Here is a 57,671-nt window from a genome sequence, read left to right on the forward strand (position 1 = left end):
GGGACCTTCTGTGATTGGCTATATCGGCCAATTGCATCCCGGGCTGCAAGTGGAATGGGAATTGGCTGACACTTATTTGATCGAGCTTTCTCTGGGAGCGATCTACGAAGAAGCAAGCTTTGATATCGAATACAAGACGCTGCCGAAGTACCCTGCCATGGAGAGAGACATTGCTGTTGTTGTAGATACGGAAGTAGCGGCAGGAAGCTTGACGGACAAGGCTTGGAGTACCGCAGGCGAACTGCTGGAGTCTGTTCGGGTGTTCGACGTCTATACGGGCGAGCGTCTGGGAGCAGGCAAAAAGAGCGTTGCGCTGTCGTTGGTCTATCGCCATGCGGAACGCACATTGACAGATGAAGAAGTGACTTCCCTGCATGGACAGGTCGTCCAGAATTTGGAACAATCTTTTGGAGCAGAATTGCGCAAGTAGGCAGGAAACATCCAAAGCCGCATCGAATTAGTTCCTAGTGAACGTCGATGCGGCTTTTTATACCCGGCAGAAGTAAATCCCGGAAGTTTTTACGAGGCAGCGACGTGGCAACAACGTGATTTGGATGATAGGGGGATACGACTTCATGGATGGAGAACAAACTGTTGTAACCGTTGACATATATGGCATTCAATACAAAATTAAAGGACACTCCAATATCGAATATATGAAAAGAGTAGCCAGTTCTATCGATGAGAACATGAAGAAGCTGGCGAAAACAAATCCTCGGCTTGATATGCAGAAGCTTGCAGTATTGGTAGCCATGCAGACAACGGAGGATGTATTCCGTCTTCGGCGAGATAATACGCGCCTGCAAGAGGAAGAAACTCGCGCGATCGAAACCCGGCAGCAGCTGGAGTGGGAGAAGCATCGCAATACGGAGCTTGAAGCGTCGCAGGAACGGGCCAAACAGGCTAATGAAGAGCAAATTCGTGTATTTAAGGCGGATGCCGATAAGCAGTTGGAAGAACTTATGGCGATGGCCGAGGAGCAGAGGAAAGAAGCACAGGCCTCTGCAGATGAGTCCATTAAGGCTGGCGAAGAGCGCCTGCTCCGCTTGAAGCAGGAGCATGAGGAAGAGATCGAGCGGACGAAGGAAACCCTCTCGATGGAGAAGAAAACGGAGCTGGTTCAGCTTAAGAGCAGATTGGAGACGGAGCTGGCTAAGCTTGGTCAGGAGCTGGAGCGTTCTGTATCGGAGCTTACTGCCGAGCGCGATCGTGTCCTGGAAGTAAGCACAACAGAACGTGAGAAGCTGCAGGAAGCGCATCAGGGGGAGCAGGAGAGGCTGCAAGGAGACTTCCAAGCCGAGAAAGCCAAGCTTCTGGAAGAGCATCAGCTGGAGAAGGAATTGCTTCTGGAAGAGCTTCAGAAGGACAAGGATAGATTGCAGGAAGAGCTGCAGGCGCTGAAAGCGAAGCATCATGAAGAGCTTGAAGCCGAGGCGGCGAAGCTGCAAGCTGGCTTTGATGCGACTAAGGAGCAGCTTCGGAGTGGCTTTGAGAGGGAGAAGCAGCAGATTACGACGGCTCAGCGTACGGAGAAGGAAAAGCTGGCCGCTGGACATGCTGCGGAGAAGGATGGTCTGCTGACGTTCCATCAGGCGGAGCTGGCGAAGCTAGAGCAGGCTACGAAGGACGAACTGGAGCGCAGCAGGAATGGCTGGCAGGAGAAGCAAAGCAAGCTGCAGGCTCAATTAGCCGAGCTGCAACAAGCCTCGGCAGCCGAGAAAGCTGCTTACGAGAATCGGATTGCTGTTGCGGACGAGCAGCTGATGCAAGCGATGGAGCAAGAGGAAGCGCTCCGATCGAGTATGACACAATTACAGGAAGACCAGCAGGCATACATTGAGCAATTGGACGAAGCTGCAGGCCAAGCAGAGGAGTTCGCGGAGGAACGCAAGCGCTGGGCTGCTAATCAAGAAGAGTTGACGGGGCAAATGACGAAGGAATATCAGACGCGTGTCGACGAGCTTGAAGGGAAGCTGCACGATCTTCAGGAGCGGATTGCGATTGCCGAGGAAGCCGAGCAGGGGTATCAAGAGCAATTGGATCAATTAGCTTTCAAAGAGTTGGAGCTTGGGGAGCAACTGGAGCAATTCAAGGCTGCTGAGCTTGATTGGAAGTCCAAGCTGAAGCAATATGAAGCGACTGAACGAGAGTGGCAGCAGAAATGGCAGGATGCGCAAGCCGGCGAAGCCGAGGTTCGCAAGGAATTGGATGCTAAGCGAAGCGAGGTGCAAGAGCTTGCGTCTGAGCTAGAGCAGCAGCGGACGGAATCGCAGGAGTTCGCCGTATTATTGGAGCTGGAGCAGAACGATGCGAAAGAGTTGGCGTTGAAGCTGGAATCAGCTCAGAGCTCTACTCATGAGCTTGCATCCAAGCTGCAATTGGAGCAGGAAGTGACGATTGAACTTTCATCCAGGCTGCAATTGGCAGAGAACGATACACGCGAGCTTGCATCCAAGCTGGACCTGGCGCAGAACGATACACGCGAGCTGACAGCTAAGCTGGAATCGACGGAAAGTGATAAGCGTGAGCTTGCAGTCAAGCTGGAAGCTGTGGACAATGATTTGCACGAGCTCACAGCCAAGTTTGAGAATACACAGAGCAACTCGCAGGAACTCTCAACCAAGCTGGCAGCCGTTCAGGACGAACGAGAGCAGCTTGCATCCAAGCTGGCTGCGGAGCGGGAAGAGTCGCAGCTGCTCGCAGCTTTGCTGGAGGAACGGGAAGCGGCGGAAGCCAAGCTGAAGAAGCAGCTTGAGCTTCAGCAGCAAGAGCAGGATGAAATGAACGAAAAGCTGGAGAGCCATCATCAATTGGCCATTCGTGACCTGCAGGAGCAATTGGAGCTTCTACAGTTAGTGGAAGATGAATTGTCGATGAAGCTGAGCGAGAAGGAAAATACGGCAAGAGAGTTGTCTGCCCAGCTAAGGGAGCAGGAAGCGATTGCCAAAGAGCTGACTGTGAAAAACGAGCAATTGGAGACGGTCGAAGAGAATCTGAAGAAGCGGCTTGATCAGCAAAGTGAGTCTGAGGCTGAGCTGAAGGAAAAGCTTGAAGCAGATCGGCAAGCCGCCGTGCAGAAGCTGCAGGAAAAGCTGGACGATCAAGCGGCCAAGGAACAAGAATTGCTGGAGCAATTGGAGTTTATGGCAGCGAGGGAGCGAATTGCTTCCGGCCAGTTGGAGTCGTCAATTGAAAGGCAAGAGCAATTGAACCGACTGCTCGAAGAGCAGCAGCTAAGAGTGGATGAGCTTGAAGCGGAAGTGAAGCAAGCTCATCGTCTGAGGGAAGAGCTGGAAATGAAAGAAGAAAGCCTGCGCGAGGAAATGGAACTGGCTATCCGTGAGGCGGCAGCTGCTTCGGACAATCAGGACCAGTGGGAGGATCAAATTGCTGATTTGCAGAGCGAGCGTGACGAAGCTGCAAGGCAGACATCCCAGACAGCGAAGGAATACGAGACGCTTAAGAATGAACATCATAAGCTGAAGGTCGAATACTCCAAGCTTCAAACGGAATATAATGAATGGATTGAATTGGTCGAGCAGATCTAAGCTATGTGCACGTCGCAGTTCGTTACTACAGGCTTATAAAAGCCTCCGGTCCCTCTTCTGCTGAGGACCCGGAGGCTTCTTGGCTTCGGTAAATCATTATCCGTAGGAATGAATCGTTCCGGTAGGGCCGCCGAATGATAAGCTGGCAAGCCTGACGATATCCGGGGTGACAATCGACGGGTCTTTGCCAGTTGCATGCATCTCGGTGCGAAGTGTTCCCGGGTTGTAGAGATTAACAAGAATGCCATGCTCATGTTCTTCGTCCGCAACGGTGCGGGTAAGGGATTCCAGGCCGGCTTTAGCTGCACTGTAAGCGACAAAACCCCCGGCGCCATTGCGCGACAGACTGGACGTAATATTGATAATGCGGCCATATCTCTGTTTTCGCATGGCAGGAAGCACTGCCTTGGTCAACAGGAAGGGACCGGTCAAGTTTGTGGCGATCTGATTCTGCCATTCCTCGGAGGTCAGCTCGAGTACGGAACCTTGCTCCAGTACCGCAGCATTGTTGAGCAGCACATCGATGCGTCCCCAATGCTGGAGGACGGCTTCCACCGAATCTGACACTTGTTGCTCGTCGGTAACGTCTGAACTAAGAACTAGCGCAGGCCTGCCGGTGCGCTGGGCCAACAACGCGGCTGTCTCTTCCAATTTGTCGATCCGTCTGCCCAGCAGCACGACGTTCGCCCCCGCATCAGCGAAGGCGATCGCCGCCGCCCGGCCCAAGCCGCTGCCGGCTCCACTAATCATTGCGATGCGTCCTTCCAGTACTCCCATTTGCATTCCTCCATTCACGAGGTGTCGTGAACTTATCTTATCAAAGGAGGCTTGGCATTGGAAGGGCCCCATGATCAGACTTTTTTTGGAAAAGCAGTAAGCTGCACTTATGACGGATTCCATAAAAAAAGAAGGTCCGCCTGTTCGCAAGAACCAGTGGAACCTTCTATCCTTATCAAGCTATTCGACGATGAGCTTCGCCTTCATCAAGCTGTGACCTCCGCCGCAAGGAACGGAGCAAATCATATCATACGTGCCGGGAGCATCAAATTTGACGGCAACGGTTTCTCTGTTGCCAATGCTGTACTTGGTTTTCAATATACGAACGCCATGCACGCCTCCAGCCGATTTAACCGTAAGATCGACGGTTTCACCTGCTTTGATCCGATATTCCTTCTGATCGAAATCCCAATTTTTAGCCGTGATGACTACTTCGGATTCGGAAGTCGAGCTTTCATTGCCGGATGCATTGCTGATTCCGCCCATCGTTTCCTTGCTGTTATCGGAGTTGGCGCCGCAAGCGGCAACAACCAACGCTAATGTAAGCACAGTTGCGAGTATAAGCCATTTTTTCATATTCAAGTGCCCCTTCCAACGGATTGATCAGATCATATTTTTTGTATCTATCTCATTCTAACCTAAATAATGGGCCTTTAAAGCCACGGTCGTGACAACACTTTGACAAAGTGATGAATTTGTTTTGAACAATCATCTTGTCGCATGCAAATAGCCCTCTGCTGTTCCGGATTGAACAGAGAGGGCCATATGGCTGTAGTTGATTGCGTATTAATCGTTATTCCGTCTGCCTGCTTCGTAAGGCGTGCTGACCGGAATGAACAGGTCGATAATCCCGATTACCAGTGCGGCCAGTATAGCTCCAAGCCAAGTCACAGTAACGCCGCCGACAACGAATTGGGCGATCCAGATGACTGCTGCGCTGGCCAAGAAGCCGACGATGCCGCGTCCGAACGGAGATACTCGTTTTCCGAAGATGCCTTCAATAATCCAGCCGAGTGCGGCGATAACCAGAGCCAGGAAGAACGCGCTCCAGAATCCGCCGACACTGAATTGCGGCACGATAAAGCCGACTACCATCAAGACCAACGCCGAGACGATAAAACGGACCACATGTCCAAGAAAGTTCATATCTAATTCCTCCTAATCAAATGTGTGGTGGAAGCTGCTGCAGTAGTCAATAATGGTTCTTGTGGGTTCAATCTATATTGTTGCCAAGGCGGAAAGGAATATGTATGGTACGAATTAGTCTAAACCATCCTCTCCTCGTGCAACGGAATAAAGGTTCGGCTATAATATAAGGGCGAGAGGAGTGTTAAAAGTTGGACGCCAAAATATTGACGACATTGGAATATCCGAAAATTTTAAATAGATTGACCGGACTTGCCAGCACGACGCTGGGCAAAGCGGTAACGGAGCAACTCCAGCCCGTGACGGAGCTGGAGGAAGTAAAGTTGCTGCTGCAGGCGACCGATGAGGCTTATGCGGCTGACCGTCTCAAGGGAAGCGCTCCGTTTGGAGGCGTCGCCGATATTAGCGCGCCGCTTCATCGCGCGCGGATCGGCGGCACACTCAATCCGGCGGAGCTGCTGGACATTGCGTCCACTTCACGCGGCGGGCGACGAGTCAAGAAGCATATTGAGACAATCCATGAGGAGCATCCGATTCCGATGCTTAGATCGGTGTCGGAAGGGATTAGCGAGCATAAGTCACTTGAAGACGCGATATTTGCATGTATTGACGAGCAGGCTGAAGTGCTTGACAGCGCGAGCTCAGAGCTTGGAGCCATTCGCCGGGAACTACGTACGGGAGAGTCCCGTATCAGAGAGAAGCTGGAATCCATGATTCGTTCTTCTTCGGTGCAAAAAATGCTGCAGGACGCCATCATTACGCTGCGCAACGATCGTTATGTCATTCCGGTCAAGCAAGAGTACCGCTCCAGCTTCGGAGGACTGGTACACGATCAGTCCGGTTCCGGCGCAACCTTGTTCATCGAGCCGGAGGCGATTGTTGCCATGAACAACCGCCTTAGAGAGATGAAGGCTGCGGAGCAGCGGGAAATTGAAAAGATCTTGCAGAAGCTGACGGCGCATGCTGCAGAGTATGTAGAGGATCTGCTGGTGAATCTCGATCTGCTGGGGCAGCTCGACTTCGCTTTTGCCAAGGCACGGCTTGCCCATGAGATGAAGGCGACGCAGCCGCGCATGAATGACCGCGGCTTCTTGAAGCTGAAGCGGGGACGCCATCCGCTTATTGACCGGCACAAAGTGGTTCCGCTTGATGTGGAGCTGGGCAATCAATTCACCGCCATTATAGTGACGGGACCGAATACAGGGGGCAAAACCGTCTCCCTCAAGACGATTGGCTTGCTTAGCTTAATGGCGATGTCCGGCTTGTTTGTCCCGGCAGAAGAGGGCAGCCAGCTATGTGTATTTGATGCGATCTATGCAGATATCGGAGACGAGCAAAGCATTGAGCAGAGTCTCAGTACCTTTTCCAGCCATTTGACCAATATCATTCGCATTCTAAAAGCGATGACGTCGAAGAGCTTGGTGCTGCTTGATGAACTAGGTGCGGGTACGGACCCGGCAGAGGGCTCCGCGCTTGCAATTGCGATACTGGAGCATATCCATGCATTGGGCAGCCGTATCGTGGCTACGACGCATTACAGTGAGCTGAAGGCATATGCCTATAATCGAAAGGGCGTTATTAACGCCAGCATGGAGTTTGATATCGCGTCGCTCAGCCCGACTTATCGTCTGCTTGTTGGCGTGCCGGGCCGAAGCAATGCATTCGCGATTGCCGAGCGTCTGGGTCTGCAGCGCTCCATTATCGATCATGCCCGTGGCGAGGTAAGCGAGGAGGATCTTCGTGTCGAGAACATGATAGCCTCGCTGGAGGAGAACCGTCTTAGCGCCGAATCCGAGCGTCAGTCTGCGGAATCGCTTCGTATGCAGCTGGAGAAGCTTCGTTCGAAGCAGGAGGAAGAGCGTCAGCGGTTCGAGGACCAGAAGGAGAAGCTGCTTTTGAAAGCCAAGGATGAGGCGCGGGAAGCCGTTGCCAAAGCGAAGCGGGAAGCTGAGGAGATCATTGCCGAGCTTCGCAAGCTGGCAATGGAAGAAGGTGCCTCCGTCAAGGAGCATAAGCTCATCGAAGCGCGTCGCAAGCTGGATGATGCGATGCCGGAGCAGCAAAGCGCGAAGCGCAAGGGCGGCTCGCAAGGCGGCAAGCCGCAGAAGATCGAAGCTGGCGACGAAGTAATGGTCTACAGCCTGAATCAGAAGGGGCTGATTGTCGATATACAGGGTACGGACGCTACCGTTCAGCTTGGGATTATGAAGATGAAGGTGTCCTTGGATGATATGGAGCTGGTCAAAACAAAGGCTCCAGAAAAGGCTTCACAGCCAAGAGCGGCTGCAAGCCTGACTAGGACCAGGGACGACAGCGTACGCATGGAGCTGGATTTGCGAGGCGAGAATCTGGAGGAAGCCATTATGGAAGTAGACCGATTCCTCGATGAATCCTTCCTTTCTGGCTTTGGTCAGGTGTATATTATACATGGGAAAGGCACGGGCGTGCTGCGAACAGGCATTCAGCAATATTTGCGCAGACACTCGCATGTGAAGAGCTTCCGTAACGGCAATTACGGCGAGGGCGGCATTGGCGTTACCGTAGCGGAATTGAAATAGGGGGGAACGTTCATGGGGACGGAGATCGATAAGCTTCTTGACAACCCATACGCAGCGACACTGGCGTTTGTATCAGTTACCGTGTTGTCGCTTATCGTGTTTTTATCTTGTTTTGAGCTGGTGACCAAGTATAAGTGCTGGGGCGAGATCAAAAAAGGGAACATGGCGGTTGCTATGGCTACCGGCGGAAAAATATTCGGGATATGCAATATTTTCAGATTCTCGATCGAGTCCAATGATTCCATTTATCATTCCCTGTTATGGGGCGCATTTGGTTTTATCATTTTGCTGGTTGCCTACTTTTTATTTGAGTTTTTGACGCCTGTATTTCGTATTGACGAGGAAATTGAGAAGGACAACCGAGCGGTCGGCTTTATCGCTATGATTATTTCTGTATCCCTTTCCTATGTCATTGGAGCGACGATTATCGTGTAGAGCTGGAGGCCTTAAGCATGAAGTATTTGTGGATTACTCTGCTGGTTGTGTCGATTTTATTTTTTGTCGTGGGCATTATTTATTGGATCAACATTTAGAGAGGATGTACGTTTATGCAAGAGAAAGAAGCGCAAGGCCAGGTGTGCCAATGGTGCCTGTCGGAAATTATTTGGGATGAAGAGGTTGGTCCAGAGACGCATTGTCCGCATTGTGACAGTGAACTGGGCGGGTATCGTTCTGTACAGGTTGGACTGGATCCGAATGGTGAACGCGAGGAGAACGACGACGCAGAAGAAGAGTGGCAGGAAGAAGAGGAAGGACCGGATACAAGCTGGATGAATGACGAGAACGGCTTCCGCGGCGGCAATCGCAGCATGCTGGCAGCGGAAGGCGCCATTCAGCGTATTATCGGCGAACAGCTGGAAGCGCCGGAATGTCCGGCATGCAGGGAGTATATGATGGAGACTGGCACACAGAAGATCGGCGGTGACAACTACCGGCCGAATGAACCGCAAGCGATCGGCATATCGGTATTGCCTAATCCCTATACGGTTCATCTCTATGTATGCCCATCGTGCTACCATACAGCATCCTTCCTCAGTCTAAGCGACCGGGAAGAGATGGTGAACCGTCTGGAGGCCCATTCTTAAACAATTGCCAATATTGGACGGGCATGGGACTTGTCCCTTCAGGGTATGTTACAAAACGAATTTCTAAGCGCGGAGTATCCGTGTCCGGGGGGAATCGTTTTGGCGAAAACACTGGAGAGACAAGCTGTCCTTCTCCTTGTCGTACAGGCGTTGTATGGAATATCAACGGCCTTGTCCGGCACGTTCGTACCCGTCTATCTATGGAAGTCAAGCGGGTCTTATCTCGTGATCGGCTGGTTTACATTTGCTCAGTATGCGCTTGGCGGACTTGTCTTCTGGCTGGCGGGCAAGTGGGTGAAGGAGTATAACAAAATGCATAGCCTTCGGACTGGCATTGCGTTGTCCGGCCTCTTTTATTGTGTAGTGCTGTTTCTGGGCGAGGGCGCCAAGAACTGGGCGGTCCCGCTTGGTATCCTTAGCGGCATTGCGATGGGATTGTTCTGGCTTGCCTTTAATGTCGTGTACTTCGAAGTAACAGACCCTGACACAAGGGATCGCTACAATGGCTGGGCAGGGCTGTTAGGCTCTGCAGCCGGTATTCTGGCCCCTTGGATATCGGGACTTATTATTACGTCCATGAAAGGCGAACAAGGATACAGGATTATCTTCATGCTATCGCTTGCGATATTCGCTATAGGGGTGGTACTTAGCTTCTGGCTCAAAAAACGGCACGGAGAAGGAAGCTACCAATGGACGCTTGGCTTTAAGCAACTGGCGGAGCGAGGCAACCCATGGCGCCGGCTATTCCCGGCGATCGCGGCTCAAGGCGTCAGGGAAGGCGTCTTTATGTTCCTTGTCGGACTTACTGTCTACGTGGCTACGCGTACGGAGAGCAAGCTCGGCCTGTATTCACTGATTACGTCGCTAGTCGCTCTAATCAGCTTCGGTGTGGCGGGCAAATGGATGAGCAAGCTGCGATTGACATGGTCGATGCTGGCAGGAGTCGTTATGATTGCTGCCGTCATTTTGCCGTTATTCTGGGAAGTATCGTATTCTACTTTGTTGTTATTCGGTATCGGCACATCGCTTTTTCTTCCTCTTTATATGATCCCGATGACAACCAAGGTATTCGATGTCATCGGTCGCGATCAGGAGAGCGCTGCCCACCGCGAAGAGTTTATTGTATTGCGGGAGATGGCGCTGACAGCGGGCCGATTATTGGGGTTGACTGCCTATTTGATTGTAATGTCCACTCATCATTCTCCAAAAACGATGACTTGGCTCATGCTCGCAGTCGGCTTGGCGCCAATAGCGGGATGGTGGTGGATGAAGCCTTTTTTACATCAAAGAGTAGCTCGGCGGCAACGGCCGCAGACAGAATAGAGGGATGAACGGAGGCAGGATTCATTTTGGCTAGAGCAGTATCTGACGTGACTCAATTGATTGGCCATACGCCGATCGTGCAACTAAACCGGATGGCGGAAGAAGGAAGCGCCGATGTGTGCGTGAAGCTGGAGCGCTTCAATCCTAGCGGCAGCGTGAAGGATCGGGCCGCCATCTCGCTCATTCAGACAGCAGAGCAACAGGGGCTGATAAAGCCTGGCGATACGATAATCGAGCCTACTAGCGGCAATACAGGCATCGGGCTTGCCATGACGGCAGCTGCCAAGGGCTATAAGGTCATTCTGATCATGCCGGACAATATGTCGGCTGAGCGAATCAAGCTTCTGAAGGCATATGGCGCAGGAGTTGTGCTGACACCCGCTGCAGAACGGATGCCGGGCGCAATTCGCAAGGCGGAGGAGCTTCGCGCAGGCATTCCCGGCAGCTTTATTCCGAACCAATTCGACAACCGGGCCAATCCGGACATCCATCGTTCAACGACGGCTCTGGAAATCATGGATCAGTCCGATGGGCGTCTGGACGCCTTTGTCGCTACCGCCGGTACTGGCGGTACGATTACAGGAACTGGCGAGACGCTCAAAGCGTTGATTCCGGGCCTGTACGTAGCGGTTGTAGAACCGAAGGGTTCTCCTGTATTGTCCGGCGGTCAGCCAGGTCCGCATAAGCTGGTAGGCACCAGCCCCGGCTTCGTGCCGGCTATCCTGAACGTATCCGTCTATGACGAGATCATTCAGGTATCGGACGAGGATGCCTTGAATACCATGCGTGATCTCGCCAGATTGGAAGGCATTCTGGTCGGTCCTTCCTCCGGAGCTTCTGTCTGGGCGGCGATGCAGATCGCCAAGCGGCTGGGCAGGGGCAAGCGTGTTATTTGCATCGCGCCTGATACCGGCGAGCGTTATTTGAGTATGGATATATTCTAATTCCCCGTTAACCTCAAGCTATCATTTTTTACCTCTTTTATGCATTTTGGCATTCGCTTCTGGGCAACCTTTTGGTTGTGAGGAAGTGAATGCCATGAATGTCAAACCCTTCGGAATTATCCCGTCTATCGCCATATTGGTCTTATCGGTTGGCCTCGTCAACCATGTCCTGATTGTCCCCATTTTGCTGACTGTTGCAAAACGCGACGCTTGGATGGCCGTTTTTCTAGCATTTATCGTTATATTGCCCTGGACCGCTATTCCTTTTTTCAACTTGCTTAAAAAACTGAGTCACCAGAGGTTCGATAAATGGTTGAAGGACCGGGTACATCCAGTCCTCGCATGGATGATTATCGGTTATTTTCTCATTGTGACGTTTCTGATCGCCTCCGAGACTTTGATCGTAACGTCTTCATGGACGGGAACGACCTATCTGCCCAATACGCCTACGTACGTTGTTGCATCTGTCTTTCTTGCCCTCTGTCTCTACGCTTCCTGTATGGGTCTTAGAACAATCGCCTTCATGAGCTGTCTGCTTGTGCCCATGGTTGTATTGCTCGGCGACTTCGTTATGTCCATCAACTTGCCGCATAAGGATTACCGCTATTTGCTGCCCATGCTGGAGTACGGTTTTTCGCCAGTTGCAAGAGCTTCTATTCACTGTCTGACTGCATTCAGCGAGCTGTTTATGCTTTTGTTTATCCAGCATCATTTGAAGAAGAGCTATAAACGTTGGCATCTGATCCTTCTTGTCTTGTTTCTGGGCTTGCTTGCCGTAGGTCCTTTGACAGGCGCTATTGCCGAATTCGGACCGGATGAGGCTGAGAAGATGAGATATCCGGCGTTTTCACAATGGAGGCTGGTTTCGATTGGCCGTTATTTTGAGCATGTCGATTTTTTCGCTATCTTCCAGTGGCTCTCCGGCGCGCTTATTCGGATTTCCTTGTCCATCTATCTTCTATTGGAGTTTAACCCGCTTAGCCGATCGAAATATAGATGGATCGCTCCTGTGGTGATTGGCGTCTTATTATGTGGTATGGCCGTCTACTGGACGAACCATATGATACAGTACCGGCTAATGATTGCGTGGGGATTTCGCTATTTCGGCGTGGTAACGATGAGTCTGATTATCATCGTCTATGCCATTAGCTTTATGAAGAAACGGCAGGTGAGATCATGACTGGCAATATGCAAAAAGAAGAGCCGACGGGAGATAACCATCATCGTTATCCACTGACGATCGAGCAGTTCCGCGAGCGGATTCGGCCCTGCAACGATGTGATGGAGCAAACGGTGCATATCGGCGGAAGCCGGGAACGTGTAGCCTATATCTATTATTGCGATGGGCTGATCGACAGCCAGATGTACCATCTCGGACTGCTTCCAACGCTGGAGAAATGGAGGGAGACACCCGAGACGCCCCTGTCGCCGGAGGGCTCGCAGGCTGGCCATCCGAGCCGAATCTTCGTGCCCCTGGACGCCTGCGACCATGAGCATATTTATGCACGATTGTTCGCTGGAAGTGTCATCGTTACCTTTTCGGATGAGGAAGGGTTCTATGAATGCAATATAGCCAATCAGCCTGCGCGTTCACCGGAGGAGTCTTCGATGGAGCTGTCTCTGAAAGGGCCGCGGGACGGATTCGTAGAGCAATTATCGGTTAACATCGCACTCGTCCGCAAGAGACTTCGTACTCCCAATCTGCATATTGAATATCATAAAATCGGTACCGATACCCAGACGGAGATCGCTATCTTGCATATGGCTGATCAAGCACCCCCGGGATTGGTGGATGAGGTTCGGCGACGAATCCATTCGCTACATATTCCATCCTTGAATGGAGCGGGCGAACTGGAGGAGCGGCTGGCCGATCGGCCGCTGGCGCTGTTCCCGCTGCTGGACTATGTGGGGAGGCCCGACTTTGTCATGCAGTCCCTGATGAAGGGGAGATTCGCCATATTAGTGGATGGCTCTCCTGCGGCATTGATCGGGCCCGGCAATCTGCTTCTGCTGATCAAATCGCCGGAGGATACCCATCTGCCCTTCTACTATGTGTCGCTGGAGAGACTGTTGCGGCTCTTGGGGTTGCTGCTGTCCCTGTTTTTGCCCGGCTTTTGGGTTGCGCTCTCGTCCTATAATACGGACCAGGTTCCCTTTACTTTACTGGCAACTGTAACGATATCCCGAATCGGACTGCCGTTGTCGGCAACGATGGAGATGTTCCTTATGCTAACGCTATTCGAAGTGTTCAGAGAGGCAGGCGTCCGATTGCCCCGACCGGTCGGGCAGACCGTCTCTGTCGTGGGCGGCCTCATCATAGGCGATGCAGCCATCCGTGCAGGCATGACCTCGCCAACGATGCTTGTTGTAGCAGCGGTATCTGCCGTTTCTACCTTTACCCTGGTGAATCAATCACTGGCAGGCTCCGTCAGTCTGTTCCGAATTGTCATTCTGATTTTGTCGTCGATTCTCGGTATGTTCGGATTTTTTGTAGGCATGTTCGGCCTGCTTCTGTACATGTGCTCGCTGGAATCGTTCGGACAGCCCTATATGCAGCCGATCGCTCCGCTAAGGATCAAGGATACAATCTCATCGTTGCTGCAGAAGCCATGGAAGCTCGGTTCGAATGGGAGGAGGCGGTCATGAACCGCCAAAGAAAAGGGGTGAAGGCGAGTTGGTGGCGGCTGTCGCTAGCTGCTGCGTTTGGGGTGGCATGCCTTCTCCTAACGGGGTGCTGGGACGAGGTCAATCTGCAGGATGTCAGCTACATATCCGCCATGGGCGTCGATTATGAAGACGGCCATTACACGATCTATACTCAGATGATTAATTTTGCAGCCGTGGCCAAGACGGAATCTCCGCAGTCGCAAGCTCAGAAAACCTGGATCGGCAAAGGGCAGGGGGATTCGGTGCTGCTTGCCTTTTTCAATCTGAGCCGCGGCGGCTATACGACGCTAAATCTGGAACATCTCAAAACGATAGTGGTGCATGAGCGGGCGCTGGGCAAAATATCGGATGTGCTGGATGGATTGAACCGGCATCGTGCTTCTCGTTATACCTCGCTGCTGTACGGGACAAACGAGCCAATTGAACATATTTTTACGACGGAAAACTTCTTTGATCAGTCGCCGCTGAACAGTATTCTCTACATGCCGGGGCCGCATGACGTACAATATACATTCACCAAACCGCTCAAAATGCAAAATGCGGTTCAGTTGCTCAGAGAACCGTCGATGACGACCTTACTGCCAGCGCTGAATACAACGGAGGCGTTCTGGCGGCATGATAATAAAAAAATGAACACCCAGCTCATTGACGGCGTATTTGTTTTCAAAAACTTCAACTACCAAGGCTTTGTGCTTGAGAAGGAATTGCCTGGCGTCCGCTGGTTGGATGAGTCCTTCGACAAGGTGTTCACCAAAGCGGGTGGAGGCGAAAATGAGGCTTCGATATCGATAACCCATTCGTCTTACCGACTACATATCGATTCATCCTCTTCGGAACATGCGGTATTCCGCTTGCGTGTTCAGCTAACGGGTCATGTGGTGGAATTGGACGGGGAGATGACCGAGCGCGAAATTGTTGACTCCATTGAAAAGAGAGTCAGGAACGAGATTGAATCGACGTATCGCGTCGGTCTTCAAAGAGGGATGGACGTATTCCATCTGGAGCATTATTTGTACCGGCATCATCACGGCTATTGGAAGCGGCATGTGAAGGGACAGGAGTGGAAGCCGCGACAGGACGACTTGAAGGACATCCAAGTAAAACTGAATCTGACGGATACAGGCAAATTTGACTTGTCCAGCGGCACATAAAATAAGGGAACTGGCTCATAATACGGAAGTCACCATTTCTAAACGCAAAGGAGGATTACTATGCTGCAACCCATGACAGCCAAGGAACTGGAATACATTGCAGATTCCATGTCCAACGAGGATTTGCTAATGAAGCAGTGCACGGCGGTTGTCTCGATATCTACGACGCCTGCCATCAAGAATTGCTGCTCCCAGATGATCCAGATGCATCAACAGCACTATGATTCGCTTATGCATGCTATTGAGCATCATCAGCAGATGGCGCCAACCCAGCCTCAGTAACGTCATGAAATTCTATATTGTATTGGAGGGAATAAAATGAATCAGCAATCGCAATCCATATTGACGGAGGAAGATCTGGCTTCGACGGTTCTGTCCGATCTGAAGCGCGTCGTGCGTGAATACGCGACGGCAGCGACGGAGTCTACTTGTCCGGATATTCGCCAGTTGTTTACCAAGCTGCTCGACAATACGCTGAAGGCGCAGGGACAGTTGTTCCAGGCGATGCAGCAAAACAATATGTACAATCCAGCGTCCCCCGTTCTTAGACAAGAGCTGGACAAGCAGGCGCAGCAATACAAGCAGACGGCGCAAAAAACGAAGCAGCAGCTTCAACAGGCGCAGGGCGGATCGCAGCAAGGATCGTACTTCAATCCGATTCACCAGCAGCAGTCCGGTCAACAGCAGCAGCCGTATTATAACTAAGACCCTTTCGGGGGTCTTTTTTTATTCACTTTTTCTTTGCAGGAAGGGGGGATTAGGTGTAATATATTTTTTATAACCGCAGGCGAGCTGGAAGGAGTTTTCGCATGAACGAATTACAGTTAAAAGTATTGGAACTGCTGAAGGAAGACGCCCGCAGGGACGCGGAACTGATCGCGACTATGCTGGATCAACCGGTTGCAGAAGTGAAGGAAGCCATTGCCGCGATGGAGCAAGATCATGTTATCGTCAAATACGCAACAGTCGTGAACTGGAGCAAAGTGGATGACGAGAAGGTAACGGCCTTGATTGAAGTACAAATTACACCTGAGCGTGGACGTGGATTCGAAGGCATTGCGGAGCGCATCTATCTGTATCCGGAAGTAAAGTCGGTCTACCTGATGTCGGGCGCCTATGATTTGCTGGTGGAGGTTGAAGGGAAGACACTGAAGGAAGTCGCTTCATTCGTGTCCAACAAGCTATCGCCGATCGATGCGGTGCTTTCGACCAAGACCTTTTTCATATTGAAAAAATATAAACAGGACGGCATCATCTTCGAGGAAAACGAAGGTGACCATCGACTGATGGTATCGCCGTAATATAAAGGGTGATGGTGATGATTAAAGAGAAATCGCAAGGAACCTCCATCCCTGTGCAGCGTCAATCGATGGCTGACTATTTGTCTCCTCTTGTTCGGGACATCAAACCGTCGGGGATCCGCCGGTTTTTTGATTTGGTCAGTACGCGCAAGGATATCATAACGCTTGGCGTCGGCGAACCTGACTTCGTTACGCCATGGCATGTTCGGGAGGCGGCGGTATACTCGCTGGAGTCCGGTAAAACTCAGTATACGTCGAATGCGGGGATGCCTGCGCTTCGCGAAGCGATCGGGCATTACTTGAATGATTCGTTCTCGGTCGACTATGATCCCGCGAACGAGGTTCTCGTGACGGTAGGGGGCAGCGAAGCGATTGATCTGGCGCTCCGCGCGCTTATTACGCCGGGCGATGAAATTCTGATTCCTGAGCCTTGCTATATTTCTTATTCACCGATAACGGCTCTTAGCGGCGGCAAGCCGGTAGGCATCGAGACGTTCGCAGCGGATAACTTCAAGCTGCGTGCGGAACAGCTGCAAGCGGTCATTACGCCTCGCTCCAAAGTACTTATCTTATGTTATCCGAGCAATCCGACCGGCGGCATCATGACTTACGAGGACTGGCTGCCGATTGCAAAGCTTGTGGAAGAAAACGATCTGATTGTCATTTCCGACGAAATCTATGCCGAGCTGACATACGGCTCCAAGCATGTCAGCTTTGCGGCGATGCCGGGTATGAAGGACCGCACGATTCTGGTCAGCGGCTTCTCCAAGGCCTTTGCGATGACGGGCTGGCGGCTGGGCTATGCTTGCGGGCATGAAGAGATCATTGCTGCGATGCTCAAGATTCATCAATATACGGTTATGTGTGCTCCGGTTATGGCTCAATACGCGGCTCTGGAGGCCCTTCAGCATGGTATGGAGGAAAAAGACCGCATGGTAGAGTCTTATAATCAAAGGCGCAGGCTAGTCGTAAAGGGTTTCCGGGATATCGGGCTGGACTGCCATGAGCCGCAAGGTGCGTTCTATGCCTTTCCTTCTATCGCTTCCACCGGATTGTCGAGCGAGGCATTCGCCCAGCGGCTATTGGAGGAAGCGGGCGTCGCAGCGGTGCCGGGCGATGTGTTCGGCTTAGGCGGCGAAGGACATTTGAGATGCTCCTATGCGACATCTGTTACACAGTTGACCGAAGCGCTTGACCGCATCGGAAATTTTGTTCATCAATTAAAGCAAGGCTAGCCGATCAGCAGGTCAGGAGTCCATCCGGCCTGCTGTTGCTATAAGCGGAGCTATTTGGATGAACGTACAGGCTCGGGCGTCCTGCCCGTTCGACGATCAAGGAGGGAACGGATGAGATTATATACGAAGACCGGGGATAAAGGCCAGACGTCGCTAATTGGCGGCAGAGTCGGCAAAGATGATATCCGCGTAGAGTCATACGGTACAATTGATGAGTTGAACAGCTTTGTTGGTTTGGCGCAAGCCGAAGCAGCGAAATATGAATCGCTACAGGAGATGTCCGATTATCTGCTCGACATTCAGCATGAGCTGTTCGACTGCGGTTCGGATTTGGCGTATGCCAAAGAAGGCTCCCCGTTCAAGATGAATGGTGAGCCTGCTGTACGGATGGAGGAGTGGATTGACCGCTACATCGTAGAAGCTCCGGAGCTGACTAGATTTATTTTGCCCGGCGGCAGTGCGTTGTCTTCCATGCTTCATGTGTGCAGAACGGTGTGCCGCAGAGCGGAGCGCCGGGTCGTCACGTTGTCAGGGGAGCATGCGATCAATCAGGATGTGCTGATCTATTTGAATCGGCTCTCGGATTACTTCTTCGCCGCTGCTCGGGTTGCCAATTTCAAGCTTGATGTGCCGGATACGGAATATGTCAGAAGCGCGGAAGTATTCCGCAAAGGCAAGGCTAAGACCAAGCGCATTACCGAGGAGAAAGGCTGAATTAGCAATGGAACAATGGAACGGGCGCTATTATGCCCCGCTGGTCGTCGAAGTAACCGATCAGGATGACGGCAAGCAGGTTCGGACGATTCTGGAGCGCAGACTGGGTGTCTCGCGCAAGCTTCTGTCTCAAGTGAAGCAAACTGAACATGGGCTTACGTTGAATGAGGAGCGGGTCTACACGACCGCGATTGCGAAGTCGGGAGACACGATTCGTCTGCGCATGGAGCAAGAAGAATCCGAAGATATTTTGCCGCAACCCCTCCCTATTGAGATTGTATATGAAGATGATGATCTTCTTATCGTGAACAAGCCGGCAGGGATGATTGTTCATCCGACGCATGGCCATTATACGAATACGCTCGCCAACGGCGTGGTTCATCATTGGAAGCAGCGTGGGGAGCGGGTTCGCTTCCGCCCCATTCACCGACTGGACGAGGAGACATCAGGGTTGGTTGCCATTGCCAAGACAAGCTATGTGCATCAGCAGCTCTCGGAGCAGTTGCAGGCTGGAACCGTCATGAAGCTGTACAGGGCTTATGTATATGGCGTGCCTGTGCCAACTGCTGGCACGATCAATGAACCGATTGATCGGGATAATGAGCAGCCGCATCTACGTGTGGTAAGGCAGGACGGTTATCCGTCGGTTACGCATTATGAGGTTATCGCTTCTTACCCTGGAATGGAAGGGACGGCAGCCGCTTCCGTCAGATTGAAGCTGGAGACGGGAAGAACGCATCAAATCCGTGTACATATGCGCCATATCGGTTGTCCGCTCATTGGGGACAAGTTCTATGGAATGGAGCATGGACGAATAGAAGCGTGGGAGCTTGCCGCAGGACGACATGCCCTCCATGCGGAGATTCTAGGATTCGTGCATCCCATTAAAAAAGTGCCGATGGAATGGCAAGCACCTCTGCCTGTCGAGTTGGCGAGTCTTGAGAAGCTGCTTGGTATGAATGGGAACTAGTAGGCTTCTATTACAATTGAGGGGAGATTGTATACGAGTTATGGCAGATCGTAAAGTTACAATCATTGAATATCCAAAATGCAGCACATGCAAAGCGGCGATCAAATCACTGAAAGCAAAAGGCAACGAGGTGGTTACCCGCCATATTGTGGAGAATACGCCTACAGCCAAGGAGCTGAAGGAATTGCTTCAGCTAGGCGGATTGGACATTAAAAAATTATTCAATACTTCCGGAGAGGTTTATCGTGAGCTTGGGTTAAAGGACAAGCTTGCGAATATGACGGAGGAGGAGAAGCTGGAGCTTCTCGCTTCGCACGGCATGCTGATCAAGCGTCCTATCGTGACGGACGGCAAGCAGGTAACCGTAGGCTATAAGGAAGACCAATACGAGCAAGTATGGGGCCAAGCATGAAGGAGGACGTAGGGCATAGCGGCAAAACATGGCGATCGGAGCGGCTGTCAGCACTCGGTTCGTCAATCTTCTCGGAAGTGGCAGCATGGAAGGCGGCAGCGGCCAAGGACGGAGCCGATATGATTGATCTTGGCATCGGCAGCCCGGATCAGCCTCCAGCGGAGTCGGTCAGACGCGCTCTTGCGGAAGCTGCTCTTCAAAGCGACAACTACGCCTATCCGGCAACGAAGGACAGTATGCCCTTTAAGGAAGCGGCAGCCGCTTGGATGAAGCATCGCTTCGGCGTTATGGTAGATCCTGCAAGTGAAATGGTCACGCTGCTGGGCTCGCAGGACGGGCTGGCTCATCTGGCGATGTCGATCTGCGATCCCGGCGATGCGGCTCTGCTTCCTAATCCGGGTTATCCCATCTATGCAGGCTCGCTGGCTCTAGCCGGTGTCGAGGCGATCTTGATGCCGCTGCGGGAGGAGAACGGATACCTGCCCGATCTGGATGCAATCTCCGAGGAGGATTGGCAGCGTGCCAAATTCATCCTGCTCAACTATCCGAACAATCCGGTTTCGGCTATAGCCGATCTTACGTTTTTCGAGAAGGTGCTGGCGAGGGCCAAGGACTACGGGGTGCTGGTCGTTCATGACTTGGCTTATTCCGAGATGGGTTTCGACGGCAATGAGCCGCCGAGCATCCTGCAGTTGCCTGGCGCGTCTGAACAAGCAGTGGAGTTCCATTCGATGTCCAAAAGCTTCAATATGGCGGGCTGCCGAATCGGCTTCCTGACGGGCAATCGGGAAGCGGTCGGAGCGCTGCGTGAGCTGAAGGCGAATATCGATTACGGCGCTTTCTATCCGGTCCAGCAAGCGGCGGTCGTCGCGCTTCGCGAAGCGATGGCTGCGCCCCATAAGCCGAAGGCAGGCAAGCTGTACGAGCGCAGGCGCGATCTGTTCCTGGATGCGCTGCGTGCGGAAGGATGGGACATCAAGCCGCCTAAAGCGACAATGTTCGTCTGGGCACCGCTGCCGAAGATGACTTGGGATCGGGGAGAAGCATGGACCTCAAGAACGATTTCCCAGGAAATGCTGAAAGCCACGGGCGTTGTTGTCGTGCCTGGGGAGGCTTTTGGCACAGAAGGAGAGGGCTATGTCCGCATTGCACTTGTCGAAGATGAGAGCAGACTGTTGGAAGCTGCTGCGCGAATTGGACGATTTATTCGAGGAGAGCTAGTAATAGATTGACCGTAGCGTAGGTTTGACGGACAATGCGTATGCTTACGCTTGTGATTTGATTGCGTACTGAAATCATTATGATAAGGGCTATCCCACTCATCTTGAATGACTGGGGATAGCCTTTTTTGCATAGCACAGAGGACAGGCTGCTTCTTTTTAGTAAAGGTAGTCAGGAGCAGCACTATGGAGCACAGATCAGTTCGTTATTGAAATGAGAATGATTATCGTTTATAATTACCGCAATTCTATAAGTGGCTATCGCGGGGTGTACGCATTGAGTTGGGAAGATCAGGTACAGCATTGGAATCAAGTATCTGCTACCGTATTGGATATTCGTCATAAAGTGTTATGGGAGGGGCAGGATTGGCTGTCCTATTCATTGCCTGCGAATATTTTTTTGCTAGTGGTTAGCGGAAGCGCCTACATGCGAGTAGATGAGCAAAAATGTTATATCAAGCGCAATCATCTTATACATGCAGGTAAAGGCGGGGTTGTGGACATTTTGCCTGCCAAGCAGGAAGTATCGTTTTATCTCATTTACTACAAGGCTAATTGGCCCATGTCAACGGTACAATGGGTTGAGGATGGACGGAAGAAGAAGGAACAGCCACTTCGAGCGTTCTATCATGTTATCCCCCCTGAGCCAAATGTAATCCACAATCAGGTTCGCCGAATGCATGAAGAGTGGAGGCATCCCTGCGTGTTGGTGCAAATTCGTATGAGAGCTATGCTGTTCGAGTTTGTACATGAGTTGTTCAGTCAGTTGGAACACGTCAAGGAAAATGGAAGCTCTTCTGATTTGGTAGCGAATGCGCTGCGTTATATTCACGAGCATTATACAGAAGCCGTAACGATGAATCAATTGGCGGATTTGCTCGGCTGCAGCAGCAGCTATATGTACCGATTGTTCAAGGCGGAGATTGGCAAAAGCCCTAATGAATATATCATTGGAATACGGATGGAGCAGGCTCGGCAATATTTGATGACCACGAAGCTGACACTACGGGAAATTGCTGTAGCCATAGGCTACTCTGATGTCTATTACTTTAGCCGTTTGTATAAAAAACAGTATGGCGTTTCACCGCTGATTTCCCGCAAACGTGAATTCGATAATCAAACGCAACAGCTTAATCCATTAAATCCGTCACTATCCTCTATTGTTCCGACTAGGCTGCTCTCCTATAATCAAAATGTAATTGAAAATGATTATCAAGATGAAGGAGAGATAGAATTGATTTCGAAGAAACATTCAACAGCTTCCATGACCGCCTTAGTGATGCTATGTCTATCCCTTCTGGTTAGCGCCTGCCAAGGGGGCAACAGCAATACAGATGTACAGCGCCAAGGAAGTCAGGCTCCTCAAAGTACGAATACGGCTGACTCAGCTTCCGCTGGCAACGATGCGGAGTCCGCTTCCGAGACTAGAATGTACAAGCATAAGTATGGTGAGACGGAAATTCCGAAAAGCCCCACACGGGTAGTAACCGCCTACCACCTCGGCCATATGCTTGCATTAGGTGAACGGCCGCTCGGAGCCGCAACCTACATTCTTCAATACTCTGAAAGCGCAATGGATACGACAGGTGTCAAGGATTTGGGAGCACCTCTTAGCCTTGAGCTCATTGCGGATTTGGAGCCGGACTTGATTATATTGATTGAAGCGTATCTCGAGCCAAGCGGAGGGTATGACGCCTTTAACAAGATTGCGCCAACCGTTGTTATTGAGGTTAATCAGGATCCGGTTAAGGATATTCGGCTGATCGGTGATTTGCTTGGGAAAGGGGAGGAAACCGAGCAATGGGTGAGCCAATATGAGGATAAAATTGCTCAAACAAAAGAACGCGTGCGGGGAGTATTTGGTCCAGACGAAACCTTCACGATTCTCAATGTACGGAGCGAAAAGATTAGGATGATTTACCGGGATCGCAATATGGGTGGCAATATTTTGTACTCGTATTGGGGATTAAAGCCGCAAGAGAAAGTACTCTCCGATGTGATTAACGGTATTGATGATGAGTCCTCTTATCTGGATATATCCGAGGAAGTGATACCGGAATTCGTCGGCGATCATCTTATTCTGGCCACAGCTCCCGACGCAGACGAATCCGTGAACCATTTAATGAATAGCGGGTTATGGAGAAATCTCGATGCCGTGAAAAACAATCGGGTCTATCGAATTAACTTTGATCAATTCCTGTTCAATGATCCGATCTCTGCCATGAAGCAGGTTGATATTTTGGCTGATGTCCTCACCGCCAAACGCTAAAGGCTTAAAGTAGAATAGAAGTCAAAGGGAGAACATCACTTCTACCCTCGTATTTCCAACATAAATTAACATTGCCCCTTGTCCAAGGACATACTACAATTAGAAAAGATGTGAAGACAGGGGATGGTAATAGAGTGGATCGTAATAACAAAGTACTTATCGTGGATGGAATGGCGCTGCTTTTCAGAGCTTTTTTTGCACAATCGTATAGCGCGAGAAGGCTTGAAGATGGAACACCAACTAACGCAATTTATGGCTTCTTTCAATACTTGTTTGATGCTGTAAATGAATTTTCACCAACTCATGTTGTATGCTGCTGGGATATGGGAAGCAAAACGTTTCGATCGGATTTGTATTCCAACTACAAGGCCAATCGACCTGAGGCACCTGAAGATTTGATTCCGCAATTTTCTTTGGTGAAAGAGCTTGTGGCCGCGTTCCAAATTCCTAACGTTGGATTAGAGGGCTATGAGGCCGATGATTGTATTGGTACGGTTGCTCGAAAGTTTCGTGAGGTTGGACAAGTCTACATTCTTACAGGTGACCAAGACATGCTGCAGCTCGTGAATGAGGATGTCCATGTTATCATTATGAAAAAAGGCAGGTCCAATTATGCCGTATATGATTTGGAATTCCTCAGAGAAGATAAGGGGATTCTGCCGTTCCAAGTCATTGAGATGAAGGGGCTGACAGGAGATACGAGCGACAATTACCCTGGCGTAAAAGGTATTGGCGAGAAGACAGCCTTAAAGCTGCTCACTGAATATGAATCCATAGACGGTATTCTCAGCAACCTCGAAATATTGCCGAAGAGTGTGAAAGCGAAAATTGAAGCGGATTTGGACATGCTGCACCTGTCCAGAACACTCGCCAGAATTAACATTGAGGTGCCGATTGAATGCCAGTTCGATGACTGTGCGTGGTCGGTTCCAATGGATGAGGTGACTACGGTATTCGAAAAGTACCGTTTGTCCACTTTGCTGAAAATGATTAGTTAAATAAAGAACTAAGGCAACCTTTAGGATAAGGTTGTCTTTTTTTATGGTCGTTTATAATCCGTGTTTCATATTGACAGCTACACCGAATGGCTTTATATTGTAACTACCGACTAATAAGTCGGTAATACAACATAGGATGGGTGCATGTCATGGGAGACAAATACGGACTTCAACCGAAAATACCATTAGGCTTTAAATCTTTAGCAGGTCTCATCATCATTTTAGTCATTTGGCAAGGGGGATCATTAGTATGGTTGAGTCTCATCAATCCGTTAATTCCCGCTACCCGTACAGGATTGCCCAGTTTCATCACGCTTTTTTTATCCTTCTGGTTCCTGATTCTTGGCGTTTTTATAGTTACCCGTTATGTCTTCAAAATATCTTTTCGGGCATTTTTGTTTGAAGGCAATAGACCCTATTTTCGAAAGTTTGCGAAATATTTTTTGTGGTACTTCCTGGCATTGATTGTGTATTTGATTGTCGATATTGCCATACATCCTCAAGCTTTTACACGAACCTTCGATCCGCTTCCGTGGTTAGGTGCATTCCTTGTTGCCGCACCCTTGGTATTGATTCAGGTTTCTTCTGAAGAAATTTTGTTCAGAGGGTATATGTACCGGATGTTCCGATCGTTAAAAGGAGGTGTATTCTGGTCCATCTTCGTCACTTCCCTAACTTTTGCGCTTGTCCACGGCTTTAACCCCGAAATGCTTAATTACGGTGTCTGGGGACCGTTGTACTACCTGCTCGGAGCTTTCTTTCTGGGAATCGTGGCTTATCGCACGAACGGTCTGGCTGCGCCTATCGGCATTCACTTTGCCATGAATCTATTTAATACAACAATTTGGGGATATGGTTCATCGACGTTTGAAAGCATGGGGCTGAAAAGCATCGTTATTCGAGAAACATTGGACATGTCATTTGCATTCTTCGGGATTTTTGTTATCGTTATCTCGTATGGCGCTTTTCAACTTTGGAAGGATAAGAGGAACCGTTCGTAAGGTTCCGGGAGGAGCTTTATGACGAGAAGACGATTGCCGGCAGAAGAAGCAAAATCGATCATTTTACACTATGCCAAGCTGTTATTTATAGAAAACGGCTATGACCGGGCTAAAATGGACGACTTATGTGTATTAACAGGGATGAGTAAAGGCAATTTATATCATCATTTTAAAAATAAAGAGGTACTCTTTCTTCAACTGTTTACCCAGCATGCAGAAGAACTATCGCAAAAATGGCATCGTTCAGCCGAGCTGCTCACGTCACCTAGTGAATTGCTGCTTGAAATGGCTGATTTAATGGGAAGAGATTGTGAAAGTCCATTAATCCAAGCGCTTGAGGAATATGCCAAGACGCTGTCCAGTGAATCCGAAGCATTGACTACCTTGAAAGAGATTACTGATTTATCTTATCGAGCAATAAGACAAGTGCTGGAGAAGGGAATTGAACAGGGTATGTTCATCCATGAAGATATCGAGACGTTGAGCTTTGGTGTCATGTCCACATTGTCTGGAGCAACGCAGCTCTGTCTGACGATGCCGAAGTTAAGCGGGGATGAATATGCAGCGCTGCATGTCAATGCGGTCAAGCTGCTCTTAAAGGGGATTGCGACGAAGGAGCCTCACTAAAAAAGAGAGCATGCCAAACTAACAATAGCCCGGCTGATTCCAGCCGGGCTATTGTCATTCCCGTAACAGATTACCCGCCGTTAAGAGCGGGTTGGAAAACGCAAAACGAACACCGCCCCACCACCCGAATCGTTATGGGCCGAAATTCGGCCATGACATCGCTCGACGATGGCGCGGGAAATCGCCAGTCCTAGCCCCGTCTCGCCATTCTTTCCTTTCGCAAACCGCCCAAAGAGCTGGGACAATAGCGGTTCAGAGATCCCTTCGCCGTCGTCCGAGATTCGGATGGCGATCCCTTCAGTGTCGGCAGAGGTTTCGATACGAATCGTATCCTTGGCATATCGGGCTGCATTGCCCAAGATGTTGATGAGGGCTTGCAGCAGCTTCTCGCGATCGGCATAGATCGACCACTCTTGGTTGCTATCGAATCCTTCCATTTCGATCTGCAAGCCGTTTTTGACCAGGAGCGGGTTGATGCGCTCCAACGTCTCCGCGATTAATTTCTGTATTGGGACGCGGTCCATATGGAAGATGCCTTCTTCGCTTTCCAGCTTGGAGAGAAGAATCATTTCCGTGACAATTTTTTTCAACCGTTCGCATTCCTTGACGATGACATCGAGCCCTTTATTGGCATGATCCCCCGTAAAGATGCCGTCTTTGATACCTTCCGCGTATCCTTGGATGGACATAAGCGGCGTTTTCAAATCATGCGAGGCGTTCTGGAAAAATTGCTTTTGCGTATGCTGGTATTTCTCCAATTCGCCGGCGAGATCGTAGACGGCCTTCGCGACTTCTCCGATCTCACCTCCCGTTTCAACTAATTGAACCTCGGAGAATTGACGCTTCTCTACCTTGTTCAATTCCTTCCTCAGATCCCCTAATGGCTTGACGAGTCTTCTCGTTATGAGCACACTCAGCAGAAAAGCGACGATCCCGCCAATGGACAGGATGATCATCAGCCGTTTAAACAAGGCGAGCTGCATCGCCTTGATTTTGCTTAGCGGGGCTGTCACCAGCGCGGTGACGGGTTCGATGCCTTGCATGGATGTTATAGACTCGACGATATATTGATCGTTTTTTCCCCGCCAGATTCCTCCTGTGTCTAGATTGTTTTGATTCGATAATTCCATCAATTCTGATGTCGCTTCATCGGTAAGGGTGCTATAAACGACTTTCTCTCCGGGCGCGATCAATACCACATTCGTAAATCCGGTCAGAGGCATGGATTCTGTATTAGTTTCATGGGCCGGCACGAGCGGCATGACTGGCGTTAAATTCATCAGCATGTTAGCTTGATCGCGCATCTCCTTCCTTTGGCTATCCACCAAAGTCTCGCGCAGCAGCGGATAAATAAGAACGGCAGTAACCGCCAGAATACATAGCAGCAGTATTGCAAATGAAAGATGAAGCCGATAAATCATTCTCATCTTATGGCCCCGTCCTTTCTGTCCGAAGCCGATAGCCATGTCCCCATACCGTATCGACTGGAAGCTGTTTTATTTTTCTGCGTAATCGCTTCACCAGATCGTCAATTGCCCGATCATACCCGTAATAATTATCTCCCCAGATCAGTGTGAGCAGCTCGTCCCGGGTGAACGACCGATTCGGTTGCTCGGACAATGTCTGCAGCAGTTTAAATTCCTTCAGCGTCATTTCTACTTCTTCCCCATGCCAAAATACGCGTCGTTCCCCTAGAATAAGCCGCAGTTCGCCAACTTCGATCACGGTTTGTTCGGACTGCGAAGAAGTAGCGTTCTCCTGAGCTTGGCGAATGGAGCTGAGCCGGTGGAACAAGCGGTTCACGCGCGCGACCAATTCTCTCGGACTGAACGGTTTCGTCAAATAATCGTCGCCGCCAAGCTCGATTCCGAGAATGCGATCAACTTCTTCATCACGCGCTGAGATCATAACGATCGGCACTTCCGCCTCTTTACGAATTTGCCGGCACAACTCGAAGCCGTTCATCCCTGGAAGCATAATGTCGAGAATCCACATGTCGGGCGGATCGTCCTTCCACAGCTCCCATGCGGCTTCAGCCGTTGACAACATAATGGTACGGTATCCCTCTTTATGCAAATAAGCCTCCACGATCTCTAAGATCTGGGCATCATCGTCAACTACGGCGATTTGATAGGACTTCATGCGGCAACCTCCTAGCCTTTTTCGAAAACTATTCTACCATATAAGATTCGGCTGGAGCCCAATTCCACACTTTTTCCACACCTTTTTCAAATTTATTACCCAGGTTTGTTTGTACACTGATAGAGGTAAAGCCGCTTCACACAAATTGTTTTTCGGCTCCCGATTGGAGGTTACTTCATGAAACTACGCCGTTTGGCCCGTAAGGAGCTTCTAGCCGCCATCGGTTTTCTTATTCCGAGTCTGGCCGGGTTTTCTATCTTTTATCTCATTCCGTTCGGCCAGAGCATCCTGAACTCGTTCCAAGATCGGCTCGGGGGAAGCTTCACACTGTCCAACTATCAGGAGCTGCTCCTTAGTTCCTCGTTTCAGAAAGCGGCGTCCAATACCTTTTGGTTTACCGCCATCAGCGTGCCGATCCTCGTCGTCGTATCGCTTTTGCTGGCGCTGCTCTTGAACCAGCGGACTTTTTTTCGCAACTGGCTTCGTACGGCTTATGTCCTGCCGCTTGTTGTACCGGTCGCTTCGATCGTACTTGTCTGGCAAATCTTGTTTGACTGGAACGGTGCATTAAACGCTGTTTTGCACTATTTTGGCTGGAGCCGCCTTGACTGGATGAAATCCGATTGGGCCGGCTTTGTCATCGTGCTGGTCTATGTATGGAAGAACATCGGCTACAACGTCATCTTGTTTCTGGCCGGTTTGCAGAACATCCCGGGTCAATATTATGAAATCGCCGACCTGGAAGGGGCAGGGCCCATTCGCAAGCTGTTCGGTATTACGCTTACCTATTTGACGCCGACGACATTTCTGGTCGTGTTGATGTCCGTGCTCAATTCATTCAAGGTGTTCCGCGAAACGTATCTAGTCGCCGGCGCTTATCCGTATGACCGGATCTATATGATGCAGCATTATATGAACAATATGTTTCTGTCTCTCGATATACAGAAAGTTTCGTCCGCAGCCGTGTTGATGGCGCTTTGTATTACGGTGCTTGTGTTCGTATTGTTCCGTACGGAGCGGATTTTCCGCGCTTATATGGAGTAGGCGCCAAGAAAGAGGTGAAGCACGTGAAAGATGTGAACAAAGAATGGGTCGCACCGCTGCTGCGCTCGTTATTGCTGATCGCCATCGCCGTTCTGCTGTTGATGCCCGTAGTCTTGACCTTCGTAAGCTCCTTTATGATGGAACGGGAAATTATAGCGAATTACAGCATGCTGGGCAAAACCGATACGAGCGTATTCGTTAATCTCAAATGGATTCCCGACTGGGTGTCGTTCCAGCAATACTACAAAGTATTGATCGCGACGCCAAAGTTTCTATATTTGTTCTGGAATTCCGTATCGATGGTAGTTCCCATCATCATCGGACAAGCGGTAGTGGCCACGCTCGCTGCTTTCGCGTTCGGTAAGCTCCGTTTTCCAGGCAGGGACGGGTTGTTCTTCCTCTACTTGATGACGATGCTGATGCCGTTTCAGGTGACGCTGGTGCCCAACTATTTGATGGCCGATCGGCTGGGTCTTCTGAATCAGCCCGGCTCCATCATTTGGCCCGGCGTGTTCGGCGCCTTTGGCGTGTTTCTGCTGCGGCAATTCATGCTCCAGATCCATTCCGCGTTTATTGAAGCAGCCAAAATGGATGGGGCGGGATATTTGCGCATCTTTCTATCGATTGCTTTGCCGATGGTAAAGCCGGGTATCGCCGCACTCGTCGTACTTCTGTTCGTCGATTATTGGAACATGGTTGAGCAGCCGATCATCTTCCTGCAAGACGCCGCGATGCAGCCGCTCTCGGTATTCCTTTCCCGCATTCAGGACGATGCGCTCGGCGTCTCATTTGCCGCTTCGGTTGTGTATATGCTGCCTATGGTGCTGCTGTTCTTAAGCGCTGAGCGGTATTTTATTGAAGGAATCCAGCTTTCCGGCGTAAAAGGCTGAGCGAAAGGAGATTGGCAACATGAAAAAACAACGCATTGCCAGCATTGCATTGATTATTTTTCTCCTCGTATTGGCGGGGCTGGCGTTGTTCAGCCAAACACTGCAAACCGCATTGTTGCCCAAAGTAACCACAGATAATGCTGCTAAAAAAACGTTGACCCATCGCATTGAGGGCAGCGGTCTGATTACGCCGCGTCGGCAAATCGAGTTAACCAGCGGGAGCGGCTGGAAGGTAGCGAACGTACATGTTCGTGATGATGAGCAAGTAAAGAAGGGGCAGGTTCTCGTTACGTTCGACGGAGCGGAGGCGGAGCAGCAGCTTCTCGACGCGGAAGACGAGATGAAGAAACGACATTTGAATCGAGAGCTTCTGCAAGAACAATTCGTGGCTGCTCAACGAGAAGGAGACGAGGAGGTGATTCGCAGAGCGAAACATGGCTTGGAATTGGATCAGTTGGACCAGGACATAGCGATACGGAGAATTGAAGCGCTGCGCAAAGATATAACGCAAAAACGTACGTTGACGGCGCCTGCGGATGGCACAGTAACGAAGCTTCAAGCCGAAGAAGGCTTGAGCGTTTCCCCAGGACAGCCTGTGCTGACGTTGGTGGAAACGGCAGAGGGGTTTCAATTCACTTTTACGGTAGATAAGAATTCCGCTGATTTGATACAAAAGGACGAGAAGGTATCCCTTAAGGTGGATGGGGATGAGCCGCGACAGATAGAAGGAACAGTTGCCGAGATTAAGGACACTTCCTCGGGAAAAGCGGGAGGGTCTGCGAGCAATCCGGACATGGATAGCGGCAATCCAGACGGAGAGGCCAAGACTCAAAAAACGATTGTCATTAACGTATCGGGCGACGGCCTGCAGGGAGGTGAGTCAGCCAGCATCTACCTGGATAAGCCGTTTAAGGATCAGGGGCTCGTCATTAACAAAAAGTGGATCAGAAAGGATGGCACCGGAAGCTATGTGTTTGTCGTTCGCGAGAATCGAAGCTCCATAGGCAATACGTATACGGTTCAGAAGGCTTATGTGAAGACAGGGCACGGGAACGACGAGGATATCGTCGTGCTCGGGGGCGTGTACTTGGATGAAGACATTGTGACGGAATCGAGCGAGCCGCTGCAGGAGGGCAATCGGGTCCGATTAAACTAAATGCAAGGATATGAAATGGAAGGGATGATTCTTTTGAAAAAAATGATGTTTGTGATGCTGACTATCATTCTATTGTTAACCGCCTGTTCCGGCAACGGAGGGGGAGAGACAAAGGGAGAGACAAAAGGCGAGACGAAGGACGGTCAAAAAACCGTTGTCTTATCGGTCATGAGGCAAGATCGTTTTCTGGAAAACGCTGTGCGGAAATTTGAGGAAAAGAATCCGAACATTCGTATTGAATTAAAAGAATACAAGGCGTCAGAAAATACGGGAGAAGGCGGCATGAGCATGGAAGCCCTCTCGCTTGCAGATGTTGAGAAGTACGTTCAGTCGGTGACGACGCAGGTCATTTCCGGCAAAGGGGCCGATCTTATACTTATGAGCGAATTGCCTCAGGACAAATTCGTCGCCAAAAAACTGCTGGTCAACTTGAACGACTTGATAGCCAAAGATAGCTCATTTGACCAAAAGACCTTATACACCAACATATTGAAGGCATCCGAGGATGGGGATGGCCTGTATGCGATGCCGTTCTCCTTCTCGCTCAACTTGTTTCAGGGAAATACCGAGCTATTGAAGCAGGCGAATATTGCAGTCGATAAAAAGGAAGCTTGGAACTGGAGTCAATTCAAGGAAGTTGCTCAACAATTGAAGCAGCAGGGCGGAGCAGAAAAATTAATTAATTTGGCGCCCATAACGTTGCTTTTCGATTATATTGAGGATAATTACGAACAGCTCGTCGGAGCGGGCAAACCGAACTTTGACTCGGATCTATTCCGGAATATGCTGAATGAAATCAAGTCTATGTATGAGGAAGGGCTGCTTAACGAAGGGATGTCGTTCGATGACGGCCTGGCGGCATTTCAAATGGTGGAAGTCTACAGCCCCGAGCAGGCGATAGCAATGTCTGAGGGTTTGGAGTATTACCAGAGGCCAAGCGCCAGCGGAGATAAGAACGGTACAGCGTTCAAGCCTGCATACAGTCTTGGGATTAACAGCAAATCGGAGGTTCAGGCGGAAGCATGGGCATTCATCGCGTTTTTGCTTTCCGAAGACATGCAATCTTCTCCGAATCTCACTGGAATTCCGATTAATAAGAGCGCAACTGAGAATCGCTTCAAGGAAATGGTGCAAAAAATCGAGAATGGAACGCTGGAAACAATGATGCCGATGCCGGATGGCGAAACGGCAAAAAAACGGGTTGAAGAGGTAACCAGACTAATCTCGGAAGTGGATATTCGAAGATTCAGCGATATGAAGGTGCTAATGATCGCTATGGAGGAGTTCAATAGCTACATGAGCGGTCAGAAATCCGCAGAAGAAGTAAGTAAGCTTATCCAAAACCGGGTGAATACGTACCTCAATGAGTAACAGAGCAATAACTTACAGGTGAAACATAAAAAGGCCATCCCAATCGTCAGGAGGACGTTGGGGTGGCCTTTTTCACGATTGTAAGCTTGTGTTGATTTATTGCAGCCGTGATACGTGTTCCATTAACTCGTCTACAGCTTCTTCCACCTTGTATGGACCGTAGTTCCATTTGTCACGGGTAACATTGATAACCCGATCCTCTTGAATGGCAGGGACGGATTGATACAGGGGCTCACTGAATCGTTCTGTCATCTCCGGGAGCTCATTATCTTTCATTTGGGTGAAGAAATAGTCTGCAGGACGATTGACCAGCTCTTCCATGGACAATACCCCGCCGCCGTCGGTATATTTCTCCAGATGCTGGGGCATTTGGAACCCGAAATCTTCATACACCAGCTTTCCGAGCGTACCGCCTTTCCCGCCCAGTAACACTTCGCCATTATAAATAATAAAGGTAATAGCTGTTGTACCCGGTTTGATTTTGACTTTGATCTGTTCTCGAATCGTCTCCAGCTTTTCCTCAAACTTGGCGATCCAAGCTTCGGCCTCCGTCGTTCGGTTCATAATATCGCCCATGGTTTTCATAGTGGTTATAACGTCAGGGTCTCCACCCCAAGCTACGGTGATGGTTGGCGCAATGATACTATAAGCTTCAAAGGAAGCAGGGTCAAAATAATCAGGCACAATGATTAAATCCGGCTGCAAGGCAAGGATTTTCTCTTTATTTCCGAGTCCTTCGCCTATGTTTTCGATACCCGCCATCTCATCTGGATACTGATCGAGCACATCTTGATCGGCGCCTATCGGTTTCATGCCTAGTGGCAACAGATATCCCCCATAAGTGACAACGACTACCTTTTTGGGTTCAACCGGTATCTCAACCTGCCTCCCAATTGCATCTGTGTACATTCTTGTTTGTTCCGTCGCAGCATCGGAGCTTCCTTGTTGCGGCTTCGTCTGTTCCTGCGCGCCTTCTGGCAACGTCGCTCCCGCGCCGCCGCATGCTGCAAGCAGCAGTGACAGGCTTAGCCATAAGGATACGGCTAAAGAAGGTTTAAAAAGTTGTTTCATTTCATTCCCACCCCAGTGATTGTATTGATAATGATTCTCTTTATTAATAATATAATGTGCTTCATTAGGAGGGGCAATGAACGATTCGGGCCTATTATTGGGACGAATTGAACCTCCTGATCGGAGACTCTGCACTTTAAACTGAGAAGGGGTGAGGCCGGTTACCTTTTTGAAAAGCTTGCTGAAGTAATACATATCCGTATAACCGACACTTTCCGCAACTTGCTTGATTGGAACCTCTGTGCCCGCAAGCCGCAACCTGGCATAGTGCATTCTTGTCCGGATGAGATATTCATTAGGACTGCATTCGTACTTACGCTTGAATACTCGAACCAAGTAGTGGGCGCTGTAATGAAACAGGCTGGACAAGGCGTCCATGGAGATGGCCTCATCATAATGCTCATTGATATATCGGGCGATCTGAGTCGCCAGATCGGGCATCTGCACGTCTGCCCCCGCAGTCTTCAATTGTTGGAATTGCTCATGTACAAATTGATAGAACAATCCTGACACCTGAAGCCGCTCCAATTCATGGCCCTGCGACCACAGCTTGTCCATCCGCTCCAGCAAGGACAGCAGCGACAAGGGATAACGCGGCAACAGCGAATAGGGAAGGTTGAACGGAGCGGAGCGTTCTGAACGGTCCCCTGCTGAGGTTGGCGGGTGAACAGGGAGCGCTTTGTATAGGATCAAATAATAATCAAAAGTGTCATTCAAACATTGGATATGGAGGGTTGCACCTTTGCCACCGTGAAGCAGATAGGAGTGGGTATCATGCCATTCCAGCTCATCCAGCTTCAAGCGGGCTTCCCCTTGATTGGTATAGAGAAAGGCGCTGGCGGGAAGGCGATACTCATGCAGCGTTTCTCCCGGTTGCATGGTCAGATGGCGGATATCGAGCACTTTCACGGGAGTATGGAGCCAGGTCTTGATGACTTTTGTCCAGTCCATGTTAATCCCTCAAGCCTTTATATAGGTAAGAAATCATATGTTTTGTCATAGCAGAGTCACCCTTCGATGATAATCAATATCACTCTTCCTAGTGTAAGGAATAGGAGAAGGGGAATCAACCTTGAATCACTTGAAAAAAGCCCCGCCGCTTCAGGTTGGCTGAAGGGAGGGGCTATTCGAGGAGTTTAATTCATTACCAAAGCGATATTCTGTTTTTTGGAGCAATGTACATGGCATCGCCTGCTTGGATATCAAATATGGTGTAGAAATCATCGGTATTCGCCACTACGACATTCGCTCTGACTTTACTTGGCGGATTAGGATCGATGAGCAAGTGTGATCCCTTTTTCTATGATCGGCTCCGAATTGCTCGTTTTTTTCGTTTGTATATATGCTCCTTTTCGTGAAATGCTAAAATTGGAAGTTCGGATTTTACGTGCAAAGGCCGCTTAGATGATAACTGCCGTACCGCTGACAGCGACCATGAGCATGCCTTTACGAATAACTTCGTAATTGATAGCTACACCGATAACGGCATTGGCTCCCATCTGTGAGGCTTGCTGTGACATTTCTTTGAAGGCTGCGTCTCTTGCTTCACTTAGCTTGGTTTCATAGGCTTTTGAACGCCCGCCCACAATATCCGTAATGGAAGCAAGAATGTCTCTTCCGACATTTGCGGCCATGATGACTTCGCCGGTAGCAACGCCAATATACTGTCTGACTGGAGAACCTTCTACGAGGGCAGTTGTGGTAATGATCATGGGTTATCCTCCTAGTATCAAGGTGGAGTGCTGTCCTTTGTTCTGGACCTATATTCATCCTGTGTCGAATGCTGCATCAACCTCTTGCACGGGTGACTGTGGTGGCATCTCCTCATATCCTATCCTAACGGTCGAATTGAAACAGAGCCTAAACGAATCGATTAACATTCGCTTAAGTTGGCTCCTGTCGTTTAGGTTCTGTTAAAGTGAATAGGCTACTTTGGAAAAGGGTGATTACAATGACCAATTTATCTGATATTAACATCGCAATTGTCGACGACGAACCATCGATTGTTACGATGCTGCAAATGGTGCTTCTCAGGGCAGGGTTTCAACAGCTGCACGCGGCTTACACCTGCGCAGAAGCACTTGATTTAGCTGCGCGTATATCTCTTGATATCGTGCTTCTGGACATTATGCTCCCGGACGGCAGCGGATTAGAACTCTGCTCCAAGCTCCGTGAATACGGGAATCCACATATTTTGTTTTTGACGGCCAAGGCATCCGATCTTGATATTATAAAAGGCTTCGCTATGGGCGGAGACGATTACATCACGAAACCCTTTAATCCAATGGAGGTAGCCGCAAGAATTCAGGCGCGCATACGTCGGCTAGAGATAGATTCACCGACGTTCAGTTTGGCGAATAGGCCAGATTCAGGTATTTACCGGTTCGGCCGCTTTACCGTTAGTGAGGGGGAAGGGGAGTTGATCGTGGAGGGGCAGCACGTTTCTTGTCCGGCTCAAGTCTTCCAGCTGTTGCTGCATTTCTGCAAGCATCCCGGGGTTGTCTTTTCCAAAACACAGCTCTACGACAAGGTTTGGGGAATGAACGGACAGGGCGACGACTCCACGGTGATGGTGCATATTCGGCGGATTCGGGAACGAATCGAGGTTGATCCCGGCGATCCGAAGCTGCTGCTTACTGTACGAGGGCTCGGCTACAAGCTGGTGAAGGGGCCGCAGAAGCCATGAAGATCCAACAGCGCATAGCCTTCCACTTCACGTATCAATTAATTTTCTTTGCTCTGCTGATCGTGACAATCAGTATTATTGCGAGTGCATTTTTTTTCCAAAATCGAATCGATAATGAAATACGCAGGAACTTTCCAGTTGGCGCCTTGCAGCTGATCGCTCAAGAAGCTTCCATGAAGGATGGCGCTATTCAGATATCTCCTAAGTGGGACAAGTTTATCGAGGAGAAAGGGATGTGGCTTCAGGTTGTAAGAAACGATGGCGAGGTCATATACGCCGTCAATACGACTTCGCATCATGCGCTGCCAGTCCTTTATTCCGCCGCCGAGCTGCTTCGCATTCAAGAGACACGTACACTTGGGGCATATGCGGTGTACACGCAGCTTAATTTTGCTCATAATGAGCCGCTGCTATATCTATTAGGTTATCAGAGTGCTGAACTTGACCAACTTGTCGCTTGGATTGGCGCATACGGAGAGCAGGGGATGGTACGCAGCGATTCGCTCTCCTTTCTGGACCAGCAGCTGCGAGAGAGCGATAGCTACTTGCAGGTGATCGACTCTACGGGCCATGCCGTACAGGGCATCGGTAATGACGCCTACTTACAGAAGGCGTATCTTCCGCTCGATATTTTGGCTATCCAGCAATCGCCCAGCAACTATGATACGACGATCGTCGCCCATCGGGATTCGCTGAGCGGAATGACATGGATCCTCTATATACCTAATGAAGCGGGAGTTCCTCTCAAGCATCCTGTAATGGATTCCGCCACTCGAGGACTTGTTTGGATTTCAGTTCTGATCCTGCTTTTGGCCCTACCGATATCCATCTGGCATGGCTATCGCTACGGTCAGCCGCTCATACTGTTCACAGGCTGGTTCGAGCGTATGAGCCGGGGACAGTATGGTGAGGTACTGACCAACAAGGACAAGCGGAAGGTATTCCGCCGTAATGGCAAATTGCGAATCCGTTTCAGGCTCTACAAGGAAGTGATAGAATCCTTTTATAAGATGGCCCATAAATTAGCTCAAGCCGAAAAGGAGCGCGAAACGCTGGAGAAGCAGCAGGCAGAGTGGATGTCGGAAATTTCTCACGATCTCCGCACGCCTCTGGCAACGATTCAGGGATATGGATATATGCTTGAGAGCTTGCCTGAGCAATGGAGCCATGAAGAGATGCGGGTCATGGGAACCACGATCCGGGAGAAGGGAGATTATATGCTGGAGCTGATCTCCGACTTTTCGATGATTCATCAGTTGGGGCAGGGCGATTCCATTATGGAGCTTCGGGAGCTGGACTTGGTTGAGCTGTTGCGTTGCTCCGTGCTGAAGTACGTCAACGATGCCACCATGTCGGAGTATCAATTCCAATATGTCGGGGAGGAGCGTCCTCTGCTCGTAAAGGCCGATGAAACTTGGCTTCAGCGGCTAATGGACAATCTGTTGTCCAACGCCGTGAAGCATAATCCTCCGGGTGTTACAGTCACAGTCTCGATTGGCAAGATAAATGGCAAGGCATGTATTCGCGTCATTGATAATGGCAGAGGGATGGACGAGGAAACCTTGCAGCATTTGTTCAATCGCTACTACCGGGGAACAAACACCGAGGAATCCACGGATGGCTCCGGGCTTGGCATGAGTATCGCCAAAACCATCGTCGAGGCGCACAACGGCGAAATCCGTGTACAATCCAAAGTCTGGCAAGGTACAAAAATTGAGATTCTATTGCCTTGTTGAGTGTTTGGTTAGGCATGAATGATTTGAAACGTGAAGCAGCAGCTATCCAGCTTGCTGGTCCATAGCGTGCATATTAGCTTATACAAAGAAAACGGTCCCTTTGAGAAGGAGCCGTTTCTTCAGAGTGTCGATAAAGTCATATGGACTTTTCGACACTTTATTTTTATGTAATAGGACTCCGCATGCATAGGTAAATCGATTTAAACCGCTTTGGGAACTAGGTGCTGAGAATTAATCTTTAATAACGAAGCTCTGATAACGAAACGTATAACAAGCTTTTATTTCTCTCATTTGATAAAAAAATTGCTACTCACCAGACTTAAGGCGTTGAAAGCGACTTAAAGTGCATCGGAGAGTACTCCAAGGAGTTTAAGGCGTTGAAACCGACTTAAAGTGTCCTCAGAGAGCGCGTCAAGGAGATTAAGGCGTTGAAACCGACTTAGAGTGTCCTCAGAGAGCGCGTCAAGGAGATTAAGGCGTTGAAAGCGACTTAAAGTGTCCTCAGAGCGCGTATCAAGGAGTTTAAGGCGTTGAAACCGACTTAGAGTGTCCTCAGAGCGCGCATCAAGGAGATTAAGGCGTTGAAACCGACTTAGAGTGTCCTCAGAGCGCGTAACAAGGAGATTAAGGCGTTGAAACCGACTTAGAGTGTCCTCAGAGAGCGCGTCAAGGAGATTAAGGCGTTGAAACCGACTTAGAGTGTCCTCATCAGAGCGCGCATCAAGGAGATTGAGGCGTTGAAACCGACTTAGAGTGTCCTCAGAGAGCGCGTCAAGGAGATTAAGGCGTTGAAACCGACTTAGAGTGTCCTCAGAGCGCGTATCAAGGAGATTAAGGCGTTGAAACCGACTTAGAGTGTCCTCAGAGCGCGTATCAAGGAGATTAAGGCGTTGAAACCGACTTAGAGTGTCCTCAGAGAGCGCGTCAAGGAGTTTAAGACGATGAAACCGACTTAGAGTGTCCTCAGAGACCGCGTCAAGGGGATTAAGGCGTTGAAACCGACATAGAGTGCCCCCGAGTGTCCAACAAGCAAATGAAGACGATGAAACCGATTAAAAAAGATAAAACTAACCTCATAAAAATAACACCATCTCAATCGGCGCCAGTGACAGTTGCCTTCGCCAAATCCACCTCAGGTTATGTCAGGCCACTGCGGGTATTTTCCTGTTATGGAGTGTTGTGACTTTCTCAACAGGCTGAAGAAACGGTTCCTTTGAGAAGGAGCCGTTTCTTTTTAAATTTTAGATTTCCTCATGGCCGAAAGCAAACGGAGCAAGAAAAATGTTCTGGAGAAGCGTCAGCGTGCGCCTTTGTATCCGGATTTCAACCTATACACATAGTTCAAGGAAATCTGAATACAACAGCCATCGGAAGAACATTTTCTTGCGCAGTTTGTGATTCGGCCATCCCCTCACCTGAAAAATTGCAACCGAAAACGAAATCTAGCTCCTTATGAGCTGCCTTCGACCTGTTCTATACTTGGATTACCAAAAAGAGATATGAACAGATATGGAGGAATGCCGCGATGGACTCACAGGTTACCATCCCAGAGAAACACGGCAATGAAGCAACCCGCGTCAACAAGGCGGCTCTCTTCTACAAGAAATTACAACGGCAAAAGATTCTGCAGATCATGGCGCTTTCGGGAATGGTATGGCTGATCATCTTCCATTACATCCCTATCTACGGAATCATAATAGCGTTCAAGGAATACAACATCGTTCAATCCATCAGCTCCGCGCCTTGGGCAGGGCTCTATCACTTCAAAGAATTTTTCCAAGATGACAGCCTGGGGTACGTCATTAAAAATACATTCGGGATGAGCTTGCTGAAGCTGGTGATCGGATTCCCGATACCGATATTATTCGCGCTATTGCTGAACGAGCTTAGATCGGTCCGTTTCAAGAAAGCGGTCCAAACGATCTCGTATCTGCCTCACTTCTTGTCCTGGGTTATTCTAGGCGGTATTCTGACAACCTGGCTGGCAGATGTGGGCATCATAAATAAAGTATTGCTTGCTCTCGGCTTCATCCATGAACCGATTAGCTACCTCGCCGAACCTAGTTATTTCTGGACCATCGTCGTCAGTTCGGATATATGGAAGGAGCTTGGCTGGTCCGCTATCATCTACTTGGCAGCGATTACAGGGGTATCTCCTGAGCTATACGAAGCGGCGACCATCGACGGCGCCGGACGTTTCCAAAAGATGTACTACATTACACTGCCGATGATTAAAGGCACAATTACGATTTTATTCATCCTTGCCGTCAGCGGCATCTTGAACTCGAATTTCGACCAAATCTTCGTACTCAAAAATCAGTTGAACGAAGTAGCCAGCAACGTCATCGACACTTATGTCTACCAGATCGGCATCTCGCAAGGCCGTTACTCCTATGCTACAGCCGTAGGGCTTGTCAAGTCAGTCATCGCATTCATTCTGCTGCTTACGGCGAACAGCATCACCAAAAGACTCAATAACACATCATTATTTTAAAGGGTGGACGGACTATGCAAACACGCTTACGATCAGAAAAATTATTCGACTGGTTTAATATGCTGGTCATGCTATTGATCTGCTTCGCAACGCTTTATCCGGTCTGGTATGTACTCATCAATTCCCTCAACGAAGGGACAGACGCCATGCGCGGGGGAATCTACTGGTTCCCTCGGGCGTTCAGTCTGGAGAATTATACGACCGTATTCAAAAATGACGGACTCATGACCGCATTCAGCGTGACGGTAGCGAAGACGGTGGTCGGCACCCTCATCCATGTCTTCTTTACTGCAATGGTGGCGTATGCCATCTCGCAGAAGGAGCTTGTAGGCCGTAAGCTGTACTTGATTGTCGGTACGATCACGATGTTTTTCAGCGGCGGTCTCATTCCGCAATACTTGCTGTTTAGAGATCTGCAACTGCTCGATACGTTCTGGGTCTACATTCTTCCAGCCATGTTCAGCTTCTTCGATCTCATCATCTTTATGACATTCTTCCGAGAAATTCCGTATGGCCTGGAGGAAGCGGCCAAAATCGACGGCGCCAACGACTTCAGCATTTTCGTCCGAGTCATCATTCCGGTTTCGATGCCGGTCGTGGCTACGATTTCCTTATTCCACGGCGTGTATCAGTGGAACGATTATTTTGCCGGCGTTATCTATGTGAATAATCCGGATCTGCAGCCGATTCAAACTTTCCTGTACCGGATTGTGGCGCTGTCGGGCTCCAATCAGATCGTATCGACTGTGACAGGTGTGACTAAGACGGTTACATCGCAATCGGTCAAGCTGGCCACAATGGTTGTGGCAACGCTGCCTATCGTATTCGTATATCCTTTCCTGCAAAAGTATTTCGTTAAAGGCTTTATGATTGGTTCCATGAAGGAATAGTGTCGGCTTCCGCAGCATTGCTATTGGCCAGGCAAAGCTGAGAGCATATATAATCATCATAGAGAGGGGTATCAAGCATGGTAATTATGCGTAAATTCATTACCGCAGTAACGTTGATCAGCTTATTGCTGACCGCGGCGGGTTGTGCCTCGAACGGTAAGAACAGCGGCAGCGAGACGCCTAAGCCTTCGGCGGAGCAAACGGCGGTTAACCCGGATGAGCCGGGCTGGAAGGGAAATACGGAGCCGATTACGTTCGACTGGTATTTGAATTATTCCTGGTTCCAAAAGAAATGGGGTTCCGATCCCACATCTCAGTATATTACAAAGAAAACAGGCGTTAACCTGAATCTGATGGTTCCGGCAGGCAACGAAAGTGAAAAAATCAACACGATGATCGCCTCCGGCAAGATGCCTGATTTCATCACGTTGGATGCCAATGACGATGCAGTGAAGAGACTAATTGAAGGCAAGATGGTATTGCCGCTCAATGAGCTTGCAGATCAATATGATCCGTACTTCTATAAAGTAATCGATCCGTCCAAGGCTTCCTGGTTCGCTGAACCGGACGGTAGTTTCTACGGCTATCCGAACAACTCGTCGTCTCCAAGAGATTATGAGGCCAATGAAACGATGTTCACATCCACGCAAACCTTTATGGTGCGCAAAGATATGTATGAAGCTCTGGGCAAGCCAGATATGAGAACGCCGGAAGGCTTCCTCAACGCGCTGAAGCTTGCGAAGGAGAAGTTCCCGGAAGTGGATGGCCAGCCGCTCATTCCGCTCGGCCTGCATGAGTTCACGGATACGGGCAACTACGCGCTGGAGAACTACTTGCAGAACTTCCTGGCGATTCCGCAAGAGGTGGACGGCAAGCTGAATGACCGCACAACTAATCCGGAATACATCAACTGGTTGAAAACATTCCGCAAATTGAACAGCGAAGGCTTGTTGTCCAAAGATGTTTTCATCGACAAGAGACCGCAAATGGAAGAGAAGATTGCACAAGGACGTTACTTCGCGATGCTGTTCCAATGGAAGGATATGAGCTCTCAGCAAAATATCGTGTACCAGAAGGATCCAAGCAGAATCTACATGTCGATCGATGGACCGTCCAATGCGAAGCTGGAGGATCCGACACTAAGCGGACCGGAAATTAGCGGCTGGGGTCTTACTCTGATCTCCAAGAATGTGAAGGACAAGAAGAGAGCGATCGAGTTCTTGACCTACATGATCAGCGAGGAAGGCCAGAAGGACTTCGCTCTTGGTGAAAAAGGGGTTACTTATGATACGATTGACGGGAAAGATCAACTGTACCAAAAAGTAATCGATGAGACAGAGTTCGACTACGGCACACAATACGCCTACTTCATGTTGACTGACTACAGCATGTGGCTGAAATGGGCTCCGCCTACAAAAGAGCAATATACGATTCTGGAGGATTGGACAAGAGGGAAGACACATAACTTCTCCGCCTTCAGCAATCTGAATCCGCAAGGCACAACCGAAGAAGGCATCATCTCACAGAAGATTCGCCAGCAGTGGGGCAAAGCGCTGCCGAAGATGATTTTGTCGAAGTCGGATGAGGATTTTGATGTAATCTTCAACGATTTCTTGCAGGATCGCGAGAAGCTTGGCTTTGATAAAGTGGTCGCGTATCAACAGAAGAAATTTGAAGAGAACTCGGCTAAACTAACCAAATAATGAAAGCGCAATAAAGCAGCAAACAGCAAGGCCCATCTGTGTATGGGCTTTGCTGTATTGTTGCTTACTCTACGTTATGGATGTGACGCTTTGTGGGACAACGGCTGCGGTGGAACAAGCTTGCGCAGTATATTGGCAATATGCGATTGCAGACGAAGATGGTTGTCTCGTATATCTTAATTATATTGATTCCAATTTTGATTTTTTCTGGCTACATGTCCAACAATTTTTACAACAATACGATTCATGATACGATTCAGTCCAATCAATATTTGCTCGATGTGGAGTATAACAAAATTACCAATAATATCGATTTGATGGAGCGTACAGCGCAATTAATGCTGCTGGACAACAAAGTGCTGGATTATTTGGTGCTGAAGCAAGAAATGGATACGCTCTCATTAATTGATTTTTCTCGGAATGTGCTTCCGGATCTGGTGCGGTTGCAGTTCAACAATCCTAATATCGCGCATATCCGTATGTTTTTCAACAATCCGTATACCAAAGAGCTGTGGCCGATCTTTCTGGACGAGAAGCGAATAGCGGGTGCCCCTTGGAAGAGGGAGCTGCTGGAGCTCAACGGACTTGAGCTGTGGGAGTTCGACACCGAGGATCGCAATGTCATGAGCTTGCCGACAAGCGAGTCCTTCCAGAAGCAGAAGCCCAAAGTTTCGCTGCTTCGCGAGATCAGCTATGGAACCGATAAACATGCAGGCATCGTACAGATCGACATGTACTTGGACGATTTTTTCTCCAGGGTGAATCAAGAGGATCAGGAGCGGCAATCCAGACTGCTGCTGCTGGACCGCAAGTCGCAGTACTTCTATCATGACCAGACCTCCTTCGTGGACAATATTCCGCTGGAGGATCTGGAGCAGCGCATCAAGTCTGCCGCAGCTACGGAAGCGTCTCACTTTGAGGTGACTTATAACGGAATACCCTATATTATGATTTTCAAAAAAATCGATCTATTGGATGCCTACATCATTAGCGCCGTATCCCTGGAAGAACCTCTTCATGCCATTAGCGATACGGTTCGAAATCTGATTATGATCAGCGTCGTGCTGATCGTCATTTTGTCGCTGATTACGTACCTGCTAAGCCGGATTATATTCAAAAGACTGCGCATGCTGCAAAACTCCATGAATCGTGTGCGTAACGGTGATTTTCAAGTCAATATCGATGTGAGCGGCGGCGGAGAAGTGGGGGAGATTGCCCTTCACTTCAAAATGCTGATGAAAAAGATCAATTCGCTTATCGTCGATGCCGTCAATAAACAAGCGGCGGCCAAGGAAGCGGAGCTTAATGCGATGAAAAATCAGATTGACTCGCACTTTATGTACAACACGTTGGAGAATCTGAAAATGCTTGCAGAAGTGAAGGGACAATACGTCCTGTCGGATGCGTTGACCTCGCTGGGCCGCATGATGCGCTACAACCTTCAATGGACAAGCAATTATGTGCGCTTGCGCGACGAGATCCATCATATTCAAAACTACATCGCGATCATGAACATTCGCTATGACGACCGAATCTCGCTTCAGTTGTTTGTGCCGACAGCTTATATGGAGCATGAAATCTTGAAGATGTCGCTTCAGCCCGTTGTAGAGAATGCCGTTAAGCATGGCTTGTACACGAATGAGCTAGGCGAAGAGCTGCCGCTTGTGCTGTCGATCAAAGTACATGAGGCGAATGACTATATGGAAATTGAAATGATGGACAACGGCAAAGGAATGGATGCGGAGCAGGTGAACCGGATCAATTATTTGATTCGTCTGAACGACGCAGATTTCCGTCAGGTGCAGGGGGCAAGCAAGTCCAGTGAGGATAAGGGCAACGGAATCGGCCTGCGCAACGTGAATCAGCGGGTGAAAATGAACTATGGCAATCCATACGGCATACAAGTGCAAAGCGTAGAAGGTCAGTACACAACCGTCAGCATCAAGCTGCCAACACTACTATTCTCCAAAGGGGATGCGGGACTTGCGGAAACTTCTGATCGTGGATGATGAAAAAAATATCCGGCTAGGCCTGCAAGCGATGATTGAGCGAGAAATGCCAGGACACTATGCCATTACATTTGCCGTAAACGGGGCGGAAGCGCTCCAAAAGTTAAAGGAGCAGACGATAGATCTGGTCATTACCGATATTCGCATGCCTGTCATGGATGGCATCGAGTTGATCAATGGGCTGCAGGATATGGAGGTTAAGCCCGAAGTGATGATCTTAAGCGGACATGATGACTTCCAATACGCTAGAGAAGCAATGCGCTGTGAGGTGCGCATGTATTTGCTGAAGCCGATCGTTCGCGAGGAACTGGCGGAAGCGCTGGCGATGTTAGAGGAGACGCTGGTCAAAAAGGAAACGATCTCTCATCAGTTCAAGCAATACACGGTACAAATGAAAGAGCATATCGAGACGCAGTTCAATTATGTGTTCCTTCGCTCTGATCTGGAGGAACGGGAGATTGAAGAGCGCCTTAGCAAGCTTGATTTGCCTGATCTGGGGAATGGTTATCAGCTTATCCTGCTCAAATGGCCTGGAGCCGACCAACGCGGAAGGGATCAAGGACAGAAGAATGCGTATCTGGATCTTGTGTTGAAGCGATTAGGGACTCAAGCGGAGGCGCTCACGCTGCGATTCATGAACAGGCACGGCCACCTCGTCGTACTGACGGGTTATCCCGCCCTGCTTCCGTCACTTGAGGAGATGATCCAGCAACAGGTCGAGACGCGTGTGAAGATAGGGGCAAGCAAATGGTTGGGCCGATTGGCGCAAGTGAATGAAGCCTACGGACAGGCGGAGAAGGCGCTTAAGTACACGTTGTTTTATAAGCATTCGGTATGCCTTCGTTACGAGGAGCTTGAGGGAAGGGAATCGAATTACGAGCTGCCAATTGCCTCGATCAAGAAGATATCGAACATGCTGGGCACGGACAGAGAGTCGGATGTGATGGGGTTGTTCAAGGAAGTGGTCGATCTTCGCAACGTGATGAAGTACGACATTTCTTATATGGAAGGCATCAGTCGTGCGTTCAACGAGCTTGTCTTCGACCAGGTGTTCAATGTGTATGGGGAGGAATCGGTGGAAATTTTGAAGCTGTACAAGTCGTTAGCCGATCTGTATTGCTTCTGGGATTTCCAGGATTATTACCATCATGTAGAGACGCTGATTCAGAAGCTCAATCTTTATGTGGGGAATATGAAAAGCATCCATAACGATAATCGTGAGATGAACAAAGCGATTCAATATATTCACGAAAACTATAATCACGAGCTGAATATGGCGATGGTGTCCAATTTTATCTCGATGAACTATTCCTACTTCAGCCAAGCTTTTAAAGAATATACGAACGAAAGCTTCGTCAACTACTTAAAAAAAATCCGGATCGGCAAAGCGAAGGAACTGCTTGTCAGCACGAATCTGAAGGTGCATGAAATTGGCGAGCGCAGCGGCTTCGAGAATGCCAAACATTTTCATCGTGTGTTCAGGGAACTGGAAGGCGTATCTCCTAACGAATATCGGCAAAAGGAACAATCCGCCGCTGACCTGAAAAATCGGCACCATATATGAAATCTGAAGCCTTATTCCCACGGGAAGGCTCTTCTATAATGTAGGCAAGGCATCAGAAGCATACAGATGGAGGAGATACAATGTCGAAAAAAACGGTATACATTATCCGTGATGACGTGAACCATCCCAAAGAAGTAATTGATCCCGTTATGGAGCGGGTTTTTGATTCGGAGCGCTGGAATGTCGTCTTGACCGACCGTGCGCGCGATCTGATTGAGCATGTCGCAGAGGCAGATTTGGCGATGTGGTTTACGAATGGCCGTCCTGAGGGCGAAACGAATTTGAGTGTGGAGGAGCAGGGGATCATTGTAGATCGGGTGAAGGCCGGTATGGGCATGTTGTTTGTTCATGCGGGCCTTGTTCTAATTGAAGAAGACAGTCCTTTCTATGTGGAGCTGAATTCCGGCCGCTTTATTGAGCATTCTCCTCATCATGTACCTGTGACGAACGTGCCGGTGCGTAGCTTTGACCATCCCATTATCCGGGGAATCGAGCCGTTCACAGCAACGGATGAGCATTATTATTGCCAGGTGGACACGTCGAGAACAGACATATTGCTGCATAGCACATCGAAACATGTGACAGCGGCGGGCGGCTGGGCTCATAGCGTAGGAGAAGGCCGTGTCGTGGCGCTTACGCCAGGTCACACGACAGATGCGCTGGGCAATCCGCAAATGGTTCAATTAATGAAGAACGGTTCTGATTGGGCCATTGGCCTGATCTCTTAATACAACAGGAACAGGAGGAGAGCGGCATGAGCAAGTTATCTATTGCACTGGGCCTCTATTCCGTCTATCGGGATTTGCAGCGGGATCTGGAAGCTACGCTGCGCGGCGTGAAGCAACTGGGATATGAAGGCGTCGAGTTTTATGGTGAATTTACGCATGAGCCTGAGAAAATGAAAGGGCTGCTGGAGGAGCTGGGGCTTGCTAATTGCGGCTGGCATACGGAGTGGAAGCTGCTTCAGCCGGATACGATAGAAGCGACCTTGGACTATCATCGGAGGGCAGGCACGCGCAACATTGTCATTCCTGCCCTGGGCGGACCTTGGGAAATTGGACATAAGCAGCATGAAGACAGCGCGGAAGTATGGATTCGCTATGCAGAGCGGATGAATGAGATTGCGCAGCAAATAGCAGGACAAGGCTTCCGTCTCGGCTATCATACACATGCTCATGAGTTCGATACCGACTTTGGCGGCACAACGCCATGGGATCTATTATGTCAGCACACCGATTCCGGCATGCTACTGGAATTGGATACAGGCAATTGCATTGAAGCGGGAGCCGATCCGGCGGAAGTCATCGCAGCCGTTCCTGGCAGACCGCTGTTGGTGCATGGCAAGCCGTATTCGCGTACGGATGGCCATGAAACCTTCATCGGCGACATCAAGGATGAGAACAACTGGAGCGAAATTATTACACAATGCGAGCGTGCGGGAACGGAATGGCTGATCGTGGAGCATGAGTCGGAGACGGCCTATCCCGGCTTTACCGGCGCGGAACGTTGTCTGGCAGGCTTGCGCGCAGTGTTGGCAAAGAGACAGTAGGAACGGATACAGCACCGTACGGCAATATAGATAAAATGGCGGGAGTGAAATCACGATGACAGAGAGGCAATATGCCATTCAATTTATAGAGAAGAGAAAAGCGGCGCTGATAGAGAGCGAGATAGAGAGAACGCCGCTTGCGCCGGACGAAATTGGGGGCCGAACGCTCGTCTCGCTTATCTCGACAGGCTCGGAGCGAGGAGCGTATATGGATTACTTCGGCGGTACGGTGTACCCGGTTGCGACCGGATACGCCGCCGTGATGGAGGTATTGGAGATAGGGAGCGCGGTTACAAATGTAAAGATCGGTGATCGTGTGCTGGCTCTTGCTCCCCATCAATTGTACAACCGGGTGAAGAGCGATGAGATCAGTCTTGTGCCAGCAGGTATGAATCCAGAGCATGCGGTGATGGGACGATTCCCGGCCGTATCGATGACATCCATGATTCACACTGCGATCAAGCCAACGGAGCCTGTTCTGGTGACGGGGCTTGGTGTAGTCGGTCTCATGTGCGCTCAGATGATGCGTCACTGTGGCTATGAAGTGTATGCATTCGATCCGAACGAGAATCGCAGGGAGACGGCTAGAGCTTGCGGCATTCGCCATGTCTATGCTTCACTGGACGAGGTGCCGGAAGTGAAGGGTGTTGCCGGTCTTGCGATGGAGTGTTCGGGTCGCGAAGAAGGTACCTATTCGCTTGTAGCTAATTTGAGAAGAGGCGGAGAGCTGTATTTGATCGGCGTGCCTTGGTATCGTTCGACCGATACGTTTGCCCATGAGCTGCTCAAAAATGTATTTTACGGATTTATTCAATTGCGCTCAGGTTTCGAATGGTCGCTGCCGCGTCATTCCAGAGATTTTATGCCGAACAGCAACTTCTCGAATATTGCGAAGTCGATGGAGTGGATTCGCGACGGTCATATTAAGGTCGAAGGGATCTATGAAGTGGCGGCACCTGAACGTTGCGACGACATCTACAGCAGCATGGCTGACGGAACGATGGAGAAGACTTGCGCTATTTTCGATTGGAGCCGCATCTAAAACTATAGCTTAAGGTGGCGTTGCCTCGTGTATACAACGAATAAGAAAGTCGGCATTCATCATGTCTGTTTGAAGACGAACGATATTAAGCGATCGGTTCAATTTTATATGGACGGCCTTGGCGCCCGATTTGTGGTGGAGTGGGGCAAGGATGGCGCTGAGGATCATGCCGTGCTGGTGGACCTGGCTGACGGCGACTTCCTGGAAATCTTCGAGACGAAGCAAGTTTTCGGCGAGGGCAAATGGCAGCATTTGGCCGTACGCACTCCGGATGTTGATGAATCGGTCAGACGTGCGGTTGCAGCGGGAGCAAGGCAGCTTGGTGAGCCTAACGATTGTGACATTCCAGCCCGCTCGGGCGAGATAGTCAGTCTTCGCTTCTGCTACGTTGAAGCTCCGGGCGGCGAGTTGGTCGAGTTCATTCAAGACCGCTAGGCTAGGAAGCCAGGCCTGCAATAATTACAGTTGCGTAGTCGTACCGACTATCGTCTGTACGAAGAAGGAACGGTCCTGAATGGAATTGTGGACTTGAAAGACGTAGTTCTTATATCAAAAATAGAAAAGGCGATGTCCAGGCTATTTCTGGCATCGCTTTTTCATGTTTTCGTTAAGAAATGGACGTGGCTGGAAGCAAACGGAGCGAGAAGTATTCTGGAGAAGCGTCAGCGTGCGCCTTTGTATCCGGATTCCACCCTTTACATGACATTCAGGGAATCTGGATACAACAGCGCTCGGAAGAATACTTCTTGCGTAGTTTGTGGGTTTAGCCATGAACTTTTCCACGAAAGGGGCTTTCCTAGATTTCGGGAACTGCATTTTTTCTATGTGACATTCATTTGACAATGTCTCCCCAGTCATCTGGAAACAGCTAGGAGATTGTGCGACAATGTTCGCTATAGTGAATATTATGAGTGATTTTTTATGATAAACAGCGCTACAAAGGTATTGACCTGTTCTTTTTAAAGAACTAAAATATAGTTATTGTCCGTTATATGAAACCCGATAAGCTTCGCGTACGAATAAAAGCACGGATCTAATCTGACTGAAGGAGAATATTATGATTGGGGAACGGATCAAATCACTTAGAGAACAAAAAGGCTACTCTATCACGAAACTTGCCGATCTTGCCGGGGTTTCGAAATCTTATCTAAGCTATATTGAACGTAACGTGCAAAATAATCCCTCGCTTCAGGTATTGGCCAAGATCGCTTTTCATTTGGATACGAATATTGAGTTTTTGCTTGGTGAAGAGCTTGCTCCGAAGGTGTGGGTTGACGAGGTGCTGGATGAAGAGTGGCATACGATCATTCGGGACGCTGTGGATGAAGGGATGAGCAAGGGCGATTTCCGTGCGCTGAAGGAGCTGGTTCGCTCGAACAAATGGAGAGAAGAGCACGGGGGCCGCAGGGATTACAGAGATATTGAGGGCAAAAAGAAATCCAACATTATTATTTTGCATATTGATCACTAGCCGTATTTACGAAAAATAAACCACTTTTCTGTTGACATGTTCTATATAAAGAACTAAACTTGTGTTAGTGTTCTTTATAACTAACACAATAAGCGGGTGTATGAATGGAAACGAATCGTATGAAAGAACGTTTTGTGCCGACAAGCGGCAAAGAAGTTGATTTGCGCAAGATCTTCAGTACGATTAAGAACAAGCTGTTAATGATCGTGCTGTTGACCGGAGCCATCACGGTACTTGGCATATTGTACAACTCGCAGTCGGAGCCCAATATTTATTCCTCATCCTCACGGGTTATGATTGCCGCAACCAATGACATGATGTCTACGGTAAGGGCGCTTGTGCGCGAGCCGATTGTACTGAATCGGGTTATTGAGGATTTGGGATTGAATGCTACGGCTGGTCAGCTGCGGAGCCAAATCCGGGTAGACAGCGTGGAGCAATCGCTCATTACGGTTATTGCGGTAGCGGATACGAATCCGGATCGGGCGGCCGATATCGCCAATGCGGTCGTGACGGTATATCGAAGCGTAGCCGCCGAGACGCTTGGCATTAGCAGTATACGGCTGTTGACATCGGCAGTTCCGGAGCCGTCTCCTATTAATGTGAAGAGCAATACAATCGTCTACGTAGCGTTTGTCGTCGGTCTGATTTTAAGCCTGAGCCTTGCGTTCTTGCTGGAATCGCTGGACGATTCAATCCGTACGGAGCAAGATATCGAGAACACGCTCGGCATTACGATGCTGGGTCAAGTATCCAAAATTAAACGCGGTCATTCGCGTATACAGGCCAAAAAGATAAAGCCAGCCATAATTAGGAGTGAGACGATTGGTTCGTGAACGGGCAAAAATAGCTAAAAGAGTCGTAAATCGCAGTTTGATCGCGTATTTGAATCCTTCTCACAAGATTTCAGAGCAATATCGAACGATACGCAACAACATTCAATACGCAGCAGAGGGAGCCCAGGTCCGGACGCTGCTAGTGACATCGCCGGAAGAAGGGGACGGAAAGTCCACGGCTGCTATCAACTTGGCTGTCAGCATGGCGCAGCGCGGGGAGCGGGTACTGCTTATCGATGTGAACTTTCGCAATCCGGTGCTTCATAAAATATTCAATACGCAAATCTCGCCGGGCCTGTCGAGCGTGTTGTCTCAGCAGCTTGCCTTTGATGAAGCTATACAAGAGACAGAAGTTGAAGGCATGGACCTTCTAACAAGCGGATTGTCGCAAGGCAACTCCGCAGATATGCTGGATTCTCATCGCATGAAGGAGCTGATGGAGAAAGCCATTCAGCATTATGACCGCATCGTATTCGATTGTCCGCCGGTGCTGTCAGCTCCCGATACGAATGCGTTGGTGAACAAATGCGACGGTGTCGTATTGCTGTTGAATTGCGGAAAGACTACGCATGGCAAGGCCCTTGAAGCCAAACAATCTCTATCCTTTGCAGGAGCGAATATTATAGGGGCGATTCTAAACAAAAAGAGCGTTAGATGATGATTCATCGGATAACGTCTTTTTTTCGGCCTGAATGTTCTTTATAAAGCACGAAATGTTCGTAACCATGCACGTAGAAAGGATGAGCATGTCATGACCTATCGAAGCAGACTTTCGCTGCTCGTGTTGCTGGACTCGGGTATCGTCATTACGGCGTTGGCCGTCAGCCGCTGGCTATTGGAGCCCAATTCCGCCGCAGGCACCAGCTTCTATTTCCTGACGGGCGCCCTCCTCGTTTTGCATCATGTATCGTTCTTCTACTTCAAGCTCTATAAGAAAGCGTGGGAATACGCCAGCGTTGGCGAGCTAGTTATTATGGCCAAGGCAGTGGGTGTATCCTTCCTGCTGACCGCTATTGCACAGGCAGTGGCTTACGGCACACTTCAGTTGAAGTGGCTGGCGGTAGCCTGGATGATTCATATTCTGCTCATCGGCGGCTCTCGCCTGGGATGGAGAATGATTAGAGGCGGCTTCAACAAGCAAAACGGCAAACGCAAACGGACGCTAATTGTCGGCGCTGGCTCTGCGGGCACAATGCTGGCTCGGCAGCTGATGAACAATCCGGATACCGAGCTGCACCCCGTTGCCTTCGTTGATGATGATGCCAAGAAACAGATGCTCGATATTATGGGCCTTCCGGTGGCGGGCAACATAGGAGACATCGTCAGTGTAGCGAAGAAGCTGGAGATCGACTATATCGTACTGGCTATACCTTCTATGAATAAGAAGGAGCTCTATCACATTTATACGGAATGCGCGAAGACGAGCGCCAAGACGCAAATGATTCCGATGCTGGAGGATCTTGCGACGGGGCGAATTTCAGTCACGCAATTCCGCGATGTGCAGGTAGAGGATTTGCTGGGACGCGAGCAGGTCGAGCTGGATATCGAAAGCATCTCGGAATATGTAACGCAGAAGGTGGTACTCGTCACTGGCGCGGGCGGATCGATTGGCTCAGAGGTATGCCGCCAAATTTCGCGGTTTCTGCCGGAGAAGCTGGTGCTGCTCGGTCACGGGGAGAATAGCATCTATGCGATTGAGATGGAGCTGAAGGAGTCTTTCAAAGATACGAACATCAAGTTTTTTACCGAAATTGCGGATCTTCAGGATGCCGACAAGATGATGGCGGTTATGCTGGCCCATCGACCGCATGTCGTCTATCATGCAGCTGCCCATAAACATGTGCCGCTCATGGAGCGCAACCCAGAGGAAGCGTTCAAAAATAATGTGCTGGGCACATTGAATGCGGCGAAGGCCGCAAGCAAGAGTCGTGTCGAGACGTTCGTCATGATATCGACAGATAAAGCCGTGAATCCGACTAGCGTCATGGGCTCCACGAAGCGGGTCGCGGAGATGATTATTCAGCACATGGACCGGATCAGCCATACGAAGTTTGTAGCTGTACGGTTCGGCAACGTGCTGGGCAGCAGGGGAAGCGTCATCCCGCTATTTAAGAAGCAGATTACAAAAGGCGGTCCCGTTACGGTGACGCATCCTGATATGGTGCGCTATTTCATGACGATTCCAGAAGCGTCGCGACTGGTCATCCAGGCGGGGGCGCTGGCGAAGGGCGGCGAGGTCTTCGTGCTTGATATGGGCGAGCCGGTCAATATTACACAGTTGGCTAAAAACGTCATTCGCATGTCGGGCTATACGGTCGAAGAGATCGGTATCGAATATACCGGCATCCGGCCGGGAGAGAAGTTGTTCGAGGAGATGCTGAAGGACGATGAGGTGATGGAGCAGCAGGTGTATCCCAAAATTTACATCGGCAAAGCTTCCGCTATTTTATATGAAGAAATCGAGGGGCTTATTGCCGACTTCCCTGCCATGAATCAGATAGAGCTGAGGGCAAGGCTGCTAGAGATGGCCAATCATGCTATGGCTGATGTCAAGCAGAAGCTGGCGACGGTATCCGGGTAAGGAAGGAACGTGTGTGCGGTCCATTATTAAGGTAAAGAAGCGGGGAATAGCGATGAAAGTAAGAAAAGCAATTATACCGGCCGCAGGTCTGGGCACCAGATTTCTCCCGGCGACTAAAGCAATGCCGAAGGAAATGCTTCCGATCGTCGACAAGCCGACGATCCAATATATCGTGGAAGAAGCGATAGAGTCCGGCATTGAAGACATTATTATCGTGACGGGCAGGGGCAAAAGATCGATTGAGGATCACTTCGACAATTCCATGGAGCTTGAGCATATCTTGACCGCCAAGAGTAAATTCGAGCTTCTGCAAGAAGTACGCAAGTCCTCCGATATGGTGGACATTCACTATATTCGCCAAAAAGAACCGAGAGGTCTCGGCCACGCCATCTGGTGCGCCCGCAAGTTTATCGGCGACGAGCCGTTCGCTGTCTTGCTCGGCGATGACATTATTTCCGCGGAGAAGCCATGCTTGAAGCAAATGATTGAAAAATACGAGCAATACGGCTCGTCCGTAATCGGCGTTCAGCGGGTCCCAGAGGAGGCGGTATCGCGGTACGGCATTGTTGATGGCATGGTGATGGAGCCTTCCTTCCACCGTATCAACCATCTTGTCGAGAAGCCGTCGCGTGAAGAGGCGCCTTCCGATATGGCGATTATGGGCAGATACATTCTGACGCCGGAAATTTTCGATATATTGGGCGCCCAGGAACCAGGCTCTGGAGGAGAAATTCAACTGACGGACGCGATTGAGACGCTTAATCGTTCAAGAGCGGTATTCGCTTATGAATTTGAAGGCAAACGTTATGATGTCGGCGAGAAGATGGGCTTCATCCAGACGACGATCGAATTTGCTCTGCAAAGAGACGATCTGCGCTATGACTTGCTCGACTATTTGACACGTACGCTGAAGCGGGAAACGGCTAATTATGAGTCCTAAAATCTTGTTCTGCGCCACGGTGGACTATCACTTTAAGGCTTTTCATCTGCCGGTCATGGAATGGTTCCGCAAGATGGGCTGGGAAGTTCATATCGCGGCTCGCGGGGAGCTGGATATCCCGCATGTGGACCGCAAGTTCAATATACCGATTCATCGCTCGCCCATGAAAGCCGAAAATGTGAAGGCTTACCGGGAATTGAGGAGCATTATCGATTCGGAAGGCTACGCCATCATCCATGCTCATACGCCTGTTGGCGGTGCTTTAGCCAGAATCGCCGCACGGGGAGCGAGAAAGCGGGGAACCAAGGTCATTTATACGGCGCATGGCTTTCACTTTCACAAGGGTTCTCCGTTGTCGAGCTGGCTTCTGTATTATCCAGTCGAGAAGCTGCTGGCGTCTATGACAGACAGCCTCATTACGATTAATCATGAAGATTACATGCGGGCAATTGAAAGCCGCTTCCGCGCGGGGCGCATTCATCATATTCACGGCGTTGGGGTCCATACGGGGCGATTCGCTCCGCTTCTGCCGGAAGAGAAGCGAGCGATGAGAGACCGCTTCAATTATACGCCCCATCATTTTCTGATGATCTACGCCGCTGAGTTCAACGCGAACAAAAACCATGAGCTGCTCTTGCGAGCTATGTCGAAGCTTAAGGACAATGTGCCCAGCGCGAGGCTGCTGCTGGCCGGTGAGGGACCTATGCTGGACGAATGCCGTGCGCTCGCTGTTCAGCTAGGGATAGCGCCTCAGGTTGATTTTCTTGGTTATCGGAACGATCTGAACCAACTGCTTCCGATGTGTGATGTGGCCGTTGCCTCCAGTCTTCGGGAAGGGCTGCCCGTCAACATTATGGAAGCGATGGCATGCGGTTTGCCTGTCGTCGCCACACGCAATCGCGGTCATGGGGAATTGGTGCAGGAAGGCAAAAGCGGTTTTATTGTGGGGCCGGATGAGCCGGATGAATTCGCAAGCCGCCTGCTTCTGCTGTTCCGCTTCCGCGATACCCGCATTCACATGGGCGAGTATGGATTGGCGCGCGTGAAGCAATATTCGCTCGACCGTGTGCTGGAGGAGCTGAAGGAGCTCTACAAGCCAATGATGGAGGCTAGGGATGAAGCCCATTATCAGTATCATCGTTCCTATATATAACATGGAGGTCTACCTCCCCCGATGTCTGAACAGCCTTCTTGCGCAGAGCTACCCGCTCTTTGAGATTATCGCCGTCAACGACGGATCAACAGACGGCAGTCTTGCTGTGCTGAAGAGCTACGCCGCTGCCGATTCGCGCATCCGGATTATCGATTCCGCTAACGGGGGCGTCGCTGCCGCCCGCAATCTGGGACTGTCGTCTTGTCGCGGCCAATACATCGGCTTTGTTGATCCGGATGATTGGGTAGAGAGCGAGATGTACGGCGAGATGCATGCCGCTGCGCTGGAGCATGATGCAGATATCGTCATGTGCGGCTATACAAGGGAATTTGGTACGCATGCCAATCCCAAGCCGTTCCCGTTGCCTGATCTTACGGTGCTTCGGGGCGACGAGCTGCAGTCGGGCATGACCCGCAGGCTGATCGGCCCGCTTGGAGCGGAGACGGCTTCGCCGGAGCATCTGGATGCGTGGGGGACGGTATGGTCGAAGCTGTACCGGGCGGAGCTGCTGACGAAGGGGGATATCGCCTTCCAGCATTTGACAGTCATTGGCAGCAATGAGGATACGCTGTTCAATGTGACGGTGTTCCGCAAGGCCAGCTCCTTCCTGTTCTTGAATCGGCCTTACTACCACTATTGGCGGGCGAACGAGCAATCGATTACAACCCGTCACAAGCCGGAGCTGCAGCAGCGATTCCTCGTTCAATACGAGCAGCTGGAAGCCGCAATCGGCGACAGCTCCAATACCGCTGATTATCGGAAAGCGCTGAGCAACCGAGTTGCACTGAATGTGATGGGACTGGGCTTGAACATCATTAGCCCGTCCAACCCGGCATCCTTGATAGGAAAGCTGGATCAGATCAAAGCGCTGTTGTCACAGCCGAGGATGAAAGCGGCGTTGTCCGAATTCGATACATCAGCTTCTTCGCTCGTATGGAAGCTATTCTTCACTGCGGCGAGGCTGCGGCTGAGCATGCCCTTGTACATCATGCTGAACGGAATAGAGTGGCTGCGATCGAAAAAGAAAAGGAGGAATGTCAATGAAGCCGATTCGCATTCTGCAGGTCGTGACCATCATGAACCGGGGCGGATTGGAAACGATGCTCATGAACTATTACCGGCAAATGAGCAAAAACGGCATTCAATTTGATTTCCTCGTACACCGGTCGGAGGAAGGCCATTACGACAAGGAAATCGTCTCGCTAGGGGGCAGAATCTACCGCATGCCGGCGATCAGGCCGGGCAATTACCGCCGTTACTTCAAGCAGCTGGACGCTTTTTTTGCAGAACGGAAGGAATACAAGGTCGTGCATGCCCATATGAACGAAAACAGCGGATTTGCGATTCGAGCCGCCAAAAAAGCAGGGGTGCCATGCCGAATCATTCACAGCCATCTA

Annotated in this window: 53 protein-coding genes (2 of these 53 only partly in view); 45 read left to right on the forward strand and 8 right to left on the reverse strand. The window is 50.0% G+C overall.

The window, feature by feature from the left end:
* Together pheT and zapA are read left to right on the forward strand one after the other, a co-directional pair.
* Window positions 1-430, forward strand: partial view of a phenylalanine--tRNA ligase subunit beta gene (gene pheT / locus DX130_RS01340; protein ID WP_116042219.1) — the final stretch only. The gene continues 2,012 nt to the left of window position 1, outside the view; the window shows 430 of its 2,442 coding nt (coding positions 2,013-2,442); its start codon lies beyond the left edge, outside the window; it ends in the stop codon at window positions 428-430.
* A 145-nt stretch (window positions 431-575) separates the two neighbouring features.
* A complete protein-coding gene (zapA, locus tag DX130_RS01345; protein ID WP_116042221.1) occupies window positions 576-3,548 on the forward strand; it encodes a cell division protein ZapA in 2,973 nt (990 codons plus the stop codon).
* Between the two features lie 96 nt (window positions 3,549-3,644).
* Here zapA and DX130_RS01350 read toward each other — a convergent pair whose 3' ends face one another.
* From DX130_RS01350 to DX130_RS01360, 3 genes are all read right to left on the reverse strand, one after another.
* Window positions 3,645-4,325: an SDR family NAD(P)-dependent oxidoreductase gene (locus DX130_RS01350; protein WP_116042223.1), complete on the reverse strand. Its 681-nt coding sequence runs from the start codon at window positions 4,323-4,325 to the stop codon at window positions 3,645-3,647.
* A 180-nt stretch (window positions 4,326-4,505) separates the two neighbouring features.
* On the reverse strand, window positions 4,506-4,901 hold the full coding sequence (locus DX130_RS01355) for a cupredoxin domain-containing protein (protein WP_116042224.1): 396 nt from the start codon (window positions 4,899-4,901) through the stop codon (window positions 4,506-4,508).
* Window positions 4,902-5,111: 210 nt separating this feature from the next.
* On the reverse strand, window positions 5,112-5,471 hold the full coding sequence (locus tag DX130_RS01360) for a phage holin family protein (protein WP_116042226.1): 360 nt from the start codon (window positions 5,469-5,471) through the stop codon (window positions 5,112-5,114).
* A gap of 191 nt (window positions 5,472-5,662) precedes the next feature.
* Between DX130_RS01360 and DX130_RS01365 the strand changes: the two genes are divergently transcribed.
* The 20 genes from DX130_RS01365 (at window position 5,663) to DX130_RS01460 (ending at window position 25,946) form a co-directional block, all read left to right on the forward strand.
* On the forward strand, window positions 5,663-8,029 hold the full coding sequence (locus DX130_RS01365) for an endonuclease MutS2 (RefSeq protein WP_116042228.1): 2,367 nt from the start codon (window positions 5,663-5,665) through the stop codon (window positions 8,027-8,029).
* A gap of 12 nt (window positions 8,030-8,041) precedes the next feature.
* Window positions 8,042-8,464, forward strand: a complete 423-nt coding sequence (locus DX130_RS01370; protein WP_116042230.1) for a DUF350 domain-containing protein — start codon at window positions 8,042-8,044, stop codon at window positions 8,462-8,464.
* Window positions 8,465-8,577: 113 nt separating this feature from the next.
* Window positions 8,578-9,114 (forward strand): hypothetical protein, encoded by a 537-nt coding sequence (locus tag DX130_RS01375; RefSeq protein WP_116042231.1) that lies wholly within the window; start codon window positions 8,578-8,580, stop codon window positions 9,112-9,114.
* Window positions 9,115-9,213: 99 nt separating this feature from the next.
* Window positions 9,214-10,437: an MFS transporter gene (locus DX130_RS01380; protein WP_240644070.1), complete on the forward strand. Its 1,224-nt coding sequence runs from the start codon at window positions 9,214-9,216 to the stop codon at window positions 10,435-10,437.
* A 26-nt stretch (window positions 10,438-10,463) separates the two neighbouring features.
* Window positions 10,464-11,381 carry a cysteine synthase A gene (cysK, locus tag DX130_RS01385; RefSeq protein WP_116042235.1) on the forward strand — a complete coding sequence of 306 codons (918 nt, stop codon included), beginning with the start codon at window positions 10,464-10,466 and terminating at the stop codon, window positions 11,379-11,381.
* 94 nt (window positions 11,382-11,475) lie between these two features.
* A complete protein-coding gene (locus tag DX130_RS01390; RefSeq protein WP_116042236.1) occupies window positions 11,476-12,561 on the forward strand; it encodes a GerAB/ArcD/ProY family transporter in 1,086 nt (361 codons plus the stop codon).
* Window positions 12,558-14,027 (forward strand): spore germination protein, encoded by a 1,470-nt coding sequence (locus tag DX130_RS01395; RefSeq protein ID WP_240644077.1) that lies wholly within the window; start codon window positions 12,558-12,560, stop codon window positions 14,025-14,027. The genes DX130_RS01390 and DX130_RS01395 overlap by 4 nt, the downstream gene beginning before the upstream one ends.
* Window positions 14,024-15,199 (forward strand): Ger(x)C family spore germination protein, encoded by a 1,176-nt coding sequence (locus DX130_RS01400; RefSeq protein ID WP_165861112.1) that lies wholly within the window; start codon window positions 14,024-14,026, stop codon window positions 15,197-15,199. The genes DX130_RS01395 and DX130_RS01400 overlap by 4 nt, the downstream gene beginning before the upstream one ends.
* Before the next feature lie 60 nt (window positions 15,200-15,259).
* Window positions 15,260-15,481, forward strand: a complete 222-nt coding sequence (locus DX130_RS01405; RefSeq protein WP_116042239.1) for a hypothetical protein — start codon at window positions 15,260-15,262, stop codon at window positions 15,479-15,481.
* A gap of 36 nt (window positions 15,482-15,517) precedes the next feature.
* Window positions 15,518-15,904: a spore coat protein gene (locus DX130_RS01410; RefSeq protein WP_116042241.1), complete on the forward strand. Its 387-nt coding sequence runs from the start codon at window positions 15,518-15,520 to the stop codon at window positions 15,902-15,904.
* Window positions 15,905-16,008: 104 nt separating this feature from the next.
* On the forward strand, window positions 16,009-16,500 hold the full coding sequence (locus tag DX130_RS01415; RefSeq protein ID WP_116042242.1) for an Lrp/AsnC family transcriptional regulator: 492 nt from the start codon (window positions 16,009-16,011) through the stop codon (window positions 16,498-16,500).
* 17 nt (window positions 16,501-16,517) lie between these two features.
* Window positions 16,518-17,735, forward strand: a complete 1,218-nt coding sequence (locus DX130_RS01420; protein WP_116042244.1) for an aminotransferase class I/II-fold pyridoxal phosphate-dependent enzyme — start codon at window positions 16,518-16,520, stop codon at window positions 17,733-17,735.
* Window positions 17,736-17,846: 111 nt separating this feature from the next.
* Window positions 17,847-18,449, forward strand: coding sequence for a cob(I)yrinic acid a,c-diamide adenosyltransferase (locus DX130_RS01425; protein ID WP_116042246.1), 603 nt, complete (start codon window positions 17,847-17,849; stop codon window positions 18,447-18,449).
* Window positions 18,450-18,456: 7 nt separating this feature from the next.
* Window positions 18,457-19,419 carry an RluA family pseudouridine synthase gene (locus DX130_RS01430; protein WP_116042247.1) on the forward strand — a complete coding sequence of 321 codons (963 nt, stop codon included), beginning with the start codon at window positions 18,457-18,459 and terminating at the stop codon, window positions 19,417-19,419.
* Window positions 19,420-19,459: 40 nt separating this feature from the next.
* Entirely contained in the window at window positions 19,460-19,831 is a 372-nt protein-coding gene (locus tag DX130_RS01435) for an arsenate reductase family protein (RefSeq protein WP_116042249.1), read from the forward strand.
* On the forward strand, window positions 19,828-21,063 hold the full coding sequence (locus DX130_RS01440; RefSeq protein WP_116042251.1) for an aminotransferase class I/II-fold pyridoxal phosphate-dependent enzyme: 1,236 nt from the start codon (window positions 19,828-19,830) through the stop codon (window positions 21,061-21,063). Before DX130_RS01435 ends, DX130_RS01440 begins: the two co-directional genes overlap by 4 nt.
* A gap of 265 nt (window positions 21,064-21,328) precedes the next feature.
* Window positions 21,329-23,320: an AraC family transcriptional regulator gene (locus tag DX130_RS01445; protein WP_165861113.1), complete on the forward strand. Its 1,992-nt coding sequence runs from the start codon at window positions 21,329-21,331 to the stop codon at window positions 23,318-23,320.
* A gap of 134 nt (window positions 23,321-23,454) precedes the next feature.
* The gene (locus DX130_RS01450) at window positions 23,455-24,318 is read left to right on the forward strand and encodes a 5'-3' exonuclease (RefSeq protein WP_116042254.1); all 864 of its coding nucleotides are present in this window, start codon (window positions 23,455-23,457) and stop codon (window positions 24,316-24,318) included.
* A 149-nt stretch (window positions 24,319-24,467) separates the two neighbouring features.
* A complete protein-coding gene (locus DX130_RS01455; protein WP_116042255.1) occupies window positions 24,468-25,319 on the forward strand; it encodes a CPBP family intramembrane glutamic endopeptidase in 852 nt (283 codons plus the stop codon).
* Between the two features lie 18 nt (window positions 25,320-25,337).
* Complete coding sequence (locus tag DX130_RS01460; protein WP_116042257.1) at window positions 25,338-25,946, forward strand: TetR/AcrR family transcriptional regulator; 609 nt, start codon at window positions 25,338-25,340, stop codon at window positions 25,944-25,946.
* A gap of 80 nt (window positions 25,947-26,026) precedes the next feature.
* Here the strand turns inward: DX130_RS01460 and DX130_RS01465 are convergent, their stop codons facing one another.
* Window positions 26,027-27,373 (reverse strand): sensor histidine kinase, encoded by a 1,347-nt coding sequence (locus DX130_RS01465; protein WP_165861114.1) that lies wholly within the window; start codon window positions 27,371-27,373, stop codon window positions 26,027-26,029.
* A 1-nt stretch (window position 27,374) separates the two neighbouring features.
* A complete protein-coding gene (locus DX130_RS01470) occupies window positions 27,375-28,088 on the reverse strand; it encodes a response regulator transcription factor (protein ID WP_116042260.1) in 714 nt (237 codons plus the stop codon).
* Window positions 28,089-28,265: 177 nt separating this feature from the next.
* On the opposite strand from DX130_RS01470, the gene DX130_RS01475 reads away from it, so the two are divergent.
* From DX130_RS01475 to DX130_RS01490, 4 genes are read left to right on the forward strand one after another with little or no spacing between them, the layout of a single operon-like run.
* Entirely contained in the window at window positions 28,266-29,132 is an 867-nt protein-coding gene (locus DX130_RS01475; protein WP_116042262.1) for a carbohydrate ABC transporter permease, read from the forward strand.
* A 32-nt stretch (window positions 29,133-29,164) separates the two neighbouring features.
* Window positions 29,165-30,022 carry a carbohydrate ABC transporter permease gene (locus DX130_RS01480; RefSeq protein ID WP_116045642.1) on the forward strand — a complete coding sequence of 286 codons (858 nt, stop codon included), beginning with the start codon at window positions 29,165-29,167 and terminating at the stop codon, window positions 30,020-30,022.
* Between the two features lie 19 nt (window positions 30,023-30,041).
* Entirely contained in the window at window positions 30,042-31,178 is a 1,137-nt protein-coding gene (locus tag DX130_RS01485; protein ID WP_116042264.1) for an efflux RND transporter periplasmic adaptor subunit, read from the forward strand.
* Window positions 31,179-31,220: 42 nt separating this feature from the next.
* Window positions 31,221-32,549, forward strand: coding sequence for an ABC transporter substrate-binding protein (locus DX130_RS01490; RefSeq protein WP_240644456.1), 1,329 nt, complete (start codon window positions 31,221-31,223; stop codon window positions 32,547-32,549).
* A gap of 96 nt (window positions 32,550-32,645) precedes the next feature.
* On the opposite strand, the gene DX130_RS01495 is transcribed toward DX130_RS01490, so the two are convergent.
* From DX130_RS01495 to DX130_RS01505, 3 genes are all read right to left on the reverse strand, one after another.
* Window positions 32,646-34,571 carry an AraC family transcriptional regulator gene (locus tag DX130_RS01495; protein WP_116042267.1) on the reverse strand — a complete coding sequence of 642 codons (1,926 nt, stop codon included), beginning with the start codon at window positions 34,569-34,571 and terminating at the stop codon, window positions 32,646-32,648.
* Between the two features lie 193 nt (window positions 34,572-34,764).
* Entirely contained in the window at window positions 34,765-34,905 is a 141-nt protein-coding gene (locus tag DX130_RS27365; protein WP_116042268.1) for a M13-type metalloendopeptidase, read from the reverse strand.
* Window positions 34,906-35,020: 115 nt separating this feature from the next.
* Entirely contained in the window at window positions 35,021-35,332 is a 312-nt protein-coding gene (locus DX130_RS01505; RefSeq protein ID WP_116042270.1) for a YbjQ family protein, read from the reverse strand.
* A gap of 239 nt (window positions 35,333-35,571) precedes the next feature.
* On the opposite strand from DX130_RS01505, the gene DX130_RS01510 reads away from it, so the two are divergent.
* The 19 genes from DX130_RS01510 to DX130_RS01605 all read left to right on the forward strand — a co-directional run.
* Window positions 35,572-36,306, forward strand: a complete 735-nt coding sequence (locus DX130_RS01510) for a response regulator transcription factor (protein WP_116042271.1) — start codon at window positions 35,572-35,574, stop codon at window positions 36,304-36,306.
* On the forward strand, window positions 36,303-38,042 hold the full coding sequence (locus tag DX130_RS01515; protein WP_116042273.1) for a sensor histidine kinase: 1,740 nt from the start codon (window positions 36,303-36,305) through the stop codon (window positions 38,040-38,042). Before DX130_RS01510 ends, DX130_RS01515 begins: the two co-directional genes overlap by 4 nt.
* Window positions 38,043-39,567: 1,525 nt before the next feature.
* On the forward strand, window positions 39,568-40,536 hold the full coding sequence (locus DX130_RS01520) for an ABC transporter permease (RefSeq protein WP_116042274.1): 969 nt from the start codon (window positions 39,568-39,570) through the stop codon (window positions 40,534-40,536).
* A gap of 14 nt (window positions 40,537-40,550) precedes the next feature.
* Complete coding sequence (locus DX130_RS01525; protein WP_116042276.1) at window positions 40,551-41,426, forward strand: carbohydrate ABC transporter permease; 876 nt, start codon at window positions 40,551-40,553, stop codon at window positions 41,424-41,426.
* Between the two features lie 77 nt (window positions 41,427-41,503).
* Entirely contained in the window at window positions 41,504-43,129 is a 1,626-nt protein-coding gene (locus tag DX130_RS01530) for an extracellular solute-binding protein (RefSeq protein WP_420818502.1), read from the forward strand.
* 92 nt (window positions 43,130-43,221) lie between these two features.
* Entirely contained in the window at window positions 43,222-45,138 is a 1,917-nt protein-coding gene (locus DX130_RS01535) for a sensor histidine kinase (RefSeq protein WP_116042278.1), read from the forward strand.
* Entirely contained in the window at window positions 45,113-46,702 is a 1,590-nt protein-coding gene (locus DX130_RS01540; RefSeq protein WP_165861116.1) for a response regulator transcription factor, read from the forward strand. Before DX130_RS01535 ends, DX130_RS01540 begins: the two co-directional genes overlap by 26 nt.
* 80 nt (window positions 46,703-46,782) lie before the next feature.
* A complete protein-coding gene (locus DX130_RS01545) occupies window positions 46,783-47,430 on the forward strand; it encodes a ThuA domain-containing protein (protein WP_116042282.1) in 648 nt (215 codons plus the stop codon).
* A 26-nt stretch (window positions 47,431-47,456) separates the two neighbouring features.
* A complete protein-coding gene (locus tag DX130_RS01550; protein ID WP_116042284.1) occupies window positions 47,457-48,251 on the forward strand; it encodes a sugar phosphate isomerase/epimerase family protein in 795 nt (264 codons plus the stop codon).
* Between the two features lie 55 nt (window positions 48,252-48,306).
* Window positions 48,307-49,293 (forward strand): zinc-dependent alcohol dehydrogenase, encoded by a 987-nt coding sequence (locus tag DX130_RS01555; protein WP_116042286.1) that lies wholly within the window; start codon window positions 48,307-48,309, stop codon window positions 49,291-49,293.
* 27 nt (window positions 49,294-49,320) lie between these two features.
* Window positions 49,321-49,728, forward strand: coding sequence for a VOC family protein (locus tag DX130_RS01560; protein WP_116042287.1), 408 nt, complete (start codon window positions 49,321-49,323; stop codon window positions 49,726-49,728).
* Between the two features lie 622 nt (window positions 49,729-50,350).
* Entirely contained in the window at window positions 50,351-50,764 is a 414-nt protein-coding gene (locus tag DX130_RS01570) for an XRE family transcriptional regulator (protein WP_116042291.1), read from the forward strand.
* 104 nt (window positions 50,765-50,868) lie between these two features.
* Entirely contained in the window at window positions 50,869-51,600 is a 732-nt protein-coding gene (locus DX130_RS01575; protein ID WP_116042292.1) for a YveK family protein, read from the forward strand.
* On the forward strand, window positions 51,590-52,258 hold the full coding sequence (locus DX130_RS01580) for a CpsD/CapB family tyrosine-protein kinase (protein WP_165861117.1): 669 nt from the start codon (window positions 51,590-51,592) through the stop codon (window positions 52,256-52,258). Before DX130_RS01575 ends, DX130_RS01580 begins: the two co-directional genes overlap by 11 nt.
* A 93-nt stretch (window positions 52,259-52,351) precedes the next feature.
* A complete protein-coding gene (locus DX130_RS01585; RefSeq protein ID WP_116042296.1) occupies window positions 52,352-54,181 on the forward strand; it encodes a polysaccharide biosynthesis protein in 1,830 nt (609 codons plus the stop codon).
* A gap of 52 nt (window positions 54,182-54,233) precedes the next feature.
* Window positions 54,234-55,121 carry a UTP--glucose-1-phosphate uridylyltransferase GalU gene (galU, locus tag DX130_RS01590; RefSeq protein ID WP_116045645.1) on the forward strand — a complete coding sequence of 296 codons (888 nt, stop codon included), beginning with the start codon at window positions 54,234-54,236 and terminating at the stop codon, window positions 55,119-55,121.
* Complete coding sequence (locus DX130_RS01595; protein ID WP_116042298.1) at window positions 55,108-56,274, forward strand: glycosyltransferase family 4 protein; 1,167 nt, start codon at window positions 55,108-55,110, stop codon at window positions 56,272-56,274. The genes galU and DX130_RS01595 overlap by 14 nt, the downstream gene beginning before the upstream one ends.
* Window positions 56,237-57,424: a glycosyltransferase family 2 protein gene (locus DX130_RS01600; RefSeq protein ID WP_116042299.1), complete on the forward strand. Its 1,188-nt coding sequence runs from the start codon at window positions 56,237-56,239 to the stop codon at window positions 57,422-57,424. The genes DX130_RS01595 and DX130_RS01600 overlap by 38 nt, the downstream gene beginning before the upstream one ends.
* Window positions 57,315-57,671 carry the 5' portion of a glycosyltransferase family 1 protein gene (locus tag DX130_RS01605; protein ID WP_116042301.1) on the forward strand. Its footprint extends 771 nt past the window's final position, so 357 of the gene's 1,128 nt are visible here — the first part of the coding sequence; its start codon is at window positions 57,315-57,317; its stop codon lies off the right edge, out of view. The genes DX130_RS01600 and DX130_RS01605 overlap by 110 nt, the downstream gene beginning before the upstream one ends.

Origin of the sequence: Paenibacillus paeoniae, from assembly GCF_003388735.1 — a bacterium.
Lineage (GTDB): Bacteria > Bacillota > Bacilli > Paenibacillales > Paenibacillaceae > Pristimantibacillus > Pristimantibacillus paeoniae.

Coding starts and splice junctions, on each gene's coding strand:
- DX130_RS01460 (WP_116042257.1), top strand. CDS start 25,338: ATGACGAGAAGACGATTGCCGGCAGAAGAAGCAAAATCGATCATTTTA.
- DX130_RS01395 (WP_240644077.1), top strand. CDS start 12,558: ATGACTGGCAATATGCAAAAAGAAGAGCCGACGGGAGATAACCATCAT.
- DX130_RS01425 (WP_116042246.1), top strand. CDS start 17,847: ATGAGATTATATACGAAGACCGGGGATAAAGGCCAGACGTCGCTAATT.
- DX130_RS01505 (WP_116042270.1), bottom strand. CDS start 35,332: ATGATCATTACCACAACTGCCCTCGTAGAAGGTTCTCCAGTCAGACAG.
- zapA (WP_116042221.1), top strand. CDS start 576: ATGGATGGAGAACAAACTGTTGTAACCGTTGACATATATGGCATTCAA.
- DX130_RS01530 (WP_420818502.1), top strand. CDS start 41,504: ATGGTAATTATGCGTAAATTCATTACCGCAGTAACGTTGATCAGCTTA.
- DX130_RS01400 (WP_165861112.1), top strand. CDS start 14,024: ATGAACCGCCAAAGAAAAGGGGTGAAGGCGAGTTGGTGGCGGCTGTCG.
- DX130_RS01575 (WP_116042292.1), top strand. CDS start 50,869: ATGGAAACGAATCGTATGAAAGAACGTTTTGTGCCGACAAGCGGCAAA.
- DX130_RS01350 (WP_116042223.1), bottom strand. CDS start 4,325: ATGGGAGTACTGGAAGGACGCATCGCAATGATTAGTGGAGCCGGCAGC.
- DX130_RS01545 (WP_116042282.1), top strand. CDS start 46,783: ATGTCGAAAAAAACGGTATACATTATCCGTGATGACGTGAACCATCCC.
- DX130_RS01355 (WP_116042224.1), bottom strand. CDS start 4,901: ATGAAAAAATGGCTTATACTCGCAACTGTGCTTACATTAGCGTTGGTT.
- DX130_RS01435 (WP_116042249.1), top strand. CDS start 19,460: ATGGCAGATCGTAAAGTTACAATCATTGAATATCCAAAATGCAGCACA.
- DX130_RS01410 (WP_116042241.1), top strand. CDS start 15,518: ATGAATCAGCAATCGCAATCCATATTGACGGAGGAAGATCTGGCTTCG.
- DX130_RS01550 (WP_116042284.1), top strand. CDS start 47,457: ATGAGCAAGTTATCTATTGCACTGGGCCTCTATTCCGTCTATCGGGAT.
- DX130_RS01440 (WP_116042251.1), top strand. CDS start 19,828: ATGAAGGAGGACGTAGGGCATAGCGGCAAAACATGGCGATCGGAGCGG.
- DX130_RS01485 (WP_116042264.1), top strand. CDS start 30,042: ATGAAAAAACAACGCATTGCCAGCATTGCATTGATTATTTTTCTCCTC.
- DX130_RS01370 (WP_116042230.1), top strand. CDS start 8,042: ATGGGGACGGAGATCGATAAGCTTCTTGACAACCCATACGCAGCGACA.
- DX130_RS01515 (WP_116042273.1), top strand. CDS start 36,303: ATGAAGATCCAACAGCGCATAGCCTTCCACTTCACGTATCAATTAATT.
- DX130_RS01555 (WP_116042286.1), top strand. CDS start 48,307: ATGACAGAGAGGCAATATGCCATTCAATTTATAGAGAAGAGAAAAGCG.
- DX130_RS01525 (WP_116042276.1), top strand. CDS start 40,551: ATGCAAACACGCTTACGATCAGAAAAATTATTCGACTGGTTTAATATG.
- DX130_RS01520 (WP_116042274.1), top strand. CDS start 39,568: ATGGACTCACAGGTTACCATCCCAGAGAAACACGGCAATGAAGCAACC.
- DX130_RS01415 (WP_116042242.1), top strand. CDS start 16,009: ATGAACGAATTACAGTTAAAAGTATTGGAACTGCTGAAGGAAGACGCC.
- DX130_RS01495 (WP_116042267.1), bottom strand. CDS start 34,571: ATGGACTGGACAAAAGTCATCAAGACCTGGCTCCATACTCCCGTGAAA.
- DX130_RS01470 (WP_116042260.1), bottom strand. CDS start 28,088: ATGAAGTCCTATCAAATCGCCGTAGTTGACGATGATGCCCAGATCTTA.
- DX130_RS01360 (WP_116042226.1), bottom strand. CDS start 5,471: ATGAACTTTCTTGGACATGTGGTCCGTTTTATCGTCTCGGCGTTGGTC.
- DX130_RS01430 (WP_116042247.1), top strand. CDS start 18,457: ATGGAACAATGGAACGGGCGCTATTATGCCCCGCTGGTCGTCGAAGTA.
- DX130_RS01475 (WP_116042262.1), top strand. CDS start 28,266: ATGAAACTACGCCGTTTGGCCCGTAAGGAGCTTCTAGCCGCCATCGGT.
- DX130_RS01570 (WP_116042291.1), top strand. CDS start 50,351: ATGATTGGGGAACGGATCAAATCACTTAGAGAACAAAAAGGCTACTCT.
- DX130_RS01585 (WP_116042296.1), top strand. CDS start 52,352: ATGACCTATCGAAGCAGACTTTCGCTGCTCGTGTTGCTGGACTCGGGT.
- DX130_RS01465 (WP_165861114.1), bottom strand. CDS start 27,373: ATGAGAATGATTTATCGGCTTCATCTTTCATTTGCAATACTGCTGCTA.
- DX130_RS01405 (WP_116042239.1), top strand. CDS start 15,260: ATGCTGCAACCCATGACAGCCAAGGAACTGGAATACATTGCAGATTCC.
- DX130_RS01600 (WP_116042299.1), top strand. CDS start 56,237: ATGAAGCCCATTATCAGTATCATCGTTCCTATATATAACATGGAGGTC.
- DX130_RS01420 (WP_116042244.1), top strand. CDS start 16,518: ATGATTAAAGAGAAATCGCAAGGAACCTCCATCCCTGTGCAGCGTCAA.
- galU (WP_116045645.1), top strand. CDS start 54,234: ATGAAAGTAAGAAAAGCAATTATACCGGCCGCAGGTCTGGGCACCAGA.
- DX130_RS01455 (WP_116042255.1), top strand. CDS start 24,468: ATGGGAGACAAATACGGACTTCAACCGAAAATACCATTAGGCTTTAAA.
- DX130_RS01375 (WP_116042231.1), top strand. CDS start 8,578: ATGCAAGAGAAAGAAGCGCAAGGCCAGGTGTGCCAATGGTGCCTGTCG.
- DX130_RS01510 (WP_116042271.1), top strand. CDS start 35,572: ATGACCAATTTATCTGATATTAACATCGCAATTGTCGACGACGAACCA.
- DX130_RS01390 (WP_116042236.1), top strand. CDS start 11,476: ATGAATGTCAAACCCTTCGGAATTATCCCGTCTATCGCCATATTGGTC.
- DX130_RS01490 (WP_240644456.1), top strand. CDS start 31,221: ATGATGTTTGTGATGCTGACTATCATTCTATTGTTAACCGCCTGTTCC.